The sequence below is a fragment of the Nocardia sp. 852002-20019_SCH5090214 genome (assembly GCF_001665865.1).
GTDB lineage: Bacteria > Actinomycetota > Actinomycetes > Mycobacteriales > Mycobacteriaceae > Nocardia > Nocardia nova.
This window is the reverse complement of sequence record NZ_LZMK01000028.1, coordinates 1-57,671: the sequence shown is the minus strand read 5'-3', so window position 1 is coordinate 57,671 and position 57,671 is coordinate 1. Positions and strand designations below refer to the sequence as shown.

47 protein-coding genes and 1 pseudogene (1 of these 48 running past the window's edge) are annotated in these 57,671 nt (G+C 66.8%); 26 read left to right on the top strand and 22 right to left on the bottom strand.

All coding sequences use genetic code 11. The features are described 5' to 3' along the window. Both A5780_RS03605 and gatB read left to right on the top strand, forming a co-directional pair. Positions 1-1,815, top strand: the 3' portion of a protein-coding gene (locus A5780_RS03605) for an ABC transporter permease (RefSeq protein ID WP_064907702.1). 678 nt of this gene lie to the left of the window's left edge; only the last 1,815 of its 2,493 coding nucleotides appear in the window; the start codon falls outside the window, past its left edge; its stop codon occupies positions 1,813-1,815. Positions 1,816-1,908: 93 nt separating this feature from the next. Continuing rightward, positions 1,909-3,426, top strand: a complete 1,518-nt coding sequence (gene gatB, locus A5780_RS03600) for an Asp-tRNA(Asn)/Glu-tRNA(Gln) amidotransferase subunit GatB (protein WP_369817611.1) — start codon at positions 1,909-1,911, stop codon at positions 3,424-3,426. Between the two features lie 55 nt (positions 3,427-3,481). Here the strand turns inward: gatB and A5780_RS03595 are convergent, their stop codons facing one another. Further along, positions 3,482-4,612 (bottom strand): sorbosone dehydrogenase family protein, encoded by a 1,131-nt coding sequence (locus tag A5780_RS03595; protein WP_064907701.1) that lies wholly within the window; start codon positions 4,610-4,612, stop codon positions 3,482-3,484. A 178-nt stretch (positions 4,613-4,790) separates the two neighbouring features. Here A5780_RS03595 and A5780_RS03590 point away from each other — a divergent pair, with 178 nt between their 5' ends. Continuing rightward, a complete protein-coding gene (locus A5780_RS03590) occupies positions 4,791-5,762 on the top strand; it encodes a DoxX family protein (RefSeq protein ID WP_064907177.1) in 972 nt (323 codons plus the stop codon). 3 nt (positions 5,763-5,765) lie between these two features. Next, positions 5,766-6,206: a nuclear transport factor 2 family protein gene (locus tag A5780_RS03585; protein WP_082976265.1), complete on the top strand. Its 441-nt coding sequence runs from the start codon at positions 5,766-5,768 to the stop codon at positions 6,204-6,206. Between the two features lie 287 nt (positions 6,207-6,493). On the opposite strand, the gene ilvD is transcribed toward A5780_RS03585, so the two are convergent. Beyond that, a complete protein-coding gene (ilvD, locus tag A5780_RS03580; RefSeq protein ID WP_064907700.1) occupies positions 6,494-8,335 on the bottom strand; it encodes a dihydroxy-acid dehydratase in 1,842 nt (613 codons plus the stop codon). 470 nt (positions 8,336-8,805) lie between these two features. Then, positions 8,806-9,369, bottom strand: coding sequence for a PH domain-containing protein (locus A5780_RS03575; RefSeq protein WP_231982835.1), 564 nt, complete (start codon positions 9,367-9,369; stop codon positions 8,806-8,808). 350 nt (positions 9,370-9,719) lie between these two features. Here A5780_RS03575 and A5780_RS03570 point away from each other — a divergent pair, with 350 nt between their 5' ends. From A5780_RS03570 to ilvC, 3 genes are read left to right on the top strand one after another with little or no spacing between them, the layout of a single operon-like run. After that, entirely contained in the window at positions 9,720-11,684 is a 1,965-nt protein-coding gene (locus A5780_RS03570; RefSeq protein WP_063015152.1) for an acetolactate synthase large subunit, read from the top strand. Then, a complete protein-coding gene (gene ilvN / locus A5780_RS03565) occupies positions 11,681-12,184 on the top strand; it encodes an acetolactate synthase small subunit (protein ID WP_040720620.1) in 504 nt (167 codons plus the stop codon). Before A5780_RS03570 ends, ilvN begins: the two co-directional genes overlap by 4 nt. A 50-nt stretch (positions 12,185-12,234) precedes the next feature. After that, the gene (gene ilvC / locus A5780_RS03560) at positions 12,235-13,236 is read left to right on the top strand and encodes a ketol-acid reductoisomerase (protein ID WP_181064025.1); all 1,002 of its coding nucleotides are present in this window, start codon (positions 12,235-12,237) and stop codon (positions 13,234-13,236) included. 104 nt (positions 13,237-13,340) lie between these two features. Here the strand turns inward: ilvC and A5780_RS03555 are convergent, their stop codons facing one another. From A5780_RS03555 to A5780_RS03540, 4 genes are read right to left on the bottom strand one after another with little or no spacing between them, the layout of a single operon-like run. Beyond that, a complete protein-coding gene (locus A5780_RS03555; protein ID WP_064907699.1) occupies positions 13,341-14,612 on the bottom strand; it encodes a CHAT domain-containing protein in 1,272 nt (423 codons plus the stop codon). Continuing rightward, positions 14,609-16,129 (bottom strand): tetratricopeptide repeat protein, encoded by a 1,521-nt coding sequence (locus tag A5780_RS03550; protein WP_064907698.1) that lies wholly within the window; start codon positions 16,127-16,129, stop codon positions 14,609-14,611. Before A5780_RS03550 ends, A5780_RS03555 begins: the two co-directional genes overlap by 4 nt. Next, complete coding sequence (locus tag A5780_RS03545) at positions 16,129-17,139, bottom strand: hypothetical protein (protein WP_064907697.1); 1,011 nt, start codon at positions 17,137-17,139, stop codon at positions 16,129-16,131. Before A5780_RS03545 ends, A5780_RS03550 begins: the two co-directional genes overlap by 1 nt. Then, positions 17,136-18,533, bottom strand: a complete 1,398-nt coding sequence (locus tag A5780_RS03540) for a hypothetical protein (protein ID WP_064907696.1) — start codon at positions 18,531-18,533, stop codon at positions 17,136-17,138. Before A5780_RS03540 ends, A5780_RS03545 begins: the two co-directional genes overlap by 4 nt. Before the next feature lie 155 nt (positions 18,534-18,688). Between A5780_RS03540 and A5780_RS03535 the strand changes: the two genes are divergently transcribed. From A5780_RS03535 to A5780_RS03520, 4 genes are all read left to right on the top strand, one after another. Continuing rightward, entirely contained in the window at positions 18,689-19,225 is a 537-nt protein-coding gene (locus A5780_RS03535; protein WP_030512959.1) for a lipoprotein LpqH, read from the top strand. A 17-nt stretch (positions 19,226-19,242) separates the two neighbouring features. After that, on the top strand, positions 19,243-20,046 hold the full coding sequence (locus A5780_RS03530) for a hypothetical protein (protein WP_064907695.1): 804 nt from the start codon (positions 19,243-19,245) through the stop codon (positions 20,044-20,046). Positions 20,047-20,173: 127 nt separating this feature from the next. Next, positions 20,174-21,535 (top strand): DUF2252 domain-containing protein, encoded by a 1,362-nt coding sequence (locus A5780_RS03525; protein ID WP_064907694.1) that lies wholly within the window; start codon positions 20,174-20,176, stop codon positions 21,533-21,535. Positions 21,536-21,782: 247 nt separating this feature from the next. Continuing rightward, positions 21,783-22,772, top strand: a complete 990-nt coding sequence (locus A5780_RS03520) for an acyl-CoA thioesterase (RefSeq protein WP_231982838.1) — start codon at positions 21,783-21,785, stop codon at positions 22,770-22,772. 10 nt (positions 22,773-22,782) lie between these two features. Here the strand turns inward: A5780_RS03520 and A5780_RS03515 are convergent, their stop codons facing one another. Next, complete coding sequence (locus A5780_RS03515; protein ID WP_064907692.1) at positions 22,783-23,619, bottom strand: enoyl-CoA hydratase/isomerase family protein; 837 nt, start codon at positions 23,617-23,619, stop codon at positions 22,783-22,785. Positions 23,620-23,636: 17 nt separating this feature from the next. Beyond that, positions 23,637-24,407 (bottom strand): SDR family NAD(P)-dependent oxidoreductase, encoded by a 771-nt coding sequence (locus A5780_RS03510; RefSeq protein ID WP_063015166.1) that lies wholly within the window; start codon positions 24,405-24,407, stop codon positions 23,637-23,639. A 240-nt stretch (positions 24,408-24,647) separates the two neighbouring features. Here A5780_RS03510 and A5780_RS03505 point away from each other — a divergent pair, with 240 nt between their 5' ends. Both A5780_RS03505 and A5780_RS03500 read left to right on the top strand, forming a co-directional pair. Continuing rightward, positions 24,648-26,252 carry a tetratricopeptide repeat protein gene (locus A5780_RS03505; protein ID WP_082976263.1) on the top strand — a complete coding sequence of 535 codons (1,605 nt, stop codon included), beginning with the start codon at positions 24,648-24,650 and terminating at the stop codon, positions 26,250-26,252. Positions 26,253-26,358: 106 nt separating this feature from the next. Beyond that, entirely contained in the window at positions 26,359-27,156 is a 798-nt protein-coding gene (locus A5780_RS03500; protein ID WP_231982834.1) for a DUF1460 domain-containing protein, read from the top strand. 1,007 nt (positions 27,157-28,163) lie between these two features. On the opposite strand, the gene A5780_RS03490 is transcribed toward A5780_RS03500, so the two are convergent. Together A5780_RS03490 and A5780_RS38835 are read right to left on the bottom strand one after the other, a co-directional pair. Further along, the gene (locus A5780_RS03490) at positions 28,164-29,333 is read right to left on the bottom strand and encodes a DNA cytosine methyltransferase (protein WP_231982833.1); all 1,170 of its coding nucleotides are present in this window, start codon (positions 29,331-29,333) and stop codon (positions 28,164-28,166) included. A gap of 31 nt (positions 29,334-29,364) precedes the next feature. Then, complete coding sequence (locus A5780_RS38835; protein ID WP_082976260.1) at positions 29,365-30,357, bottom strand: DNA cytosine methyltransferase; 993 nt, start codon at positions 30,355-30,357, stop codon at positions 29,365-29,367. A 596-nt stretch (positions 30,358-30,953) separates the two neighbouring features. Between A5780_RS38835 and A5780_RS03480 the strand changes: the two genes are divergently transcribed. The 5 genes from A5780_RS03480 to drmB all read left to right on the top strand — a co-directional run bounded on the left by A5780_RS03480 (position 30,954) and on the right by drmB (position 43,721). Continuing rightward, the gene (locus A5780_RS03480) at positions 30,954-31,772 is read left to right on the top strand and encodes a hypothetical protein (RefSeq protein ID WP_064907688.1); all 819 of its coding nucleotides are present in this window, start codon (positions 30,954-30,956) and stop codon (positions 31,770-31,772) included. A gap of 59 nt (positions 31,773-31,831) precedes the next feature. Continuing rightward, positions 31,832-36,496 (top strand): DEAD/DEAH box helicase, encoded by a 4,665-nt coding sequence (locus tag A5780_RS03475; RefSeq protein ID WP_231982832.1) that lies wholly within the window; start codon positions 31,832-31,834, stop codon positions 36,494-36,496. A 450-nt stretch (positions 36,497-36,946) separates the two neighbouring features. Continuing rightward, positions 36,947-38,761 (top strand): UvrD-helicase domain-containing protein, encoded by a 1,815-nt coding sequence (locus tag A5780_RS03470; protein ID WP_231982831.1) that lies wholly within the window; start codon positions 36,947-36,949, stop codon positions 38,759-38,761. 20 nt (positions 38,762-38,781) lie between these two features. Then, positions 38,782-41,994: a helicase-related protein gene (locus A5780_RS03465; RefSeq protein ID WP_231982830.1), complete on the top strand. Its 3,213-nt coding sequence runs from the start codon at positions 38,782-38,784 to the stop codon at positions 41,992-41,994. Beyond that, positions 41,991-43,721: a DUF1998 domain-containing protein gene (gene drmB / locus A5780_RS03460; RefSeq protein WP_064907684.1), complete on the top strand. Its 1,731-nt coding sequence runs from the start codon at positions 41,991-41,993 to the stop codon at positions 43,719-43,721. Before A5780_RS03465 ends, drmB begins: the two co-directional genes overlap by 4 nt. Before the next feature lie 236 nt (positions 43,722-43,957). Here the strand turns inward: drmB and A5780_RS42940 are convergent. Beyond that, positions 43,958-44,080 (bottom strand): annotated as a pseudogene (locus A5780_RS42940) (helix-turn-helix domain-containing protein); the annotation flags it as partial. A gap of 236 nt (positions 44,081-44,316) precedes the next feature. Between A5780_RS42940 and A5780_RS39740 the strand changes: the two are divergent. Further along, positions 44,317-44,712, top strand: coding sequence for a hypothetical protein (locus A5780_RS39740; RefSeq protein ID WP_104362994.1), 396 nt, complete (start codon positions 44,317-44,319; stop codon positions 44,710-44,712). On the opposite strand, the gene A5780_RS03455 is transcribed toward A5780_RS39740, so the two are convergent. The 3 genes from A5780_RS03455 to A5780_RS03445 form a co-directional block, all read right to left on the bottom strand. After that, complete coding sequence (locus tag A5780_RS03455; protein ID WP_064907683.1) at positions 44,660-46,216, bottom strand: HNH endonuclease signature motif containing protein; 1,557 nt, start codon at positions 46,214-46,216, stop codon at positions 44,660-44,662. The two genes, A5780_RS39740 and A5780_RS03455, sit on opposite strands and share 53 nt — an antisense overlap. Positions 46,217-46,386: 170 nt before the next feature. Continuing rightward, positions 46,387-46,761: a hypothetical protein gene (locus A5780_RS03450; protein ID WP_064907682.1), complete on the bottom strand. Its 375-nt coding sequence runs from the start codon at positions 46,759-46,761 to the stop codon at positions 46,387-46,389. Between the two features lie 68 nt (positions 46,762-46,829). Continuing rightward, positions 46,830-47,453, bottom strand: coding sequence for a LysE/ArgO family amino acid transporter (locus A5780_RS03445; protein WP_064907681.1), 624 nt, complete (start codon positions 47,451-47,453; stop codon positions 46,830-46,832). A gap of 69 nt (positions 47,454-47,522) precedes the next feature. Here A5780_RS03445 and A5780_RS03440 point away from each other — a divergent pair, with 69 nt between their 5' ends. After that, the gene (locus A5780_RS03440) at positions 47,523-48,422 is read left to right on the top strand and encodes a LysR family transcriptional regulator ArgP (RefSeq protein WP_064903877.1); all 900 of its coding nucleotides are present in this window, start codon (positions 47,523-47,525) and stop codon (positions 48,420-48,422) included. Positions 48,423-48,470: 48 nt separating this feature from the next. On the opposite strand, the gene A5780_RS03435 is transcribed toward A5780_RS03440, so the two are convergent. After that, positions 48,471-49,157 (bottom strand): hypothetical protein, encoded by a 687-nt coding sequence (locus A5780_RS03435; protein ID WP_197521652.1) that lies wholly within the window; start codon positions 49,155-49,157, stop codon positions 48,471-48,473. 103 nt (positions 49,158-49,260) lie between these two features. Here A5780_RS03435 and A5780_RS03430 point away from each other — a divergent pair, with 103 nt between their 5' ends. Next, positions 49,261-50,010 (top strand): TetR/AcrR family transcriptional regulator, encoded by a 750-nt coding sequence (locus tag A5780_RS03430; protein WP_082976258.1) that lies wholly within the window; start codon positions 49,261-49,263, stop codon positions 50,008-50,010. Positions 50,011-50,061: 51 nt separating this feature from the next. Here the strand turns inward: A5780_RS03430 and A5780_RS03425 are convergent, their stop codons facing one another. The 6 genes from A5780_RS03425 to A5780_RS03400 form a co-directional block, all read right to left on the bottom strand. After that, a complete protein-coding gene (locus tag A5780_RS03425; RefSeq protein ID WP_146102132.1) occupies positions 50,062-50,379 on the bottom strand; it encodes a hypothetical protein in 318 nt (105 codons plus the stop codon). Between the two features lie 138 nt (positions 50,380-50,517). After that, a complete protein-coding gene (locus tag A5780_RS03420; protein ID WP_146098619.1) occupies positions 50,518-50,793 on the bottom strand; it encodes a hypothetical protein in 276 nt (91 codons plus the stop codon). A 91-nt stretch (positions 50,794-50,884) separates the two neighbouring features. Continuing rightward, positions 50,885-51,301, bottom strand: a complete 417-nt coding sequence (locus A5780_RS03415) for a PPOX class F420-dependent oxidoreductase (RefSeq protein ID WP_064907679.1) — start codon at positions 51,299-51,301, stop codon at positions 50,885-50,887. 33 nt (positions 51,302-51,334) lie between these two features. Beyond that, positions 51,335-52,003: a dihydrofolate reductase family protein gene (locus A5780_RS03410; RefSeq protein WP_064907678.1), complete on the bottom strand. Its 669-nt coding sequence runs from the start codon at positions 52,001-52,003 to the stop codon at positions 51,335-51,337. Positions 52,004-52,083: 80 nt separating this feature from the next. After that, entirely contained in the window at positions 52,084-52,644 is a 561-nt protein-coding gene (locus A5780_RS03405) for a carboxymuconolactone decarboxylase family protein (RefSeq protein ID WP_064907677.1), read from the bottom strand. Positions 52,645-52,739: 95 nt separating this feature from the next. Next, positions 52,740-53,231: a MarR family winged helix-turn-helix transcriptional regulator gene (locus A5780_RS03400; protein ID WP_063015183.1), complete on the bottom strand. Its 492-nt coding sequence runs from the start codon at positions 53,229-53,231 to the stop codon at positions 52,740-52,742. A gap of 190 nt (positions 53,232-53,421) precedes the next feature. On the opposite strand from A5780_RS03400, the gene A5780_RS03395 reads away from it, so the two are divergent. The 5 genes from A5780_RS03395 to A5780_RS03375 all read left to right on the top strand — a co-directional run bounded on the left by A5780_RS03395 (position 53,422) and on the right by A5780_RS03375 (position 57,374). Next, positions 53,422-54,414 (top strand): substrate-binding domain-containing protein, encoded by a 993-nt coding sequence (locus tag A5780_RS03395; RefSeq protein WP_063015201.1) that lies wholly within the window; start codon positions 53,422-53,424, stop codon positions 54,412-54,414. A 13-nt stretch (positions 54,415-54,427) separates the two neighbouring features. After that, entirely contained in the window at positions 54,428-55,477 is a 1,050-nt protein-coding gene (locus A5780_RS03390; RefSeq protein ID WP_063015184.1) for an ABC transporter permease, read from the top strand. After that, the gene (locus A5780_RS03385; protein ID WP_064907676.1) at positions 55,474-56,289 is read left to right on the top strand and encodes an ATP-binding cassette domain-containing protein; all 816 of its coding nucleotides are present in this window, start codon (positions 55,474-55,476) and stop codon (positions 56,287-56,289) included. The genes A5780_RS03390 and A5780_RS03385 overlap by 4 nt, the downstream gene beginning before the upstream one ends. 97 nt (positions 56,290-56,386) lie before the next feature. After that, positions 56,387-56,623 (top strand): cold shock domain-containing protein, encoded by a 237-nt coding sequence (locus A5780_RS03380; protein WP_036522709.1) that lies wholly within the window; start codon positions 56,387-56,389, stop codon positions 56,621-56,623. Between the two features lie 547 nt (positions 56,624-57,170). After that, complete coding sequence (locus tag A5780_RS03375) at positions 57,171-57,374, top strand: cold-shock protein (protein WP_030512990.1); 204 nt, start codon at positions 57,171-57,173, stop codon at positions 57,372-57,374. Positions 57,375-57,671: the final 297 nt, after the last annotated feature.

The following is a 57,671-nucleotide window of genomic DNA, read 5'->3' as shown; positions in this document are numbered from 1 at the left end:
GCCGTCGTGGCCGATCCGAGCCTGCGCACCGCGCAGGCGAGCGGCGCGATCCAGCTCGTGCGCTTCTCCACCACGATGGCCTCGGCCGCGGCGCTGATCGTTTCGGGCTTCCTGATCTACAACGCGATGAGTATGGCGGTGGCCCAACGCCGCCCGACGCTGTCGCTGCTGCGCGCGATCGGCGGGCGGCGGCGTCCGATGGTGCGTGATCTGGTCGTGGAGGCGGCCGTCATCGGATTGATCGGCGGCGCGATCGGTTCGGTGGTCGGGATCTTCGCCGGGCGCATGTCGATCGACACGATTCCCTCGGCCATGGTGGCGGCGGTGGATACCCGCACCGAATACATGGTGCCCGGCTACGCGATTCCGTTCGCGATCGCGGCCTGCGTGCTGGCCAGCGTCGCCGCCGCGTCGATCGCCGCCCGCCAGGTCTACAAGGTTCAGCCCATCGAGGCGCTGGCGCCGGTGGGGGTGTCGAAGGCCGATTCGGTCGGGCCGTGGTTGCGCTGGGGTGCGCTGGTGGGTGGCCTGGCCATGGTCGGCGGCGCCATCGTCATCGCGCGCGCCGATCTGGGCCGGGCCTCGCTCGCCGCGATCTCGCTGTCCATCGCGGGCGCGGTCGGCCTGTGTTTCGCCGCGATGGGGCCGATCGTGCGCCTGGCGGCCGGGGTCGCCCGGATCTTCGGCGCGCCCGGAGCCCTGGGAGCCACCACCATCGAACGAGCTCCGCGACGCGTGTGGGCCACGGCGATGACGGTGATGATCGGCGTCACCGCGACCGTCGCGATGGGCGGGGCGTCGAGCAATCTGGTCGATTCGGCCACGGACTCGTTCTCCGATCTGGGTCGCCGCGACGCCTACATCAGCCCCACCTCGCTGGCCGAATTCCCCACGGGGCCGATCCTTCCGCCGGATCTGAAGGAAACCGTGCGCCGGGTTCCCGGCGTCGCCGACGTGGGGTCGGCGCAGATGGCCTTCGCCACCGTCGGCAGCGATCGGGTGATGCTGCAGGCCTATCAGCCCAATATCCGGTCGTCGGTCCTCGCCGATCTGGGACCCGATGTGTCGCAACGGATGTCGACCGGCGAGGGCGTCGTGCTCTCGCGCGACGTGGCGCGCTCGCTGGATGTCGGCGAGGGCGCGCAGCTCGAGCTGCCCACGCCGACGGGCGTCCATTCCGTGCGGGTCCTGCGGGTGATCCCGTACTTCTCGGCGCTGTCGGGCATCGTGCTCATGGATCTGGACGTCCTGCGGCAGTGGTACGACCGCCCGGGAGAGACGATCCTCGGCGTCAACTTCGCGCCCGGCGTCGACAAAGCCCAGGTGATCGACGCGATCCGCGCGGTGGTGCCGCCCGCCCTGCACGTGGACACCGGCGCTCAGGCGCTCGCGGCGGTATCTCGAGGGGTGCAGCAGGGTACGTCGCTGTCCGGTTCGATTCTGTGGATCGTGGTGCTGGTTTCGACCGCGGCGCTGCTGAATACGCTGATGCTGTCGGTCCTGGAACGCCGCCGCGAACTCGGCGTGCTGCGCGCCATGGGCACCAGCCGCCGATTCCTGTTGCGCACGGTGCTGACCGAGGCCGCGGGTATCGGATTGGCCGGTGCCGCATTGGGTTTGGTGACCGGCGCGGCCGTGCAGTATCTGGCCACCGTGGCGATGGGTCACGCGATGACCATCGACGTGGTGTACCGCCCGAGCCCGATGCTGCTGGTCTACGCCGTCGCCGCGCTGGTCCTGGCCCTGCTCGGCTCGATTCCGCCGTCGCTGCGCGCGGCCCGCATGCCGATCGTCGAGGCCATCGCCGTCGACTGATCGTGTCAGGAGGGGAAGTCCCACGCGGCCGGGCGCGTGGGACTGCTCCGATTCCGGGTCGGCGCAGCGTCGTCGGCACCCTTACATAAACTGATGGACATGACTGCACCCACGGTGGACTTGATGGACTATGCCGACGTCATCGACCGGTACGAGCCGGTGCTGGGCATGGAGGTGCACGTCGAACTGGGCACCGAAACCAAGATGTTCTGCGGGTGCCCGACGGCCTTCGGTGCCGAGCCGAACACCCAGGTCTGCCCGGTCTGTCTCGGTCTGCCGGGTTCGCTGCCGGTGGTCAACCAGCAGGCCGTCGAGTCGGCGATCCGCATCGGCCTGGCGCTGAACTGCTCGATCACGCCGTGGGGCCGGTTCGCGCGCAAGAACTACTTCTACCCGGATCAGCCGAAGAACTACCAGATCAGTCAGTACGACGAGCCGATCGCCACCGACGGCTACCTGGATGTGGTGCTCGACGACGGCTCGGTCTTCCGGGTCGACATCGAACGTGCCCACATGGAGGAGGACACCGGTAAGTCCCTGCACGTGGGCGGCGCCACCGGCCGTATCCACGGCGCGAGTCATTCGCTGCTCGACTACAACCGGGCCGGCGTGCCGCTGATCGAGATCGTCACCAAGCCGATCACCGGCGCCGGTGAACGCGCCCCCGAGGTGGCCCGCGCCTACGTCACCGCACTGCGCGATCTGCTGAAGGCGCTCGACGTCTCCGACGTCAAGATGGAGCAGGGTTCGCTGCGCTGCGACGCCAACGTGTCGCTGATGGCCAAGGGCGCCGAGGTATTCGGCACGCGCACCGAGACCAAGAACGTGAACTCGCTGCGTAGCGTCGAGGTCGCGGTGCGCTACGAGATGCGCCGCCAGGGCGCGGTGCTCAGCTCCGGCGGCACCGTGATCCAGGAGACCCGCCACTTCCACGAGGGCGACGGCTCCACCTCCCCGGGCCGCGTCAAGGAAACCGCCGAGGATTACCGCTACTTCCCGGAGCCGGACCTCGAGCCGATCGCGCCGGACGCCGACTGGGTCGAGAAGTTGCGCGGCACCATCCCCGAATACCCGTGGCTGCGCCGCGCCCGCATCCAGGCCGAATGGGGTCTGTCCGACGAGGTGTTCCGCGATCTGATCAACGCCGGTGCGCTGGATCTGATCATCGCCACCGTCGACGCGGGCACCACGGTCGACGCCGCCCGCGCCTGGTGGGTCAACTACCTCACCGAGCAGGCCAAGGAGCGCGAGGTGGCGCTCGAGGATCTGCCGATCACGCCGAAGCAGGTCGCCGAGGTGGTCGCGCTGGTCGACGCCAAGACCATCAACTCCAAGGTGGCCCGCCAGGTCGTCGACTTCGTGCTGGCCGGTGAGGGCGATCCGGGACAGATCGTCGAGGCCAAAGGGCTGGGCATGGTGTCCGACGACTCCGCCCTCCAGACCGAGGTCGACAAGGCCCTGGCCGCCAACCCGGACATCGCCGACAAGATCCGCTCCGGCAAGGTCCAGGCCGCCGGCAAGATCGTCGGCGACGTCATGAAGGCCACCCGGGGCCAGGCCGACGCCGCCCGCGTCCGCGAACTGGTGCTCGCCGCCTGCGGCGCTGCCTGAGTGTGACGGTGTCGAATGCCCGGTCCGGTGGGGCCGGGCATTCGTCTGTGTGCGCCTAGTCCGGTCCGCTGCCCGCGCCGCCCTTGGGCGGTGGGATGCGCACGATGCGGTCGTCCAGCGGTCCCGCGGCGGCGGGTTTGTTGACCGTACCCACCCAGACGTTGCCGTCGCCGCCCAGCGCGGCGCCCCCGAGCGAGCCGTATTTGTCCTGCGCCACCATCGTCGGGGCGGTGGTCACCGCGTGCGTGGTCGGATCGGCGTCGGCGAAGGCCAGCGCCTTGGCGCCCGACATCGAGATCGCCACGCCGTCCACGGCGGCCGCGCAGCCGCCCGCACCCGGCTTGTCCGGCCAGGTCCACGCCGTGGCGACGGCGCCGTCGGGTCCCAGTCGCTGCAGCCGGTCCTCGGTGGCGGTGCGGTCGGTGAACCAGATGGTGTCCTTGTGGTCGGGGCACACCCCGCCCGCGGTGCCGATGCCGGACGCGACCACCTTCGGATTCGCGTTACCCGGCGCCGGATCGTCGATCTCGAGCAATTTGCCCGCCAGCGATCCGGGGTCGTTCGCCGCACCCGGATTGCCGGCGTCGCCGGTCAGCACCGCCAGTTTGGTCGGTGAGACGAAAGCGAGCGAGCCGTGGTTTCCGTTGGCGCCCTTGGGAATTCCGGTGAGAATCGGCTTCGGATCGCCGCCCGCGCCGATACGGACGACGCGATTGTCCGAGGCGGTGGTGATGTAGGCGTAGACCAGGCCGTCCTCGCCGTAGCTAGGTGAGAGCGCGACATCGCTGAGCCCGCCGTCGCCGGCCGCGTCGACATCGACGCGGGTGACCTCGAGCGGCTGCGGTGGCGCCTGGCTCGGATCGACGGCGGTGACCTTCAGGATGCGGCCGGTGGTGCGTTCGGTGACCAGCGCCTGCTGCCCGTCCGGCAGGACCGTCAGCCCGCCGGTGGTGTCCAGGCACGACACCACGACCGCGGGATCGGGATCGATACACGGCCCGGTGGGACGCTGCCCGGTCGGCGGCGGAGTCTTCGGTTCGCTGGTCGGGCCCTGCCCCTCGGGTTCGATGGTGGGCGCGGGAGTGAACGGTTTGGACGCGGAATCGTCGAAGCGAGCACAGCCGACCACCAGGCCGGCGGTGACGGCGAGGATCGACGCGACACGGCCGACGACAACCACACTCATTGCCCAAACGTTACGGAAATACCGCCGCGCGCGCTCGCAGGGGTCCGGACCACACCGCGCGGGCTGTCCCGGCGGCTACGGTTCGTGCTGGCGAGGCGCGCCGCGGAACCGGCCGGGCGGGGCTGACACGCCGGGAACAGACCACGCGCCCACGCGTTTGGCGTCATACTCTGTGCCCGTGACGGACAAGCCGAATCAAACACCGGAATCGAATCAGCCGTCGGGGCGGCCGTCGGGCTCCGGACCGACGGCGGGCAGCCCCTACGACAATCCGACCGGCGAATTCCCCTCGGTGAAACCCGCGGTGGGCAAGGATGTTCCGCGGACCGAGGACGATCTCGGCCTGGACCCGGACGTACCGTCCGCGGGTGCCGAGCACACGGGCGCCACGAAGAGGACGCAGCCCACGGGCGCCGCAGCCGCCGGAGCTACCGCCGCGAGCGCAGCGCATCCCGGCACCGAGCACCCCGGTACCGAACATGCCGGCACTGAGCACCCCGGCACCGAGCATCCTGACACCGTGCCGCCCGGCGCCGAGCCGGCCGCCTCGGAAGCGCCCACCTACGCCTTCGCCACGATCCCGCCCGCGCGGGCCAACGGCGAAACCGAGCGGCTGCGCCGCCCGCGCGAATACCGCCGCGGCACACTGGATCTGGGTCTGCTGGGCCTGCGCCTGACCGTCGGCCTCACCTTCCTCTACCACGGCCTGCAGAAGCTGGCGGGCTGGTTCCACGGCCCCGGTCTGGACGGCACCCGGCACATGCTCGAGCAGGGCGGCTGGAAGCACATCGAGCTGTCCACCGCGATGCTCACCGTGTCCGAGGTCGGTGGCGGCGCGCTGATCATCCTCGGTTTGGCCACTCCGCTCGCGGCCGGTGCCGTCCTGGCGTCGATCTCGACCGCGTGGCTGTGGAAGCAGGGCATGGCTCCCGACTTCCAGTACCGCCCGGTCGAATTGGAGTCGATCCTCGCCGGCGCGGCGGCATCGCTGATCCTCACCGGCCCCGGCCGCCTGTCGTTCGACCGCAACCGCGGCTGGGCCGTCCGCCCGTCGTGGGGTTCGTTCGTCTGCCTGGTCCTGGCGCTCGGCGCAGCGGCCGCTGGGTGGATTTTCCTGCACGGCGGCAACCCGTTCGTGGGAATCTTCTGAACCGTGCCTGATTCCGCAATACCGAGTTACCGAGCGATCGAACGCCTGATCGCCGACTACGCCCTCCTGGTCGACCAGGGCGATTTCGCAGGTGTCGGCGCCCTGTTCGCCACGGGCTCCTTCGGGTCCAGCGCCGGAATGATCGAGGGCAGTGCCGCCGTGGAAAAGATGTTGTCCGGCACCGTGATCCGCTACGACGACGGCACTCCTCGCACGAAACACCTGGTCACCAACCTGGTGATCGAGGTCGACGAGGCCGAGGACACCGCGACCGGCAGGTCCTACTTCACCGTCCTGCAGGCCACCCCCGACCTACCGCTGCAACCCATCGTCAGCGGCCGCTACGACGACCGCTTCCACCGCCCCGCCGGACAGTGGGCATTCGCGCAACGCGCGGTCACCATGGATCTCATCGGCGACGTGAGCCACCACCTGCGCAGATAACTCCGCGCCCCGTTGACGTTCGAACGGAAACGGCCGCTCCGTTGGGGAGCGGCCGTTTCGCGCACTCGACAGCTACCCACACCCCCACATCAGACAGAAAGGCCGCCCCCGCGACAGAGGAGCGGCCTTTCGTATAGGTGTCCTGATCTTTCATCTGAGGCGACAACTGATCTCGTACGCACATGGGTAACTCACCGGGTACGCCCAGAACTCAGCCGATCACCTGACGTAAGACCGACGCCCAACCCTCCGCGCGCCCAACGGCACGCAGAGGCCCGGAGAGGCGGTCACGGCACGCGGCGCACGGCGCCCTTGTCGGCGGAGGTTGCCAGTGCGGCGTACGCACGCAGCGCGGTGGTGATCGGCCGATCACGCTGGACCGGCTGCCACGGCCGCTCCTGCGCCTCCATCTTGGCGCGCCGCTCTGCGAGGACCTCGTCGTCGACCAGCAGTTCGAGCGCGCGGGTGTGCACGTCGATGCGGATGCGGTCGCCGTTCTCGATCAGGCCGATGGCGCCGCCGCTGGCCGCCTCGGGGGAGATGTGCCCGATGGACAGGCCGGAGGTGCCGCCGGAGAAGCGGCCGTCGGTGATCAGCGCGCACACCTTGCCCAGGCCGAGGCCCTTGAGGAACGAGGTGGGATGCAGCATCTCCTGCATACCGGGGCCGCCGGCGGGGCCGCCGTATCGGATCACGACGACGTCGCCGGGGGTGATCTGTTTGCCCAGGATCGCCGAGACCGCGTCTTCCTGGGATTCCAGCACCACGGCCGGTCCTTCGAAGGTGAACAGGTCCTCGTCGATACCGGCGGTTTTCAGGATGGCGCCGTCGAGGGCGATATTGCCCCGCAGGACGCACAGCCCGCCCTCGACGGTGTAGGCGTGCGCGATATCGCGAATGCACCCGTCCTCGGCATCGGTGTCCAGCGAGGACCAGCGGTTCTCGGTGGAGAACGGCACAGTGGTCCGCACTCCGCCGGGCGCGGCGTGGAACAGTTCGATCGCTTCGTCGGAAGCCTTGCCGGAGCGGATGTCCCAGGTGTCGAGCCACTCGTCGAAGGAGGCGGTGTGCACGGTGGTCACATCGGTTTCCAGCAGTCCGCCGCGGCGCAGTTCGCCCAGGATGGCGGGAATGCCGCCGGCGCGGTGCACATCTTCCATGTGGTAGTCGGAGTTGGGGGAGACCTTCGACAGGCAGGGCACCCGGCGCGAGATCTCGTCGATGGTGGCGAGGTCGAAATCGATCTCGCCCTCCTGGGCGGCGGCCAGGGTGTGCAGCACCGTGTTGGTGGAACCGCCCATCGCGACGTCGAGGGCCATCGCGTTGCGGAAGGCCTTGGCATTGGCCACGTTTCGCGGCAGGACGGATTCGTCGTCGTCGCGGTACCAGCGGTTGGCGATCTCGACGACGGTGCGGCCTGCCCGCTCGAACAGCGCGCGCCGCGCCGCGTGGGTGGCGAGGGTGGAGCCGTTGCCGGGCAGTGCCAGGCCCAATGCCTCGGTGAGGCAGTTCATCGAGTTCGCGGTGAACATGCCGGAACAGGAACCGCAGGTCGGGCAGGCGCTGCGCTCGACCTCGCTCAGCCCCTCGTCGCTGACCTCGGTGGAGGCGCTGGCGGCGATCGCGGTGATCAGATCGGTGGGCGCCTGCGCCACACCGCCGACGACCACGGCCTTGCCTGCCTCCATCGGACCGCCGGAGACGAACACGGTCGGGATGTCGAGCCGCATGGCGGCGTTCAGCATGCCGGGAGTGATCTTGTCGCAGTTGGAGATACACACCAGCGCGTCGGCGGTGTGCGCGTTGACCATGTATTCGACCGAGTCCGCGATGATTTCGCGGCTGGGCAGCGAGTAGAGCATGCCGCCGTGACCCATCGCGATCCCGTCGTCGACGGCGATGGTGTGGAATTCGCGCGGCACACCACCGGCGGCGCGCACCGCGTCGGCGACGATCTCGCCGACATCCTTCAGATGCACGTGGCCGGGCACGAATTGGGTGTAGGAGTTCGCGATCGCGACGATCGGCTTACCGAAATCGGAGTCGGTCAGGCCGGTGGCCCGCCAGAGTGCGCGTGCGCCTGCGGCATTGCGTCCGGCGGTGGTGGTGCGTGAGCGAAGCGGTGGCATGAATTCGGTCCTCGGTGGTCGGCGCGGTGGCCGGAGCGGCTCTACTCGGGCAGGGCTCTGCTCGTCGGTGCTCATCGTCCGGTGGGTCGCCGGGGCCGGGGCCGAGGGCTGGTCGGCCGCCGTGCGGAGCGTCTCTTCGGCGAGTGGTGTCGTCGGCAGAGGTGCCTGTTCGCAAGAGCAGAGTGTCTGTTCGGCGCTTCAACGTTACTCCCGCCACCGGAGCGTGCTCACCGGAGGCGGGTGGTCGTGCGGCCGCGGGGTGGCGCGGCAGCACGACGCACGTCGAGCCGGTCCGAGCGGCCGTCACCGGGTGGGGTCTCGACCACGGACCCGCACCGCGACGCGATGATCGCGGCGACTGCGCCCCGAGTGGGGACGTAGTCAGGGCAGCATCGCGAAAGCGCGGATTTGTTCCCGGAGTTCGACGTTGGCGGGAGAGTGTGAAACATCCCACTCGAGGGAGAGGCCGCTCAGTCCTCCGTGGAGGTGTCCGGCTTGTCAGCGGCTTCGGTCGACGAGCTGTCCGCGGCACCGGATTCGGTGGCCTCGCCGGTGCTCTGGCCGCTCGTCTCCTCCGTGTCCGCCGCGCTCTTCTCCGGCCGGGCGAACGGATCCGGAATCCGCCCGTCCGATGCCGCGACCAGATCCTTCAGCCGGTCGTAGCTCACCGCCGGCAGGGCCACCTCGGAGTCGTCGCTCAGATGCGCTCGCACCCAGCCGCGCTTGGGGATCCGCAGTCCCTGGATCTGCGACCAGTCGAGGTGCCGGGAGCCGAAGGTCGTGCGCAGGTCGAGTCCGCTCGCCGATACCGTGGTGCGGGACCGCTCCACCCACCACGCGACCGCGGCCGGGATGAGAAACAGGATCCACAGCACCGCGGGCCAGCCGAAGAACGGGAACGCCGCGCAGAACAGCAGAATGAACACCCCGAGGTGCGCGAGCCGGGGGATACGGATCACACGCCCCGTATCGGTTCCGCCCTCGGCGGTGTGGGACGATTGAGCTGGTGGCACGGACTGCTGCGGCGATGACACACCCCCATCCTCGCATCATGGTGAAGCGACACTCGAACCGCCCCGTCTCACATAATGAGACACCGCACGTCAAGTAATTTGACTCATCGACTCTCGCGCGCATACCGTCGAGCGCGTGAATCGAAACGAGCTTCTCGTAATCGGCCGGCGCGTCCAGCGCTGAGCCTGACGACTCGAGGTCGACTACGTCAGCTCGCAACTGCGACGCGCCACCCTCGCTCAGCCATCGGCTGACGGGGGCTTTTTTGTGTTCGGACAAGTTGTGTTCATGGCTTCGAAGATCGCTCGAGCGCCGCGCAGGCGCCGCGTGACAGCGAAGCGGTGAACGACAAGCAGTAAGGAAAAAGACGGTGAGCGCACCAACTGCACGGCCCGGGCCCTCGGCCCGCAGGCCAGCGCCTTCGGCCTCCCAGCCGACCCCCGCGGCTGCCGCCGCGATCGGAAACCGCCGCCAGGTCCCGCCCGAGAAGGTGACCGGCGCCCAGTCCGTCGTCCGCTCCCTCGAGGAGCTCGGCGTCGACACGGTATTCGGCATTCCGGGTGGTGCGATTCTCCCCGTCTACGATCCGCTCTTCGACTCCACCCGCGTGCGTCACGTCCTGGTCCGCCACGAGCAGGGCGCCGGTCACGCGGCGACCGGTTATGCCCAGGCCACCGGCAAGGTCGGTGTGTGTATGGCCACATCCGGTCCGGGTGCGACCAACCTCGTCACCCCGATCGCGGACGCGCAGATGGATTCCGTGCCGCTGGTGGCGATCACCGGACAGGTCGGCCGCGGCCTGATCGGTACCGACGCCTTCCAGGAAGCCGACATCTCCGGCATCACCATGGCGTGCACCAAGCACAACTTCCTGGTCAACGACGCCATCGACATCCCGCGCATCATCGCCGAGGCGTTCCACCTGGCCTCGTCGGGCCGTCCGGGCGCGGTGCTGGTCGACATCCCGAAGGATGTCCTGCAGGCGCAGACCACCTTCAGTTGGCCGCCGGAGATGCGGCTGCCCGGCTACCGTCCGGTGACCAAGCCGCACGGCAAGCAGGTGCGTGAGGCCGCGCGGATGATCGCCGAGGCCAAGGCGCCCGTGCTCTACGTCGGCGGCGGCGTGATCAAGGCCGATGCCTCGCCCGAGCTGCTGGAACTGGCCGAGCTCACCGGCATCCCGGTGGTCACCACCCTGATGGCGCGCGGCGCGTTCCCCGACAGCCACACCCTCAACATGGGTATGCCCGGTATGCACGGCACCGTGGGAGCCGTTGCGGCCCTGCAGAAGTCGGACCTGCTGATCACGCTGGGCGCCCGCTTCGACGACCGCGTCACCGGCCAGCTGGACTCCTTCGCCCCACACGCGAAGGTGATCCACGCCGATATCGACCCGGCCGAGATCGGCAAGAACCGCCACGCGGATGTGCCGATCGTGGGTGACTGCCGCGAGGTCATCACCGAACTGATCGAGACCCTGAAGTCCGATCCGGCCTTCACCAACGCCGAGGCGCCGCTGCTGGACCTGGAGTCCTGGTGGACCTACCTCGACGGTGTGCGCAAGCAGTACCCGCTCGGCTACGGCCCCACCTCCGACGGCTCGCTGTCGCCGGAGTACGTCATCGAGACCCTGGGCCGCCTGGCCGGACCCGATGCCATCTATGTGGCCGGTGTCGGCCAGCACCAGATGTGGGCCGCGCAGTTCGTCAAGTACGAGAAGCCGCGCACCTGGCTGAACTCCGGTGGTCTGGGCACCATGGGCTACGCCGTGCCCGCGGCGATGGGCGCCAAGATGGGCGCGCCGGACAAAGAGGTGTGGGCGGTCGACGGTGACGGCTGCTTCCAGATGACCAACCAGGAGCTCGCGACCTGTGCCGTCGAGGGCGTGCCGATCAAGGTCGCGCTGATCAACAACGGCAACCTGGGCATGGTCCGGCAGTGGCAGACCCTGTTCTACGAGAAGCGCTACTCCAACACCGACCTGGGCACCCACACCCTGCGCATCCCCGATTTCGTGAAGCTCGCCGAAGCGCTGGGCTGCCACGGCATCCGGGTGGAGAAGGAAGAGGACGTCGAGGCCGCGATCCGCGAGGCGCAGTCGATCAACGACCGTCCCGTGGTGATCGACTTCATCGTCGGCAAGGACGCGCAGGTGTGGCCGATGGTCGCCGCCGGAACCTCCAACGACGAGATCATGGCAGCGCGCGGCATTCGCCCGCTGTTCGACGAGGACGAGCAGGCCTCCGAGCCGGCCGTCATCCATGAGGCCATGTCCCACGACAAGGCGACCCTGGCGGCGCACGAACGGGCCTCGCAGAAGGAGACCAACCTGTGAGCACGACCCATACCCTCAGCGTGCTGGTGGAGGACAAACCCGGCGTGCTGGCCCGGGTGGCGAGTCTGTTCTCCCGGCGTGGATTCAATATCGAATCCCTGGCCGTGGGTGGCACCGAAGTTCCGGACATCTCGCGGATGACCATCGTCGTCACCGTGGAGGATCTGCCGCTGGAACAGGTGACCAAGCAGCTCAACAAGTTGGTGAACGTCATCAAGATCGTGGAGCAGGACGCCGACGCCTCGGTCGCCCGCGAGCTGATCCTGGTGAAGGTGCGTGCCGATGCCAGCGTGCGCACCCAGGTGATCGAATCGGCCAACCTGTTCCGGGCTAAGGTCATCGACGTGTCGCCCGACGCGCTGACCATCGAGGCGACCGGCACCCGGTCCAAGCTCGAGGCGCTGCTGCGGATGCTGGAGCCGTACGGCATCCGTGAGATCGTGCAGTCCGGCGTGGTGGCCGTCGGCCGCGGGCCGAAGTCCATCACCGCGACCCGCTAACACTTATTCAGAAGAATCAACGAAGGGACACAACCACAGTGGCAGTCGAGATGTTCTACGACGACGACGCCGACCTGTCGATCATCCAGGGCCGCAAGGTCGCCGTGATCGGCTACGGCTCCCAGGGCCACGCACACTCGCTGAGCCTGCGTGACTCCGGCGTCGAGGTGCGCATCGGCCTCAAGGAAGGCTCCAAGTCGCGGGCCAAGGCCGAAGAGGCCGGCCTGACCGTCGGCACCCCCGCCGAGGTCTCGGAGTGGGCGGACGTCATCATGCTGCTCGCCCCCGACACCGCGCAGGCCAAGATCTTCACCGAGGACATCGAGCCGAACCTGAAGGACGGCGACGCCCTGTTCTTCGGCCACGGCCTCAACATCCACTTCGGCCTGATCAAGCCTCCGGCCAACGTCACCATCGGCATGGTCGCCCCCAAGGGCCCCGGCCACCTGGTGCGCCGCCAGTTCGTCGACGGCAAGGGCGTTCCGGCCCTGATCGCCATCGACCAGGACCCGAAGGGTGAGGGCCAGGCCCTGGCGCTGTCCTACGCCAAGGGCATCGGCGGCACCCGCGCCGGCGTCATCAAGACCACCTTCAAGGAGGAGACCGAGACCGACCTGTTCGGTGAGCAGGCTGTCCTCTGCGGTGGTACCGAAGAGCTGGTCAAGACCGGTTTCGAGGTTATGGTCGAGGCCGGCTACGCGCCGGAGATGGCCTACTTCGAGGTGCTGCACGAGCTGAAGCTGATCGTCGACCTGATGTACGAGGGCGGCATCGCCCGCATGAACTACTCGGTCTCCGACACCGCCGAGTTCGGTGGCTACCTGTCGGGCCCGCGGGTCATCGACGCCGACACCAAGGAGCGCATGAAGGCGATCCTGAAGGACATCCAGGACGGCACCTTCGTCAAGCGCCTGGTCGCCAACGTCGAGGGCGGCAACAAGGAGCTCGAGAGCCTGCGCAAGCAGAACGCCGAGCACCCGATCGAGGTCACCGGCAAGAAGCTGCGCGACCTGATGAGCTGGGTCGACCGGCCGATCACCGAAACCGCGTAAGGTTTCACACCCGAACGACCCGCTGGGCAGTGTGTCCGGCGGGTCGTCGTGTATGCAGGGCCGCTCGCCCGCGCCGGTTCCCGGTGCTGTCTCGGCGGTCGCTGCTAGCGCTCGGCGTCCACGGTGGCCACTGCCGCCCACAACACCGGTGACTCCTCGACGGCGCCGGTCTCGCGCCAGGCGGTGAGCCGCTCCCGCTGCCAATTCGCCAGGGCGGCAACCGGTTCGGCCTGTTCGTGCGCCTCGTCGACCGCGCAGATGACATCCTGCAGCGGCGTCGCGGTGGCGCCCGCGAACCGCTGGAACGCCAGGTCGGTCGGCAGCGGCCAGCGGGTGGCGGTGACCAGTTCGGCGCCGCCGTGGATCATCGCGGCGACCAAGCCCAGTGCCTCGGTGAAGCGCAGGTCGCCGCCGCTTTCGCACGCGATCAGCGCGACTCGGCTCGGGATAGGCCAGAGTTGCGGTCCCGCAACGGGTTCGGGCTCGAGCGTATGAGTACCCAGCAGCAGATCCTTGGCCGACAGCGGGCGATGCGTGCGCAGCGGCCGGGCGAAACCGGTGGTGTCGGCGGTGCAGGCGAGGTGCAGTCCGGCGTTCTCGCTCAGACCGGATTCCGGACGTTCGGCGGTGACATGGCCGACGTAGACCAGCCGGGCGGCCCCGTCCCGCAGTAGCGCGCTCAGGCGGGCCCGGTCGAGATCGGTGCGCCGGAAGGCGTGCAGCGGGTCGTCGGTCAGCGGTCGAAATCGCTGTCGCGCAACATATTCGGATACCCGCTCGGTGAGTGGCGAGCTGGAATTCATCCGCCCGAGCACCGAACCGAGCTCGGAATCGGCCCGGAATCCGGGCACGCGCGGATCGAGCACCGCGACCACCGGCATATCGCGGTCGTCGGCCCATCGGCGCGCGGTGCGGCCGGGCGCGTGGACGATGCTCGCCGGTGCGAGCAGGCCGAGATCCGCGATATCGATCAGCCGCAGGGCCGGATCGGGCGCGATGATCTCCCACGGCACCTGCGCGACCCGCGGTGACGGCTGCAGCCGGATATGCGGGCGAATTCCGCGCACGAGCAGGTCGTGCAGTTGGATCGCGAGCGCCTGTGGAAGCAACGCACGGCTGAGTGCCTGCGCCAGTGCGTATTCCGATTCACGATCAGCGAAAGCGCCAGTGGTGAGGGCTTGTTCGAGTCCGCCGGGACGGGCCGGATCGGGCAGCGCCGCCGCGAGCCGGCGCACCGCGACGTCGATGTCCGCGCCGGGCAGCATGGCCACACCCGCGCTCGCGGTATCCCCGAGCCAGCGCCAGGACATGTACAGATCGCCCGCATCGGCCATCCGCACGATCACCGTCGGTCGCGCACCGGGTGCCTCGTTCATATCGCCAGGACCCGATCTTCCCGGACGGTCCGGCCGTACCGGTGTTCGGCGGCGGTGAGGTAGGTGTCCAAGGCGATGTGACCATCCGGGGACACCGACAGCCGTGGCGGTGGCGCAACGGGCAACCCGGCCGCGGCGGCAACCTGGGCCAGCGCCGAGCCTAGCTGCAGGGAACCGGCGCCGGGACTGTCGAGTGCGTCGCCGGGTGCCGGTATCGGGTCGAACGGAAGCCGCGGCGGTCCGCTGTCGGCGGCGGTATGGCTGTCGAAAGAAGTTCCAGCGCATACGGTTTCGACCAGATCGGCGATCAGCTCGCCATTACCGCACAGGTAGGCGAAGCGGAACGCCAGCCGCACGGCGGGCGCGGCCATCTCACGATTCCACCGCTCCCGCTGGGTTCCGTTGGTGAAGCTGTAGCGCACCGCGTCGATGGCGATGGCGGAGGTGACGGCCAGATCCCGAGCGAGGGCGAGTACCTCCGCGGGCGGCGGCGTGACCATGTCGCCGATGAGCGATTCCCACAGCGCGGCATGCCAGTAGTCGACCCGCGCGCACTGCAGGCCGAGCCCGCGCACGGCGTAGATCTCGTACGCGGCCGCGAGCTGTGCTTGTCCCTCATCGACTCGGCCGTGCGCGAAATCCAATGTCGCCAAACGGATTCGAACGCCGGCGGTTTCGAGCGCGGCCCCGAATCGCTCGAACGATGTCAGCGCCCGGCGATACAGCTGTTCGACGTGATCGAGGTCGCCGTGCCGTTCGGCGAGATAGCCCATCAGCTGCAGCCCCAGTCCGGCGCGGTAGCCGAGGCCGGCCCGTTCGACATACTGCTGGGCGGCACGAAGATGCGGCTCGGCGTCGTCGGGGCGGCCCAGCCGGGCGTACATCATCGCGAGCGTCTGCCGGGATTCGGCCGCCGCGTTCCCGTCGCCGGCTGCCTCGAATGCGGCGAGGGCCTGGTGGGCGAAGTCGAGGCCGAGCTCGCCGCGACCGGATTCGAAGTGGGCGGCCGCGAGATTGCCGAGCGGGTAGCCGCGCAGCTGCGGCGCGAAGCGCGTGGCGAACTCGAGTGATTCGGTGGCCAGCTCGATCGCCCGCGCCCACTGACTGCGATGCATCGCGACGGCGGTGAGCGAGACCATGCACGACACCTGCAACGTCGACAGTTCGCTGTGGCCGGTGAGGAGGTCGCGCGCCTGTTCCAACGCCGTGTGCGCGGCGTCGAGATCACCCACGTGCTGCAGTGCCTGCGAATAGTTGACGAGCGTGGATGCGCGCTTTTCCGTCGCGTCGCCGGGGATTTCGGTGAGCGCGGCGCGGAATCCGGTGATGGCGCCGGCGTGGTCGCCGAGTTCGTCGCGCATACTCGCCGCATTGACCAGAGCGCTGACCCGGACGCCGCCGGTGGTGGTGTGTGCGGCGTGCTCGAATATCCGCAGGGCCTCGGTGACCTCGCCGCGGGCGTAGGCCGCGGCGCCCTCGTGGAGCAGTTCGAGGCCGGGCGGGGGAGTGTCGGCCATCAGAAGTCCGTATCCGATGCCGCGGCCACGCGCTCGGCCTCGAGCAGCAGCTCGGACCGATCGGGCGAGCGCAATCGCGCCACGACGAATTCCCTGATCCGCTGCCGCTGTGCCGGGCCGTACCCACTGTCCGTCGCGCCGATGGCAGGCCCGACGCCGGGCACGTAGATATCCACGCGCACAACATTGTCCGCGTCGATGGGCGCCCCACCGATCCAGGTATCACCGTTCGGCTGCAGCCCGAAATCTGTCGGCGCGGCGGTGGTCACCACGCGAGCCCGGGGCCATAGATGCCCGGGCAGAGCGGCATCGAGGTCCGGCGCCGCCGCCGCGCGCACCTCGACCGTCGTACTGCCGGACTCTCTGGTCAGACGCCACGAGACGGCGAATTCCGAGGCATCCAGCACGCCCGGGGGACACCGGCGCCAATCCCAGCCCGAGGTGCCGGTCGCCAGCACCAATCCGGTGCGCCCGGGGCCGGCGGGACCGGCCGCCAAGGCATAGTCCTGCCGGCGCGCCGCAGTCGCATCGAACGAGGGAGCCACCGGCGACGGTTGTGCATCGGCCCCGTCGACGATCGATTCGCAGACTTCGGTGAGAGACGCGAGGTCCCCGCCGAGCACCTCGGAATCGAGCGCGGGAATGCCGTCGATGGTGGAGGCGGGCCACCAGTGCGCGGCCCAATGCGCATAGCCGAGTTGCCTTGCGGCCTCGGCCAATTCGGGACGGGCGGGCGTCGCGAGCAGCTCTCCCGACCGGCCGTCGGCGACAGCGAGCGCCACCGGTTCGCCGTACACGGCCCACAGCCACTCCTGTGCGGCATCCGGATCGTGCAGCACCGCCGCCGGAACTGTCTGCTCGGACAGCAAAACCCACGACAGATGACCGCCGATCACCTCGAGCACCAGCGTATCGAGTCCGGGCATCGCGTCGTGGACAGTGGGAGCACCGGCCGGTGAGATGACGACGACCTCGTTGTCACTGTGCAGGAATACGGTCTCGGGCATCATCCGGCCCTCGATTCCAGCGAATCGTCCATGCCTGCAAAGGAATTGGCGGTCAGTGCCTTCCGTACCCGGGCGCGGTGATCGAGGATGACCGAGCGTGCGACCCCGTCGAGCAGATCCCACAGCTCGGCTGTCTCCGGCGCGGTCGGTGACATGGATGCGCCGCGAACATCGCGCCCGTGCAGGCGAACCCACAGCCGCCGCAGATACGAACGCCAGGGACGGCGAAGCTCGGCCGCGATCACGGCGAGCGGATCGGACGGCTCCCCGGTGTCGTGCACGGCGAGGCGGCGTGCCTGCAGTACATACGCCTCGCGGCGCCACCTCCCGTTGATCGCCCGATGCGCGGCGGTGCTGCCGCGCAGAACAGAAACACCTTGGCGTGCAGAATTTTTCGACTCCATGTCGCCGCCGCTCGAGGCCACCGGCTCGCTCTCGGGCGACCCACGGGTTCCGGTGACAGGTGCCAGGCCCCGTGCCAGTGCCACTCCCGCTGCCGCTGTCACCCGAAGTGATTCGTCGAGCAACGCCCACGGCGCGCAACTCCGGGCGATCTCCTCGGTCACCAGTTCCGGGATCGTGGGGAGGTCCGAGCGCTCGGTGGAGGCTTGCAACACCGTGAAGACACGTTCGTAGATGGTGCGGTCGAACGGCAGCGCCAGTGTCGCGGTCGATGCCCCGGTGCCGAGCGCGGGGGCGACCGGCAGGCGGTGCACGGTCAGGCCCAGCTCCTGGGCAGAGTCACCGGAAGCGTTGTGCCACAGCTCAATTCCTGTGTGCGTCCCTGCTCGCTCCGTGATCAGGGTGCGCAGTTCCCGGGCGGCGTCGTCGGCTCGGGCGGTGGCGCACGAATCGAGTAGTGCGGCGAGGGCGGTGGTGTGGTCGCCGATCGCGGGCGCGGAATGCGGTCGCCGGCGCCACGCGGTATCGATCAGCGCCGCGAGTTCGCCGGCCGTGGACCGATCGGTGAGATGGTCCTTCAAAGCCTGCGTGGTGCGCCCGGCCGTGAGGTGATGGATGTCGTGCAATGTGGCTGTGGCGGTGGGCCGGTCGCGTACCGGATCCGGTGCCCCGGACACCGTCGCCAGTTCGAAACAGCGCTGGAAGTACAGGTCCTGCGGATTGCCGTCGGTGATGCGCAATGCCCGTCGGACCTGCTTGAGGAGGGTGAACCAGGCCGCGGTCGCGCGCAGGACATCGGCGGCGGCATGGACGCGGGCCGCGAGCAGCGTGGCGCCGTCCGCGGTGAGTATCGGCCCGGCGCAGGCGGGGTGCTGGACAGGCCGGATCACCAGCGGGTCGAGGATCAGTTTCACGGTGCGGCGCAACGGTCCACCCTGGGCGCCGCTGAGCGCCTCGACGCCCTCGATACCGCGCCACACCTCGTCGAGCACCATGGTGCGCGGTCGTCGCATTCGGTCAGATTAACCGACCGTCGCTGCCGCTGCCCGGGCCCCGAAACCTGGGATCGGTAGGCGGCGAACCGTTCCTACTTTGTGAACAACGGCCCGATCACAGGGCCGGACTCACCGAGAACGAAGGAACGAACACCATGCGTACCAAGCAGATCCGGATCGCCGCCGCCACCCTCGCCGCCGCCGGTCTCACTCTGGCCCTCGGCGCCTGCGGCGACGACTCCGGCACCGCCGCCCCGGCATCGACCACCGCGGCGCCCGCGACCCAGGCCCCCTCGGGCGGTAAGTCGGCGGCCCTCGTCGACGGCAAGGCGCTGAGCGCGAACTTCGACACCACCTGCGCCCAGCACGCCGGAACCCTCGCACTGGCACTGAACGATGCCGCCAACTCCACCTACGGCCGGCTGACCGTCAGCGCCACGCTGACCGCGGGCGGCGACACCGTGCAGGCCGTCGCCATCGGCGGCAGCAAGGGCGGCGCCTCCGGTATGCCGTATGCCGTGGGCTTCGGCAACGGCCAGCCCGGCGGCTCGGCCACCGTCAGCAAGGACGGCAAGACGTACAAGATCACCGGTGAGGGCGTCGCCGCCCCGGATATGACCAACCCGATGGCCGGCCCCGCCACCGCGAAGTTCGAGCTCACCTTCGCCTGCCCCACCATCGTCAACGGCTGAGCAGGGGAGGAACCGCCATGCGCACCACAGCACGAGCCGGGGCCGTCGCATTCGAGGTCTTCGCGGTCGGCGTCTACCTCTGGCACGGGCTCACCTATCGAGCCGGCAGTCCGTGGGAACCGGGTTTCGCCGCTTGGCTCAACGGTTTTCTGGCACTGCCGATCATCGCGTTCACCACGGTGGTGATGGTCTTCGTGTTCACCGGCGAGGGCGTGCTGTCGGCGCTCACCGGCCGCAACAGCGCGGAGTTCCGCGATGGCCTGCTCGGACTGGGAACCGTCAAGTCGGTTCGCGAGACGGGGGTCAGCGTGAACGATCAGCCGCAGCTGCGCATCGAGTTCAGCGTCGAGGGCGCCCGGGGGGAGATCTTCGACTCGGCCGCCAAGATGATCGTGCCCCTCGCCGAACTGGCGCTGCTGCGCCCCGGCGTCGTGCTTCCGGTGCGCTATCTGCCCGGACGGACCGACAAGGTGGAAGTCGACCGATCCGGCGACAGCGCCTCGGCGCAGCAGGCGATGAACGAATCGATGATCCGCAAGGGAGTGACCACGCGGGCCAAGCTCGATATCGCCGGCCGCGGCGTCGCCGCGCAGGCGGTCGTGCAGTCGCTGTCGGTGCCCGGCGAAATCCGCAACGGCTACGCGAAAATCGACCTCGGTCTCGCGGTCACCCGGCCCGACGGCAGCACCTTCAGCACCCACGCGGAGAAGTTCCTCCCGCCGACGAGCGTCTCGAATGTGCAGGTAGGGCGGATCGTGCAGGTGCACTACCTGCCGGAGAACGAGCAGGAGGTCGTCATCGCGATTCCGCTCAACGCATGAGCTGCGGGGTGTGCCGCCCTTCGCAGAACCAGTGCTGCGGAGGGCGGCACAGTCGTGTCGGCGGCAAGCGGATCACGGTGGTCGCCGAATGGTTGCCGCGAACGCGTTCCGGGGCAAAACTTGGTGGATGACGAATACCGTGGCCGAACCCGTTTCCGGCGAACCCCGCTCCACGGGACGTGCGGTGCGCGCCACCGTCCCCCGCTCGTCGCTCGGCGAATTCCGTCCCGCCCCCGATCGCGATCCGATCGCGATCCTGGAGCGGCAGGCGACGACCCGGCTGCCCGAGCTGGTACCGATTCGCTACGCCCGGATGGCGGCCGGGCAGTTCTCGTTCTTGCGCGGCGCCCCCGCGATCATGGCCGCCGACCTCGCCACGATCCCGCACACCGGGTTGAGCGTCCAGCTGTGCGGGGACGCGCATCTGTCGAATTTCGGCATCTTCGCCTCCCCGGAACGGTCACTGGTGTTCGACCTCAACGATTTCGACGAAACCCTGTCCGGCCCGTTCGAATGGGATGTCAAGCGGCTGGTGGCGAGTGTGGCCGTGGCGGCGAGGGAGAAGGGCTTCACCGACGAGGAAGCCACCGCGGCCGCCCGCACCGCCGCCACGGCCTACCGGGAATGTATGCGGCGTCTGGCCGGCATGGACTCCCTCGACGTCTGGTACGAGCAGGTGGACGAGGAGACGGTGGCGAATATGGTGAGCCGCCCCAAGTTCCGCGAGGGCGTCGACCGCACCTTCGAGGCGGCCCGCAAGCGCACCAACCTCGGCGCGCTGCGCAAACTCACCTACATCGACGCCGATGGCGCGCTGCGCATCCAGCATCGGCCGCCGCTGCTGACACCGGTCGATTACGTCGACGCGCAGACCGTCGAAGAGGTGTTCATCGCCTACCGGCGGTCGCTGCCCGAGGAACGGCGGGTGCTGGCCGATCGCTACCGCATCGTCGACTACGCGCACAAGGTGGTCGGCGTGGGCAGCGTCGGCACCCGCTGCTACGTGATCCTGACCGTCGACAGCGACACCGGCGGCCCGCTGTTCCTGCAGATGAAGGAAGCCGAAAAGTCGGTGCTCGAGCCCTATCTCGCGCCGAGCCGCTTCCAGCACCAGGGCCACCGCGTCGTCCACGGCCAGCGTCTGCTGCAGACCTCCAGCGACATCTTCCTCGGCTGGGTCTCCGGCCCCTACGACCGGAACTACTACTTCCGGCAGCTGCGCGATATGAAGGGCGGCGCGGACATCACACAGCTGTCGAAGGCCGCCCTGCGCGACTACGCCGGAATCTGCGGCCACACCCTGGCCCGCGCCCATGCTCGCTCGGGCGACCGCATCGCGATCGCCGACTACCTCGGCGGGGGAGAGGCCTTCGACAAGGCGATGACGCAATTCGCCCTGACCTATGCCGACCAGACCGCCGCCGACCATCGAGAACTGTTGCGCGCCATCGACTCCGGACGGGTGCAAGCGGCGGCGAACCCGTATTGAGACTGCGCGCGCCGGGCTCCGTCGATCGAGGGTGGTTCGGGTCTCGGCGCGGCCGACGTGTGCAGTCGGGGCGTGTTTCGCCTGGGAAGTCGGTTACTCGCCCGTATGGCATGCGGCCTCTACTGTGCTCCACGACAACGGTGTCAGCGAATCGACCGCACGTCCCCCGAACGGAATTGTCGCTGTGTCCGACACACTCACCGCTACCGCGCCCGCCGCCCACTCGACCGGATCTCGCGCCGAGGTAATCCACCGCTTCCTGGTCAAGCCGGCCGACGCCGGCATCGTCGGCACGGTGGACGGCGGCAAGCTTCTCGAATGGATCGACAAGGTCGCCTACGCGGGCGCTGCCCGGTGGAGCGGTCACTACTGCGTCACCGCCTACGTCGGCAATATCCACCTCGACCGTCCCATCGAGGTCGGCGAGTTGGTCGAACTGCACGCCAACCTGGTCCATACCGGCCGCACCAGCATGCACATCCTGGTCACCGTCTATTCGGCCGACCCGACCCGCGTGAAGCCGGTCCAGAGCGCCCAGTGCCTGACCATCTTCGTCGCCGTCGACGACGAGCGCCGCACCGTCGAAGTGCCGCAATGGAATCCGACCACGGCTCTGGAATTGCGGCGGCACCGGCAGGCGAAGGTCAGGATCGCCGTCCGTAAGGAAATCGAAGCCGCGATGGCCGCCCAGCGCTACACCGCCGAAGGGACGGCGCCCAGCGCGACCCTGCGCTTCCTCGCCGCCCCCTCCGACATCAACTGGGGCGGCAAGGTCCACGGCGGCCGCACCATGCAGTGGATCGACGAAGCGGCCTACGTCTGCGGCGCGAAGTGGGCCGGCCAGCACGTCCTCACCTCGTACTTCGGCGGCATCCGCTTCTACCGCCCGATCGTCATCGGCCACGCCGTCGAGGCGACGGCCCGGCTGATCCACACCGGACCTCGCAGTATGCACATCAGCGTGCACGTCACCTCCACCGATCCGCATTCCGGCGAACCGGAACTGGCGGCCCACGGACTGGCCGTGGTCGTGGCCCTGGACCCGGATGCCAAAGCGCGCTCGATCCGGCAGTGGATTCCGGCCTCCGACGAGGACGTCGCCCTGGACGCCCACGCCCGTCACCTGATCGGATTACGTTCGCTGGTCGAGGATTTCACCCCGGCCGATGCGGTGCCGGAAGACGCCGAGCCGAACCATTTCCGGATCACGCCGAGTCCCGGCGCGTCGATGCGGTAGTTCGGCTGTTTCACAATGGCCGCCAACGAAATTCGGCTCCGTCGCGGAAGGCGCCGAACGATTCCGCGAGTTCCCCGGTGGCGCTGCACATCACCTGCGTCCGGTTCTCGATGTCGAGGGCGTGACGCAGACTCGGCGCGTCCACGGTCTGCCACATCGTCTCCTTCGTCATCCACACCGCGAGCGGGGAATGGGCGGCGATCTCCTCGGCCTTGGCGATCGCCCGGTCCAGCAGTTCGTCCTCGTCGACGACTTCGAGGACCAGCCCGATCCGCTCGGCCTCGTCGGCATCGAAAACCCTTCCGGTGAGCAGCAATTCGGCCGACCGGGACGCGCCCACCAACCGCGGCAGGTGATAGCTGGTGCCCATATCGCAGGCCGAGATCCCGTGCCGGATGAACACCGCGCCGAACCGGGCACTGCGACTCGCGTATCGGATATCGCAGGCCAGCGCGAGCGCGAACCCACCACCGACCGCGGCCCCGTTCACCGCCGCGATCACCGGCTGCCGCAGCCGATGGATCTTCTCGAACGCCGAGGCCATCAACTCCTGGCTCGCGTAGATCTGCGCGACCGTCGACTGCGCCGCACCCAGCAGCGCCGCGGTCGGACTGGCATCGGTGGCCGTGAAATCCTCCGGCTTCGACTTCAGATCCGCTCCGGAGGAGAACCCGGCTCCCGCGCCGGTGATCACCAGCGCCCGCACCTCCGGCTTCCCATTCACCTCGTCGAGCACCCGATGCAGTTCGGCGACGGTCTGGTTGTCCAGCGCATTGCGCCGGTGCGGCCGGTCGATGGTCAACACCACGACACCCGAGGACCGATATTCGATATTCAGCGCGGACATGCCTGCCTCCTTCGCGTTCAGCGCGGAACGGTGCCACCGTCGATGACGAACGTCTGTCCCGTAATGAAACTGCCTGCGTCCGAACACAACAGCAGCGCGGGCCCGACCAGTTCGTCCGGCTCACCGAGCCGCCGCAGCAACGGTGCCGCGGCCATCGCGTCCACCACTTCCTGCGGATTGTTGCGGACCATATCGGTATCCACCGCACCCGGCGCGATGGCGTTCACCCGAATCCCGTCGGCGGCGAATTCGGCGGCCATCGAGCGAGTGAACGACAGCAACGCCGCCTTCCCCGCCGAGTACATCGCCAGCCCGCCGGAGAACCCGAACGCCCCGATCGACGCGAAGTTCAACACCGCCGCATGCTCGCTCTCCCGCAGATACGGCAGCGCGGCCTGCACCAGGAACAACGGCCCCTGCACATTCACCGCGAACGACTTGTCCACCGCCGCCTTCTGCATCACCGCCAAGGGCTGAGCCAGCGCATTCGCGGCATTGTTGATCACGATGTCGACCCCGCCGAACCTTTCCACCGTCTGCGCGACCAACGCCTGCACCCCCTCGACCTCTCCCAGATGAGTCGGCACCCCGATAGCCTCGGCCCCCAACTCCCGCAGCCGCTCCACGGCCTTCTCACAAGCCTCCGGCTTCCGACTGGCGACAACGACATTCGCCCCCGCACAAGCCAACCCCTCGGCCAGCGCGAGCCCGATACCCCGAGTACCGCCGGTGACGATCGCGGTCCGCCCGCTGAGGTCGAAGAGTTTCTGGAATGAGCTGCGGTCCACGGGATGAGCCTCTCTGCTGGTGTCGCTCTGCCGAGCAGAACTGACGACGGTCGCAGTCAGTTCTATCAGGCGAGTCGCGCGGCGTGTTCCGAACGGCGGGGCTCGCCGCGCGGGTCCTCGCCCTGTCGCCCGTCCGAGGTTCGGTGCACCGTCGGCAGACCAACGTCGGGCGACTCGCTCCCGCGGAGTTGTCGGTGGGCTCCGCAATACTGATCGTGGGGAGAGGCGGGAGGACTCGACATGAACTTCGTGATTACGCTCGTGGCCTCGGCGATAGCGTCGGGAAGCTCCGAAGATGGTGTGGCACAACATGTCACCGACGCTTACGGCGATTTGAAGCGGCTGATCATCGATAGATATCCGGACGTCGACGTTTCGGCGCTGGAGCGGAAGCCGCGTTCCGACGCCAAGAAGGCGTCGCTGGCCGAGGATCTCGACGACGCCGGTGCGGCGGATGACCGTGCCTTGGAAGCAGCGGCCTTGCGCGTGCTGCGCGCGGTGCACGGGTCGGACGCGGCGCCCCTGGAACTTCCGGGCACAGCGCTTGCCGGAGCAGAGGAGTCGACAGGATCCGATGCCGCCGCCCTGTTCGACGGGGCCGTCGCGGCTGAAGACGCGGGGCGTTTACCGGAGGCCGAAGCCCTGTACCGCCGCGCCGCCGACGCCGGGCACACCGGCGCGATGAACAACCTCGGGCTGCTTCTGGAAGATACGGGTCGGTCGCCCGAAGCCGAGGGGTGGTTTCGCCAGGCCGCCGACCTCGGGAACGTGACGGCGATGAACAACCTTGCCGTACCCCTCGCGACGAAACGTCCGGAATGTGCCGACGAGTGGTTCCGCAAGGCAGCCGACGCCGGGCACACCGGCGCGATGACCACGCTGGGCGTTCTGCTGGAGAAGCAGGGACAGGTCGAGGAAGGCGAGGCCTGGTACCGCCGAGCCGCCGACACCGGCGAGCCCAACGCGATGTTCAACCTGGGATTGCTTCTGGAGGACGCCGGCAAGGCCGAGCCGGCCGAGCTGTGGATCCGCCGCGCTGCCGACGCCGGCCATGCCACTGCCATGTTCAACCTGGGCGTGGTCGCGTACGACTCGGGCCGGACGCAGGAGGCAGAAGCCTGGTGGTGCAAGGCCGCCGACGCCGGGCACCCCAAGGCGATGTTCAACCTGGCGATCAGGTTGGAGGAGGCGGGCAGGTCGGAGGACGCCGAAACCTGGTATCGGCGGGCCGGCGAAGCTGGGCATCCGGCCTCGATGCTCAACCTGGCCTGCACATTGCGGCAGGCCGGTAAGCAACGGGAGGCCGAGACCTGGTATCGAAAGGCCGCCGATGCCGGGAACGTGGCCGCGATGTTCAACCTGGGCTTGTTACTCGAAGCCATCGGCGAAGTGGGGGAGGCCGAGTCGTGGTACCGCAAAGCCGCCGAGACGGGCGAAGCCGTTGCGATGACCAACCTGGGCGCACTGCTGATGGAATCGGGCCGGTCCGAGGAGGGCGAGTGGTGGTGCCGTAAAGCCGCCGAGGCAGGACGTCCCGTCGCCATGTGCGACTTGGCGGTAGCGATGGAGAGGACCGGCCGTATGACGGAAGCCGAAACGTGGTACCGCCGCGCCGCCGAGTCCGGTCATCCCAGAGCGATGTTTCTCCTCGGCGGCATCCTCGAACAGCGAGGACGAACCGACGAGGCCGAAACATGGTGGCGCAGAGCGGCCGACGCCGGCCACCCCGGTGCGATGTCCGGCCTGGCCTACCTACTCGCGATGGCAGGCCGTGTCGACGCCGCCGAAACCTGGAGGCGCAGAGCCGCCGCCGCGGGCGAGCCCGGCGCTACCCCCATGCGGTGACGAGTCCCGTTCCGCTCGGCATCCCTGATCCGAACTGCAGTCCGGAGCGGCCGCCGCCTGGTCTACGGTGGATACCGGCCGTTCCACTCGTCACCCGGGAGGTGTCTTGCGCTCCACCCGCATACTGCCGGTCCTGCTCGTCCTGGTAGCCGCGGCACTCCTGCTGCCCACGCGCGCAAGCGCCGACGCCGCCATCGACGACACCACCTCCCACCGCATCGACGAACTCGTCGCATTGCGCGCCGGCGCGACCGGAGCGAGCAAAGGCGAACTACTCGACCTGCTGTCCCGACAATTCCTGGGCACCCCCTACGCCGCGAACACCCTCATCGGCTCCGCAACCCAGCCCGAACAACTCGTAGCCGACTTCCGCCGAGTGGACTGCTTCACCTTCCTCGACTACATAGAAGCCCTGAGCCGAACCACCGACCGAAACCGCTTCGAAGCCAACCTGATCGACACCCGCTACGCCGCCGCTCAAGTCGACTACACCCACCGCAAACACTTCTTCATCGACTGGGCGCAAGTCGCCGACATCGCCGCCACCGACATCACCGGGAATCTGTCACCCGCCGCAATCAAGGTCCCCAAACACCTCAACGCAAAGGGCGACGGTGCCCTCTACCTGCCAGGCATCCCAGTAGTCGACCGCGCCATCACCTACATCCCCAGCGCAGCGGTCGACGAGGGCGTCCTCAGCGAGCTCCGAACCGGCGACTACATCGGCGCCTACGCCGACCAGCCCGGCCTCGACGTCACCCACGTCGGAATCCTCATCAAGACGCCGACCGGCCCGGTCTTCCGAAACGCGTCGTCACTTGCGGCGAACAACAAGGTGGTGGACACACCGCTGGGGGAGTATTTGCAGAGTGTTCCCGGCATAGTGGTGCTGCGCCCGCGTTAACTACTACTTCATCGTTCGGCGCTGGGCGCGCCAGAGTTCAACGCGATCTCTAACACGTGACCGTCGGGATCGGCTGAATACCAGGCAAATCCGACTTCCTGACCCCGGATTTCCTGGTCTACCACTGCCTTCCATCGCCGTACCAGGATATCCGCGCCACCGACACTGTTCTCGTCGGTGAGGTCCTGTCGCCGTCGAATACACAATCCGACGTGGAGACCAAGAAAGACCGCTACGCGACCGCAGACATCCCCTGGTACTGGGAAGTCATGCTAACCCGAGAGAGCAGCGCGATCGCCGCGGTTCGTGCTTGTGCCCTGGGAACCGGACACGGAAAGCTCCCAGTAGGCGTGCGTCCCCTCCGCTCGACCAATTACCTCCTCCCGGGAGAATGGACACCAGCAGACGAGGACGGAATCCTATTCGAATTCCCCTTCCCGATCATCATCCCGTGGTCAGAACTCGACTTCTGACCGGTTCGCGCTCGCCGACAAGTGTCCACGACCGGCAGACGTGGAGGTCGGTCTGTGGTGGCGAATCTGCACGGATTGGGGTGCACCGTCTTGTCGTCTTCGAAGGCGGTATTGCCGACGGCCTGATCGCGTGCTGCCAGCAAGGTGAGAGCGCGAAAGCGAATGGCACCCTGTGTATTTGGTATCTTCGTGGTCCTCTCGATCGGCTGTTCCGCTCGGAATCGTCAACTGCACAGCGGGTTCTCGGTCTAAACATTGACAAGTGGTGAGCCCCCGTCCAAGAATCAACCGTGGAGTAGGCCTGCCTTGGACGGGCGTAAGTTTGCTTAATGGGGGCGTTTTGCAGGATGGAGTCCGTTCCGACATCGGTCGCTAGTTCCGGTGGCAACGGGTGCGCGCTGTCTGCCGACGAAACGAGTTGTTGATGGCGGCGCAGAATGACTGAGGCGTATTCAGCGGCTTGAGCGTGGCCTTCGACCGTACTCGGGGATTGGACTGTTATTCTACCGACTCCGCTGAATAAGCCTCATTGGTTCATGATGTCCTCATCGACGCCTCGTCCCCAAGTGCTGCGGCGTCACCGGCTCCGAACCGGAACCGGTCGTGAAGTTCCGCTACGACGGCGGGAAGTTCTTCTGACTTCTCACATTGCACGTCGGCCCACTCCAGCTTGAATATCTCGTCTGCCTGCTCTCTGGTGACTTGGCACCCGAGTGCGGCCGAGAGGACATGAAGCCCGAAAATCGGCGGAACGGCGTTGCCGATTTGCTGTGCAACCGCTCCTTCTTGCCAGGGGTAGTCCAATGGAAAGCTTTGCAGGCGGCCTGCTTCCGCATCTTTGAACCTATCCGTCTGCCCGTTTGTGACGACCTTGTTCCGGGAGATTTTGCCGGTGACCGTCGCGGACGGTTGATCTGATTCGCGAACGCCGCGCAGCTTGGGGTCCCCGCCTGTGCCATAGTTCGAGATCACCCGAAATGTTTCGCGTCTATCCGGAAGGGCGTCGGCCATGGTTTTCCACTTCGGCAACCGATGGTTGTCCGTGGGCCGCAGCCCAGATTTACGGTAAATTTGATGGGTCGGCTGTGGCATCGGCCGTGCCCCGTCGAGCGAAGCGATGAGAACCGCGCGACGGCGGGTCTGTGGTACCCCGTACATCTCGGTGTGCAGCACTTTGGTCTGGACTCGGTACTGCAGTTTGTCTCGCAGCACTTCAGCCATCGCCTCCCACACCGGGAGGACTGCGGGGACTTGCTCCAGCACGATCGTCCGGTACGGACGACCGAGTTCAGCTGCTCGCAGCGCCCAGCGCAACGGTTCCAGAACCAGGCCAGTGCGTTCGTCTTTCAACTGCGCCAGTTCTTCCTGCACCGATTCTCCGGCCGCCATCGCAATGATGAACTTCAGCACCGTGTCCAGGGCTCGCCGGCCTGTTCCGTTACCCGCGACAGTGAAGGTTTGGCAGGGCGGACCGCCCATCAACATCGTTGCCGCAGGGAAGTTTTCCGGACCTAGATCGCGCACATCGTGACGTTCGAAATTGAGGCCCGCGGCCTTTCGGGTGCGGCAGGCGTCGATATCCCATTCGAGACCGTACACCTCGCGGCCGAGCCATCGCGCGGCGACATCGAGACCTCCGGGGCCGGCGAACAGGTCGACAGTGTCGGCACGTTCTTTGGCGTCGGTCAGGTCTTCGCTCGGCACCCATGGAGCATAGCCAGCCAGGCCGAGGTCTTCAGCAACCCAATCCGGTACGCACTGCTCGTCCCAAGGCCTGGGCCGCGGGCGGAGGCGTAGCATTCCCGATCTGACGATAGCGAGCTGTCTTCTGTCCGCAGATCTGCCAGTAGCCAGGGAACGCTTGCAGCTCAGCGATCTGCCCGACCGTAAGTCGCACCTTTCTTTCGGCGAACTCGGGACTCCATTGGAAGTCGGGCGCAGGAGGGGCATCAGCCAGCGATTTTCCCTCGACACCCAACCGCGCCCAAGCTCGCTGCGACCCCGCGGGGCCCAGATCTGCGCCGCCGCGGTCCCAGGAACCACCGACGATGGTCGGGGCGAGCCTATTGGCAAACGTCGCCCATTCATTGGCCTGCAACCAACCTCGAGCGGCCATCGATGTCCGGAGAACGGCGCCGACTGTCAAGTGTGGTGTCGGTAGCACTGCATCCAGTGCTGCGTCGAACCCGCTGAGGCCGCCGTCCCGGAAAGCGACGAGTATCCCGAGTTCCCGGTGCTGTGGCACACCGAAATTGCAGGCGTTCACCACACGCCAACCGAACTCGTAGCCGGCCGCGTCGAGATATTTCTCTACATACGAACGGCTTTCGGCATACCCGGAGCGAGACACCAGGTCGGGGACGTTCTCCAATAGCACTGCCCGCGGACGAAGCTTCCCCACCCACCGCCCGACGGTTTCGAGTAGTTCGAGTTCCAGGTTGTCGCCCCTGGCACGTGACGCTGTTGCCGAAGATCGCACCCTCGGCAAACCGGCCGACAGCAGGTCGAGATCACCGTCCAGCGGCAGATCGGTCTGCGGATCGATTGTCAGCAGGTCCCTCTCGACAACAACCCACCTCGGTCGGTTCGCCCGCAGTGTGGCGCACGCGATACTTCGATTGTCCACCAGAGCAACCGGATCGAAACCCGCCTGCTCAAGACCGAGCGCCATCCCGCCTGCCCCGGCGCATACTTCCACTGAGCGCAGGCGCTGACCGACGTCTTTCATCGATGCCCCTTCTGCCCGCCGTGCGCGTCGAGATTCAGGATAGCGCCGGTCCGGGCTCAGATTGGGTCCAACGCATCGTGGAAGTCGTGAACCGTTTGGCGCACAGCTGATTCCGGCGTCTGATCGGCTCTGCATCAACCCGTCGGCCTGTTGCTACCAGGACGCCTTCCCATCCCACGGCCCGCCGCCCGGAGCGGCTGCTTGCCTCCCACCTTGTCGGCTCCGCTTGTAGTACTTCGAGGGGCGCCACCACTGACGGGCACTACAGGCACGAGAGTCGCCGGCGCCTCACCACCGGCACTACCGGGCACAGATCCGACGTCTAACGTGTTCCCAGTTTGTGTGTTGCGGAATCGACCTGCTCAACCGAGCCGCTGGCGACCGGCACTGGGATGCGTTGACCTAGTGGAATATGCCGCCGTCGGCCGTTGAGGGCGCCGGGTCCCATACAGCGAGAGAGGCTGTAACGCAATGCTTCGTTTGTGCTATTCCCTTTGGAGAGAGCACCGGAGTACGCGCCGCGCGGGACAGTTCCCTAAATCGCCAGCGGGCCGCGTCGGTGGAGGCGGCATGGCGTGAGTGGCAGGGGGTGTCGGGTGGACGATCTGATCGATGATCAATACGACGTGTTCAGGTCGATCTTGGACAAGTACGCACCTGTGGAAGCGGTCACGAAACTGTCGTTGCTGGGGCCCGAGGACGTCATCAAGCGGATTCTCAAGCGGTACGAAGCCGACACGGTTCGCATCCATGAGCTGCAGGAGCCTCGAGCGGTTGTTATCGACAACTACGAGACCCGGTTTGCCGGCCTGCATCCCGACGACAAATTGTGGCCGGCGCTGACCGAAATCCTTCGCGGCCAAGGATGGTCTCAGAATTTGGCGATCGGCAGCCTCGGCACCTCGTCCACTCGGATCGTCTCACTGCTCAGCCGTCCTCGGGAGCGCAGCTTCTCCACGCGGGGCCTGGTCGTGGGCTATATGCAGTCCTGCAAGACCATCAACTTCACCGCCGTCATAGCGAAGGCCGCCGATCGCGGTTACAAGTTGTTCATTGTCTTGGCCGGAATACACAGCGGCCTGCGGAGGAAGATCCAAGCCCGATTGATTCAACAGCTCATCGAGCCAAACCCGAGTATGGGGTCACAGATCACCGATCTGGATGTGGACTTTCGGTCGACGGCGAATCCGGCGTCGTTCTTCGGGAAATCAAACAAAACGCACGTTCTGTGCTTCGTCAAGAAGAATGCTCCGGTGCTCCGTAAGATTTTCGCGCGGCTCGGTGATGCGCAGGATTACCTCGCCGACTGTCACGCTCTGATCATTGATGACGAGGTCGATCAGGCGACTGTTACAGCGTCTCGGGACAACCTCCACAAGTTGGATCGACGTCGGCCTCTGGCCGGTGGGCTGTGAAGCGGAGGAATACGGTGGCAGGCGAGTCTTGGGGAAGCCCTGACCAGGCGTTGGTCGGAATGGTGGACGATTTCCACGCGCGCTGTATTGCGGTCTACAAACAGGACTCGAATCGCGTGGAAGAAGACGCTGGCAAAGAACGCGGGATCGCCGAAGGCGGATACGGCCGCAAGCAGATCCAAGAGCTCATCCAGAACGCGGCAGACGCCCTGCAGAGTTCCCCTGGACGCATTCAGGTCGTGCTCACCGGCGATGCGCTCTATGTGGCGAACGAAGGCCGACCGTTCGAGGACACGGGTGTTCGGGCCCTGCTGTACACCCACCTGTCGAACAAGACGGGTGCGGAGATCGGACGATTCGGCTTGGGCTTCAAGTCGATCAGCGGAATCTCCGATGGCCCGCAGATCTTCAGTCGATCCGTTTCTTTCGAGTTCAGCAGGGCGCAGACCGCGACTGAACTCTCCGATGAGCTGGGCCGGCATTTCACGCCCGGAGAGGTGCCCTCACTTCGCCTGGCATGGGCGATCGTCGACTCGACGAGGGAGTTGCACTCGGACGCTGTTTTGGCCGATCTGTCGAGCTGGGCCACGACAATTGTAAAGATTCCACTCAAGCCGGGCACGTCGGGCCAGCTGGCAGAGGAAATCGCCGAATTCGACGAGTCCTTCAACTTGTTCGCGCCCCACGTACGCCAGCTCGATCTGCGCAATGACATCACGGGGGAAGAGCGCCATTTCAAAGCCCGAAAACTGGGTAATCGGGTCACGCTCACGACGGAAGAGGGAGACCGCGAATGGCTGGTGATCTCGTGTGACCACGTGCCGTCCGAGGCCGCGTTGGAGTCCGCCGGTCACGCCGCACGGCGCAACTCGGTACAGGTGAGCTGGGCTGTACCGGTCACCGGTCGCGTGGGAATCGGCCAGCTGAGTGCGTTCTTCCCCGTCAAGTCGGACGTCACCCTGAGCGGTCGGGTTAATGCGCCCTGGAAGCTCTCCGACGACAGAATCAATGTGATCGAGTGCTCCTTCAACTACGAGATCCTTGCCACGGTATTGCCGAAACTGGTTGTCGACGCCCGACGAGAACTGGTAGCGGGAGCGAATTACGGCCGCTACATCGACGTGCTTCCGGCCCGCGGACGAGAGATTCGGAGCTGGGCGGATTCGGTGCTCCACGAGCCGATCTACAGCGCGCTACGAGACGCGCGTTGTCTCCCCGACCTCGATGGCGTGATGCGTTCGCCGAACTCGCTCAAGCGCGTGCCGGACAGCGTCGGTGGATTGACCGACAAGTGGATCCACGTGGTGGGCAACAGGGCGTCATGGGTCCATCCGGACTGCACGACGAGTCCTGAGCGGCGGTCGAAGGTCGATCGCCTGATGCAGGAGAACCCGGCGAAGGTTGGCCGGGTGCTCAATTGGCTCGAAGACGTCGTCGCCGACCCGAGTCCCGATGGGTCCGCTGCGGCGATCGAGCTTGCAGCGAGCCTCGTGGCGAAGGGCTCCAACACGGAGCTCGATGCGCGTGAGGCCAAGATCGTCCTGCTCGAGAACGGGACGCTGCAACAGCCGGCGCCCGGGCGGTGTTTTATCCGGACGAGCGCCGAACAAGACGGTGCGGTTTTCGTCCACCAGGACGTCGTGGCGCACATCGGTGCGCTCGATGCGCTGAAGCACCTCGGCATCACACCGTTCGAGGACGGTGGCGAAATGCTCCAGCTGCTCGCGGACCTGCGTAAGACCTTGGACGTCGATTGGGACCGCATCTGGATCGCCATGCGAGGGTCCGGTGAACGCCGCGTGGGTGAAGCGTTCGAACAGGTGCTGGACGGGCACGCTGCGCAACTCGTCCACGTGAAGGACGGCCGCGGGAAATGGGTTCTCCCGGCAGATCTCATGATGGCCGGGGACTGTCTCAAAATGCTGAAGGAGGATGGCGAGTTCCTGGTAGACAGTGGGTACCACGCGGCCGATGGAGAAATCCTGGCACTGCTCGGGGTGCGGAGTAGGCCGTTCCGGAGTCCGGGGCACGCTCACGAACACTGGGTCGCGAAGTACCGCGTCGCGGTGAAGTCCTCGGTCGGCGAGTACATGAAACTCGGTGTACAAGCACGCGAGAACCTTCGGATCGAGTCGATCGATTCTTTGTTGGGCCCGCTCGAGAACCTTCCGCGCCTCAGCCCGACGAACTGTACGGCCTTGACGGTGGCCGTACTCGGCGAGATGCACTCCCCTCGTGTGCGTGTCACGCACTCGTCCGTGGCCACCGGCGCGGCCCAATTCGTTGCGCCGGAACTCTGGTGGCTGAGACAACATGGCCGGCTCCCCACCACGCTCGGACCGATGCCGATCGGCCGTGTGTTTGCATCTGACGTCGACAGCGACGAACTCGAGGGGCTTCTGCCGTGTCTGAACCAGCTCGTGGTGAGCGGCGAGATGGAGTCAGCGCTGCAGCTGAGACGGGAGATCGCGTCGCTGTCGCCGGCTGAGTTCGAAGAGCTGGCAAAGGTACATGCCGGTCGCGGCGACGTCGAGCGAGTCGGTCGCATCTATGCATGGTGGTGTCACACCCATCAGGATTCGGGGCCGGAGGAACTCTGGGTGCTCCAAAACGGAACCTGGTGCACGGCACCGCGTTCGACCGTGGCGATCGTCATGTCGTGTGAGTCCGCCGACGAGTTGGACTTGTTCGGCATCCCGTGCGTGACGGTCGACAGCGCAGACGACGTCTTCAACCTCACCGAGCTGTGGGGATGCGTCGCGGGCAATGAACTGCCCGTGGACTATTCGTACGAGACGAGCGCTGAACCGGTGTGCCTGACGGACGTATTCGACGTGTTCGACGAATTGGAACTCGACGAGGACCCGGAAGAACTGACCCTGCAGAAGTGCCTGTCCATCAGCAAGGTCGCTGCCGTGCCGGGACAACCCGAGGTGCGTGTGGGCTGCACATGCGCGCGCAACGGCAATGTGCTGCTGGTCACCGGGAACCGTGAAAGAGATGTGCTGAAGCAGGTCTTGAGCACGTTGATGTTGGATTCCACGGACAAACGTGTGGATGCGCTTCTCGACCGGATGGAGCGGAAGCGGAACACCAAGCTGATCCGCAGCATCAGAAAGGCCCCGGACGACGCGTCGCGGCTGCTTGCGTTCGCCGGCGACGACCGTTTGAAGACCCTGATACCGAAGGACGCGTTCGATTACCTGGCGCACTCGGGGTCGGGAGAGCCGACGGGTGTAGACCTGGCGCGCCTGTGCATCACCATGCTCGGGGTCCGGGCATTGGAGCGTGCCTGCAAGGTGGATCCGCACGGCCTTCCGAGAACGCCGCCCAAGTCGTGGCACGGTTCGTACGACACGCGCAAATGGGTGCAGGACCTGGGTTTCGGCGAAGAGTGGGCTGGGCAGAAGACGCGGAAGCGGAACAAGCCCACGGAGTACGTGGACGGTCCGACACAGTTGAAGCCGCTACACGATTATCAGGAGACCGTCTCGAAGCGCCTCCGTGCGATGCTGGCCGGCGACGGGCCTTCGAGGGGGATCATCTCGCTTCCCACCGGTGCGGGGAAGACGCGCGTCGCGGTCCAGACGATCATCGAATCGATCGAAAGCGGGTCGCTGGATGGAGCGGACGGCCACTTCTCGGGACCCGTGTTGTGGCTTGCCGACGGAGAGGAGCTGTGCGAACAGGCGATCGACGCGTGGTCGTACCTGTGGCGTGCGAAGGGGCGGCAGGACACCCAGTTGGTCCTGAGCCGGTTCTGGGCGAACTATGAGACCGAAGAGGAGGGCGGCGGGGTCCAGGTCGTGGTGGCCAGTTGGCAGAAGGTGATGAGCCGCGCGGTCGAGAAGGCGGACTATGCTTGGTTGGCCGCCTGCCCCCTGGTCGTCATCGACGAGGCGCACGGCGCGCTCCACGCGTCGTACACGAAGATTTTGGAATGGACGGGACGCGGTCACGCGCAGCGCGACAGGCTCCTGCTCGGGCTGACGGCGACACCGTTCCGCGGGAGGCGTCACAGTGACGAGACACACCGCCTGCTGCGTAGGTTCGACGAGAATCTGCTCGATGAGGGGGTTTTCGGCGACCAACATCCGCAGGTGCGCCTGCAGCGGGATCGGATCCTCGCCCGCGCGAGCATCGAAATCCTCAAGGGCGTGTCGGTCGACTTGGCGGAGCACGAAATCCAGCACTTCCGCGAAAAGTACTGGCTCCCGGGCGATGCGGCGAGACGACTCGGGCGGGACGAGGATCGTACGCGAACGATCATCGAGTCGCTTCTCAGCAAGCCTGACGACTGGCCGATCGTCGTCTTCGCGGCTTCTGTCGAGAGCGCGCAGACGATCGCCACATTGCTCACCCTGTCCGGCAGGGCTGCGGCCTCGATCGACCAGGACACCAGTCCGGAAGACAGACGGTCGGCGATCGAGCGGTTCAAGTCCGGTGGTCTCCGGGTGCTCACGAACTATGCGGTGCTGTCGCAGGGCTTCGATGCGCCTGCTACCCGTGCCGTCTACATCACGCGACCAACCAGTAGCGAGGTCCGGTATATGCAGATGGTCGGTCGCGGCCTCCGAGGTCCGAAGAACGGTGGTAGTGACGAAGTGCTGATCGTCAACGTTCTCGACAACCTCGTCGAGTTCGAGGACAGCATCGTCTTCGACAGTCTCAAGGAGATCATCGAGAGCGAGATCGATACGGAGGGCGCGACTGCCACCGCCTGACAGTTCAGCGCCCCGGAGTGGACTCGTCGACCGACGAATGGTGACGTTGTCGTCGATGTGGTGACATCGAGCGACGTGTAGATCGGTTGAACGACTGCGTCGGCGACGCTGATGTGGCAATGTTCGTGGGCTCGGTGCGCGACGTCAGAGGTGTTCTGCCGCCTCGTTTTACGTGGACACGGAGTCACAGTTGTGCGGCCGACGAGGAGAGTGAGTGATGCGATCATCTGCCGTGACCGCGGCGCGACGGGGTTGCTTGGCGGCTGAGCGGGCCGCTGTCGCGTCGTGCGTCGGGGGTGAGACCGCCCCTCGGATGGGACTTCTGTCGGTGCGTAGGAGAACATATGTGGAATCCGGCGACGAAGGATCGACGGTCGACCTCGGCGGCGTGAGACGCGGCCACAGGACCGAGTCCATCTCCCAATCCACCGAGGTGATGGAGACGTTGTGGTGAATGAGCCGTTGGAGCTCGACGATGCTCAGCGGGAGGTGGTCGAGTCCCCTGGTGACCGGCGACTCCTCGTGATCGCGGGAGCCGGACAGGGCAAGACAGAGGTGGTGGCCGCGCGGATCGGTCACCTTGTCGAGGAGGAGTACCTCTCCGCGTCGACGGAGATCCTGGTGCTGAGCTTCTCGCGGGCCGCGGTGACCGCCGTCCGGACGCGTCTCGACCTACGGGAAGTGGCCGCGGCGAACGTACGCACCTTCGACTCGTTCGCGGGTCAGATCCTGATCGGCGCGGACGTGGAACCTGCGGGGACTTTCGAGGCGCGCATACGACAGGCCACCAAGATCCTGGAGGAAGCGGAGGAGACGCCGTTCGAGGTCGAGGACCTCCGTCATGTCGTGATCGACGAGGTGCAGGACCTCGTTGGCGACCGTGCGGACTTCGTGTTCGCGATCTTGCGCAGGCTGGATTCCGATGCGGGGCTAACAGTGCTCGGGGACCCGCTCCAGGGAATCTACGACTTTCAGTTGGCGGAGTCGCGGAGCAAGACCTCCTCGAGCGACGTCTTCGCCGCATTGGAGGACGAGTTCGGTACCGAGACGTTGAGCTTGGGTCGGAACTACCGCGCACGGGGGAAGTATCCGAAAAAAGTCGTCGAGCTGGGGGACCGGCTACGTGCCCTGACTGATGCGCAAGAAGCGCAGCGCGTGCTCGACGAGTTCGTCGAAGACCTGCCACTGTTCGAGGACATCGAAGAATGGGCGGACATGCTCCCGTTCAAGGGCGTGCGCACGGCGGTGCTGTGTGCGACGAACGGCGAGGTCCTCCGAGTGTCGAAGTACCTGAACAACAATGGAATCGCGCATGCCGTCCGGCGCCGCGCGCAGGACTTCGGTGCCGCGCGGTGGATCGCTCAGGCGCTCGGGTCTCTCGAGGGTCCGGATGTCCGACGGTCGGAGGCCGAGGAGGCGTTGGAGCGGGTGCTCGGCAAGGAGATCGGCGAGGACGCCTGGTACCTGCTGAAGTCCGCCGAGAACTCCCGACGCTCCGCCGGCGACGTGCTCGACATCGCGCGCATCAGGAACCTGGTCACGTCGGGCACGGTTCCCCTGACCTTGACCGAACCCGATACGAGCAACGTCATCGTCTCGACTGTCCACCGCGCGAAGGGGCTCGAGTTCGACCGGGCGTTCATCGTCGATCGGTCATATGAACGGGACAACGAGGACGCTTGGGCGTCGGTGCGTGCACAGTACGTGGCGTTGAGCAGGGCGCGGGAGACGATCTTCCTCTGCGAACTCCCGCGCACGTACGCGGTTTACAAGGATATGCACTGGCTCCCTGGCCGACTCCTTGAACGGGTCAATCGGACGTCGAAGAAGAAACGGACTCGGGCGGTCGAGTTCCAGTACACGGATGTCGCGGTTGACGTCCCGGCCTCCGTACAGGGATTCGATGCGGCGGCCGTCCAGGAGACGCTCGGCGCGGACGACCTTGTCGGTGCCCGGGTGCTGGCGAGTCTGGACATTGAACAGTCGACCTCCGAGTTGCCCTCGTATCTCCTCACGACTGAGGACGGACGATCCATCGGGCGCACCAGTGAGTCGTTCAACGAAGCTTTCGTGAAAGCGTTCGGTCTGCGCGGCGGATCGTGGCCTGCGATCCTGTCGGGAATGTCGTTGGTATCGGTGGAGACAGTGGGCGGAGACCCCCGTAAGTCGCGGGACGCCGACGTGGGTTCGTGTGGACTCTGGCTCGCACCCCGAATTGTCGGTCTGGCACAGCCGGATTGGTCGACCATGGAGGAGATCTCGTGAGCTCTGCTCGGGGGGCGTCGTTGGACGAGAAGTACCGCTTCAGGAACGAGATGGTCGAAGAGCTGGCCCGAGACGTGGTGGGCCCGGGCGACGGAGAACACGAGATCATCTCCGAAGCGCCACTCGATCGCTACATCATCGGCACGCTGTGGCCGGGTGATGGCCTGCAGCAGGAGACCCCGGAACCCGACGGTGCCGACGCCGAAGACTCGTCTGCGTCGGATGACAGCCCGGTCGCACAGGCGTTTATGCGGTACCCGTCCTCGGTGGGCCTGACGTTCTCCGTCCGGCTCGCGGACGCGAGCGAGGTCTCGGTCCTGGTCGCAGGCGCCAGCTACGTGGTCGTCGACGCCGACGGTGAGCCGATGGAGAACACCAAGAAGAGAGGTCGTTCCAGCGACTGGCGGCGCGTTCCGTTGAACCTGGAGCCGGTGAAGGTGTCCGTCGTGCAGCCGGGAGTGCGCAGTCCGAGTGAGATCGCCGACGGTCTCGAGTTGTACGTGTATGTGCGGCCGCCGCGTGATGGCGTCACCACCGTGTCGATGGCGCTGAGGAATACGCGTGTGCCGATGAAGGGCGAGCTCCGGGACGACAAGGCGTGGTTCCAGGTGAGGCTCACCGTCTCCACCGCGGTGCCAGCGATCGTCGACCGCTCCGGGCACGTGAACGTCGGACGCGACGAAGACCTCGACACATCGGCGTTGCTGTATCGGAACAAGCGGACGTTCGCGATCGGGCACGGGTGCGCCGTGGACTGGGACACGAGCACCTACTCGGAGGCCGTGGATCGCGTCGCGACGACATTCCTCCCGACATTCGAGGTCGCCCGCGCCCGCCCGGGTCTCCTGGACGAGTCGGTCGACCTGCGGATGTCTTTCCTGGCGACCGCGACGGACACGGAGGTCGTCGCGAGCCTGCGGGGGTTGACGACGCGCTACCGCGAGTGGATCGAACAGCTTGCGAGCGGCCTGGATTCAGGTGAAGCCGAGGTGCGCGACGCCCTGCTCGGCACCGCTCGCCGCCATATCGAGTACGCCCGGACGGCCGCGGGCCGGATCGAGTCCGGGATCGACCTGCTGGAGTCGGACCCGATCAGCATGCGCGCTTTCCGGCTGGCGAACCAGGCGATGCAGCTGCAACGCGCACGGCAGGACTGGGTCCGCAGCGGCGCGAAGGGTGAGGTGGGCGATGGGGCGGGCGACCGTTGGTACCCCTTCCAGATCGCCTACATCCTGCTGAACCTGCCGGGGCTCGTCGACCGGCATCATCCGGACCGCGAAATCGCGGACCTGCTGTGGTTCCCGACAGGTGGTGGCAAGACGGAGGCGTACCTCGGCCTTGTCGCGTTCTCCATCCTGCACCGACGACTGCTCGATCCCGAGGCGCAGGGCGTCGGCGTGATCATGCGGTACACCCTGCGGCTGTTGACGATTCAGCAGTTCGAGCGGGCGACGATGTTGATGTGCTCCCTCGAGACGGTGCGCACGGGCGACTCCGACATCGGGAGTCGGCCGTTTTCGATCGGGCTGTGGGTGGGACAGGGCGGCACCCCGAACACGCTTGCCGAGGCTCGCAAGTCGCTCCGTGATCTGGCGTCGGGCCGTGAGCTCCAGTCGAAGAACCCGGTCCAGTTGACACAGTGTCCGTGGTGCGGTGCGATGATGGACCACACCAACTATCGGGTTGTGAAGTCTCCGGAGGAGCACCTCCAGATCCGTTGCGGCACGGCCGACTGCGACTTCAAGGATGGTCTGCCGGTCCATGTCGTCGACGACGACGTCTACCGGGCGCGACCGGAACTCATTCTCGGTACCGTCGACAAGTTCGCGGCGATGGCGTGGCGGGAGGACGTCCGGAAGCTTTTCGCTCGTGACGGGATCGGATACCCGCCGAACCTGATCATCCAGGACGAGCTGCACCTGATCTCGGGCCCGCTCGGTTCGATGGTTGGGCTGTACGAGACCGCGGTCGACGCCGCATGCTCGTCCGACCCGCTCGAAGAAGTAAGCCATCGCGGCCGGCCCAAGGTGATCGCGTCGACGGCGACGATCCGGCGGGCAGAGAAGCAGATCCGGTCGGTGTTCGCACGCAGCGCGGCACAGTTCCCACCGCCTGGGATCAACCCCGACGAGTCGTTCTTCGCCGAGCCTGCACCGCCCGAGACGCAGGGCACCCGTCAATACGTGGGCGTCATGTCGCCGGGGTCGAGCCACGCGACCCTGCTGGTGCGTGTCTACGCGGCTCTTCTACAGGCGGCGAAGGACATCGACGGCGATGACGACACGCGGGACCCCTACTGGACACTGCTCGGCTACTTCAACAGCCTACGGGTCCTCGGCAGTGCGAATCTGCAGGTCGAGGGCGACGTACGTGAACGGCTGCAGGTAGTGGCCAACCGGAAGGGCACGGAGACGAGGAAGCTCGAACCGGTCAACGAGCTGACCAGCCGCGTCCCGTCATCGGAGATTCCCGAACGCCTCAAGAAGCTCGAAGTGGCGCTGTCGAAGGGGAAGCCGAACGACGTGGTACTGGCCACGAACATGATCTCGGTAGGTGTCGACATCGACCGGCTCGGTCTCATGGCCGTGATGGGACAGCCGCAGTCGAGCTCCGAATACATTCAGGCGACCAGCCGCGTGGGGCGTAAGTTCCCCGGTCTCGTGGTCACGATCTTCAATGCCGCCCGTTCCCGAGACCGCTCGCACTACGAGAGCTTCGTCCCGTATCACCAGGCGCTGTACCGGGCGGTCGAGGCTACTAGCGCGACGCCGTTCGCGGCCAGGGCGCGCGACCGCGGGTTGCACGGGGTGCTGGTCTCGCTCGCACGGTTGCTCGTACCGGGGCTCGCTCCGGACACCGCCGCGTATCTCGCCGCCGACAACTGGGACGACCTGTGCAAGGTCGCCGTCATCATCGGCGAGCGGGCGAAGGCGGTGCTCACGAACCCGGCGGTCCCTTTGGACGAGGATGCCGAGCAGGAGCGCGAGGCCACGGTCGAGCAGGTGCACGAGTTGTTGGACGTGTGGGCCGAGGCGGGGGAGGCGCGGCCGAACATGCGGTACAGCAACGCGAAGAACCTCGAAGCCTCGTTGCTCGTCGACCCCTCGGTCGCGTTGACCGACGAGGACATTGAGTACTCACAGCAGGACGTTCCTTGGCCAACGATGATGAGCATGCGTGAAGTCGACGCCGAGAGTGGGCTCTACGCGATTCCAATGAAGAGGAAGCGATGACGACCGGAGCGAAGGCCCGCAGGGGTCAACTTCTCAGCACCTACGGGATCGGCGGGCTCTTTCCGTCGGAGACGACGAGCTACATGATCGTGGGCCTCGACTACTGGAACGAGCAGCGCGCGAACACCGTCAGCGAGCCGCGCCTAGCCCGTTCGCTGCACGTTGCCGAGTTGAAGGCGCCGCCAGCCGGCACGCCGCGGGACGTCCCGGTCATCCGATTCCCGGTGACCCAGGTGTGTCCCTCGTGCCGCCGGATCGGCTCGCTGTATGAGCTAGCGAAGGACTGGAACGTCGCGAAGTGTGCGCAGTGCAAGGAGAAGTCGCTGCTCTCGCCGTTCAGGCTCATCACCGCCTGCACGAAGGGGCATATCGACGAATTCCCCTACTACCGTTGGCTCCACAAGGGCACTGTGGCACCGGCCGCGACCAAGCACGAGATGAAGCTGCAGTCGCACGGCCGCACATCCTCGCTCGCAGACCTGGTGCTCGAGTGCAGCTGCGGGGTGAGTCCGAAGTCGCTGGACGGTGCGGTGGCGCCGAAGGCGTTGGCCGAGTTCGGGACCTGTCAGGGCGCACGCCCGTGGTTGGGGCCCGACGCGACGGAGGACTGTTCGCTGGTCCCGCGAGTGTTGCAGCGCGGTGCGTCGAACGTCTGGTTCCCCGCAGTGCGCTCGGCGATCTCGATCCCGCCGTACTCGGAGGCGCTGGCGAAGTTCGTCGATCGACACTGGGAGCTCCTGGGAGACCCGGAGGCCTACACGGCCAAGATGCTCGAGAACCTCGCGAAGAAATCGAACGGACGGTTCTCCGTCGAGAACATCACCCGCGAGATCGAGCGGCGTCGTGAGACCGAGGAGGCGTCCGACCTCGGCGAGGAGGCCCTACGTCGTGACGAGTTCGCCGCTTTGATCTCCGGTCAGGAGGAGACCGGGATCGACTCAGACTTCGTCTGTCTGCCGATGGCGAAGGACGCATCGTTACCTGGACTGATCACCGAGATCCGCAAGGTCACCCGGCTGCGCGAGGTCCGGGCGCTCTTCGGGTTCTCTCGACTGGATGGGGCGCGCGAACCGGGATCCGAGGGACTCTGCACTTTGTCCGCCGGCAGCCGGAACTGGCTTCCTGCAATCGAAGTGATCGGTGAGGGAGTCTTCCTCGCACTCGATCGGGACAAGCTGGCGGACTGGGCGAATCAGCCCTTCGCCGCAGGCCGACGATGCACGCTGCAGGCCGCGGCGGATCATCGTGCCGAGGTCTTCGGCCGCAGCGAGGCGCCGGCCGTCGACATCGTCCAGGTGGCGGTCCACACCCTCGCACACGTCCTGATCGACCAGCTCTCGTTGGATGCGGGGTACCCCGCATCGGCGCTGCGCGAGCGGCTCTACGTCGACGACGACATGGCGGGCATCCTCGTCTACACAGCAAGTTCGGACTCGGCTGGCAGCCTCGGGGGCGTGGCCTCGCAGGCCTCGCCCGAGACGTTCGCGAGCATGCTGCGCGAGGGGCTGATCCGCATGTCGTGGTGCTCCTCCGACCCGGTGTGCATCGAGTCGAAGGCCTCGGGGTCCGACGCCTTGAACCTCGCCGCGTGTCACGCATGTGTGCTGGTGCCGGAGACCTCGTGCGAGCTGAACAACACGTACCTCGACCGCGCATTGCTGTTCGGGACGCACCAACAGGACGAGGAGTGCGCAGGACTCTTCAGCGCGTTCGTCGCACAGTCCTGAACAATGCGACGGGTCAAATGCCGGGCCCGATCGGCGAGGGGCGTCGTGAGTGTCGAGGGCTTTCCGCAGATCAGGAAGGCGTATTTGTACGGCAGTTGCCGCAGTGTCTGTCGCAGCGGGCGGACATGTCGGCAGCGCTTCGTGGAAGCGAGCGGCTTGGTTGTCGTCGAGACGCCGATAGACGGTGTCCATGGCGTCTGCAAACTGCCGAACGAGAGTGATTGTCTCTCCGCGGCTTCCCATTTCCGGACGACAGCTTCACTGAATCCCAGCCGCTCGGCGAATTCGCGCTGAGTAATACGCAGCGCCTCGGTACGCAAGGCGCGTACCTCCCGTCCGGTCCACTTCGTCACGCTCATTGCGATCCCCTCGCTTTGGCTCGACGGTCCGTATCTGCGGCGTAGCGGCGCCGTAGCGGTTCCATGCCTTCGGTTTGCGTCGTTTCTTCGTGAAGCTCATATCGGCCCCGCCGCCGGGTCGATGTCCGGATATCTGTGACGCCATCCACAACCGGCGGTGATCCTCGGCGGCGGGTGCTTGCCAACGAAAACCGAGGGAGCCGAATGTATCTCATCGTGACCATGGGGAGGTCGGTATGACGCTTCCTACCGCTTATGTCGCGTCGGGTGAACTGCCGGAGGGGCCGCCTCGCGCTCTCGGCTATATCGACCGGACCTTGCCGGGATGGCCGGCGAATGAGCAGCTGGTGCTCGCGCATGCGGTGAAGTTGGGGTACGCGTTGGTGCGGGTGGTGTTTCGGACGGCTGGGGATATCGATGATCCGATCATGCGGCTGCTCGATCGGATCGGTGGGTACAACGTGGCGGCGGTTGTGGTTCCGAGTGTGGAGCACCTCGGGGAGCGGCTCCGAATTGTCTGCGCCGCATGTGATGTGGAGGCGGTTGAGCCTGAGGTTACCTATGCGCGGGCACGCCCCACTATTCCTTCGGAGCCGGCTTCGCGTGAATCGAGGGTCGAGTCGGGTGATTGAGATGTCTGGCTGGGGTTTGGTCGCATCGGTGGTGACGGTTGTCGGTGTGGCGGCGTTGTCGGCGTTGCAGTCGTTCCCGTTCGTCGCGCAGGTGGATGCGCGTGAGTATCGCGGCCAGGAGTTCGTCGGGGTGGTGGCGGTGGTTGATGCGGGGTCTCCGACTGGGGTCGATGTGTTCGGGTGCGATCCAGGCGGTGCGGGCCGGGAACGGGGAAAGCTCGTTCTGTGCAACGGTTTTCCAGCCGCCGGGTCCGTCGTGGATCAGGGCGTGGCAGGCGTCGCAGGCTAGGACGAGGTTGGTGATGTCGGTGGGGCCGCCTTTGGCGTAGTCGCGGATGTGGTGGGCGGCGCAGAGGCTGGCGGGGGCGTCGCAGCCGGGGCGGGAGCAGCCGCGCAGGGCGGCGATCAGCGCCAGGCGTTGGGTCGGGGAGGCGAGTCGTTTCATGCGGCCGAGGTGCAGGGGGAGTCCGGCGTGGTCGAAGATCGCCAGGTAGGGGCGGGATCGTTCGGCCAGTCGCAGCGCCTCGCGGATCGGCACGACGCCGCCGGTGGCTGTGGTCGCGGAGCCCGAATCCTTCTCCAGGTCTTCGAGTTTCATCATCAGCACGGTGGTCACCGGCATGCCGCGGTGGCGGCCGAGGTCTTCGGCGATCAGGCCGGAGCGCAGGATCGCGGTGAGTGCGTCGTGGTTGCGTTGGGCGGCGCTGCGGTGATCGGATCGCGCTGCCTCGGCAAGCATCGCCGGGTCGGCGGTGTCGATATCGACGGCGGGGCTGTTCGGGTCCTCCGGGTTGCAGACGCCGGGGCGTGCGTACTTGGCCAGCAGTGGGTCCAGTAGGGCACGCAGCACCGGGTCGATGTCGCCGCGCACGGGGGACATGCCGTCGGGGCGTTGCCGGCCCACGACGATGCCTCGCATTCGGGCGCGGTCCTGGTCGGTGGTGAGGCGGCCGTCGGGGTCCAGGTGGGCCAGGATTCGGTCGCCGACCTTGCCGATGTCGTCCGGCGAGCCGGATCGCGCGAACTCCGCCAACAGGTGTTCTGCGGCTTCGCGATCCGCGTCGGCTACGCCTCGGGGCACTCGGTTCATGACCTGCGCGATCCCGCGCACGTGATCGGCGGAGACCTCACCGTGTGCCAAAGCTGCTGCGGTGCACGGCAATTGCGGGTCTCGCGCCTGGCCGTCGAGATCGTGGAAGGTTCCTACCCAGCGCACCGCGTTGACGCGGCTGCCGGCGTCGGCGCTGGATATCCGCAGCGTCTCCATCAGGAACCGCTTCACCGTCTTCGCGCCGGTCCGGGACGGCAGGGATCGCTCGTCGGCTTCGATCAGCAGGCGATGGTGCATCGCTGCCAGTCGGCGCGTGCAACTCTCCACATCCCGCATCGCCTGTATCAGTTGTTCATCCGACAGCGGTATCAGTGATTGTTCGTACAGCTGGGAAACCACAGCGAGCAGCGGTCTCGCGACCTGCTCGACGTCCTCCCCGGCGTTCGAATGCATGTTCGAATTCTATCAAGAAGGGGTGGGGTGTGCACCCCTTCGGTCTGTGTGGATTTCGGAACACATTCTGAACAAGTGACCGAAAGGGGTTGTGTCGCAGATGGATTCACACACGAAAAGGCGCTAGAGCTCGAAGTCATCGACAACGCTCAGTGACCCCAACCCACGTCTCAGAGCGGAATAACCCGGCAGTCGTTGCCGCATTCGCCCTCGGCAGCCACCTGCCCGGGTGCGGCGACGCGGTGCAGGATCGCCCGCGTGGGCGCGATGACGAGCTGGTCGTCTTCCAGTGTGCCGAGACCGTCGACGATCAACGAGTATCCCGTCGGTTCTCGCGGCGCCCACACCAGGCTGACCGCCGGGCGGGCCGCGACGTTGTCCCGGGTATGGCTGCCGGGCGCGGGCACGTGCAGTCGGCCGGAGTGTGGAACCGGATGCACCGGCACCACGCGAGGAAGGGAATTGTCGCCGACGGTGATGAGGTGGGCGAGGTCGTAGTCGGCGATCACCCGCGCGAGCTCATCCGTTTTCACCTCGGGATTCATATGTCGAGCGTACTGCGGGGCACCTGCGGGAACGGGCCGCGAACCGCTCGGTGAAGCGGGCCAAGCTCTCACGCGAGCTGCGTCAACAGCACTACCCCGAGCGTGCACATCGTCCCCGCCACGAAGACGTCGAGCACTCGCCACGCCGCGGGTAGCGACAGCACCGGCGCGAGCAGTCGAGCCCCGTATCCCAGCCCGGCGAACCACACTCCGCTCGCGACCATCGCGCCGACGCCGAAGGCCCACCGCAACGATCCGTGCCCGGCGGCGACCGAGCCGAGCAGCAGCACGGTGTCCAGGTAGACGTGCGGGTTGAGCCAGGTCAGGGCCAGGCAGACCGGAATCGCGGTGCGGAGGGACGCGGTGGCATCGCCGGTGGTCGCGAGGGCGGCGGTGGCGGGGCGCAGTGCGCGGCGGGCCGCGAGAGCGCCGCAGGCGATCAGGAAGCATCCGCCGGCGAGTCCGGCGACGGTCAGCGCTGCGGGATACGCGCTGACCAGCGCACCGAGACCGCCGACACCGCACATGATCAGAATGGCGTCGGAGGCAACGCAGATGACGACCACGGCCGCCACGGCTTGCCTGCGTACACCCTGGCGCAGGACGAACGCGTTCTGCGCGCCGATGGCGACGATCAGGGATAAGCCGGCACCGAATCCGGCGAGGGCCGCTGAGAAGATACCGCTGTTCACGCAGCCGACGGTATGGGTGTTGACGTAATCAGTACAGCTAAAGGTTCTCAACTATCATTAGCAACCGTGATGTCCGAACTTCCGGTAGATCAGGTCCGCACACTGCTCGCCGTCGTGGACGAAGGCACATTCGATGCCGCCGCGGCCGCGATGCATCTGACGCCCTCGGCGGTGAGTCAGCGGATCAAGGCGCTCGAACAGCGAACCGGCCGCGTGCTGCTGATGCGCACGAAACCGGTGCGGCCCACCGAATCCGGCCAGGCGGTCGTGCGTTTCGCGCGGCAACTGGCCGCCTTGCAGGACGCGGCGCAGCGAGAGTTGGGGATCGCCGGAGATGCCGAGTCCACCACGCTGTCCATCGCGGTCAACGCCGATTCACTGGCGACCTGGTTTCTGCCAGCCCTGTCGCAGGTGCCGCAGGATCCGCCGGTCTGCTTCGATCTGCATCGCGAGGACGAATCCCACACCGCCGCACTGCTGCGGGAGGGCACGGTGATGGCGGCGGTGACATCGCTGGCCGAACCGGTGACCGGATGTACGGCACGGCTCTTGGGTCTGGCGCGGTACCTGCCGGTCGCGAGCCCGGAATTCGTCGAGCGTCATTTCGCAGCAGGGCCTCTGGAGCAGCGGCTTCCCGAGGCGCCGGTCATCGTTTTCGATCGCCGGGACGAGCTGCAGGATCGCTACGTCCGCACCGTCACCTCCGGCAAGGCGGGTGCGAGCCGGCTCCGGCATTACGTACCCACTTCGGAAGGCTTTCGCGACACCATCGTCGCGGGGCTCGGGTGGGGATTGGTCCCAGAAACGCACGCCGACCCACTGCTGCGTGCGGGCGCCTTACGGAATTTCGCACCGGAGCAGTGGGTCGATGTGCCGCTCTACTGGCAGCAGTGGAAGTTGGACGTGCCGGCCCTCGCGCTGGTCGCGCAGACGATCGGCATGGCGGCGGCCGACTATCTTCGACAGTGAAAAGAATTCACCCGCAGGCGTGTTCGAAGCCGAGCCCGGGCGGCTTCGTCAGTCGATCAACTGCGGTGCCACCGTCCGCGAGCCGTCTGCGGCGAGAACGGCTTTCGGCGATGCCGAGGTGAGCAACGCGATTCCCGCCGCGAGCAGCCAGATGATCGTGAACCCGGAAACCGTTGCGGTAGTGCCCCATCCGTTCGCCGCATAGAAGTTCGCCGGAGTGTTCCCGAAGAACATCGACGGTGCGAACGCCACGTTCACCACTGCCAGGACCGCGGCCGACCGCCCCGCCCACGCGGGCAGAATCCGCGTGCGCAGAATCGTGACAGCGGCCGTGGTCATGAACAGGGCGGTCAGGAGCCGGCTGACCGTTCCGTACAGCACATAGGTGCCGGACACGGTGACGGTGGGATCGATCGGTTCGGTTGCCTGGATCGTGGCGCCGATCTCGAGGCCCATGGAGACGAAAGCGACTGTGGCCCAGATCAAACCGGCGGTCGAGGCCAGTGAGCCGAGCCATTCGTAGCGGCGATCGGCGGCCTTCACCAGGTGCCCGAAGGTGGACATGAACACCACCACGCCGAGGAGTCCGACGAGGCCGATCAGGCCGCGGGTCAGGATGTTCCAGTCCGGGGGCGGGCCCTCGTAGACGAAGTAGAGCGGCAGTTCGACGAGCATGAGCGCGGCGCCGCAGACAGCGGCGATACCCGCCGTGCGGCGGAGGGTTTCGGTGTGCACGGAGCGTCCTTCCGATCGGCGGCAATAGTAAGTATATGGCTTATACTATATCGACCATACTAAACTCCGGAAGGATGATTATTCGACGACGGGATGCGCGCTGATGACCGATCGGGAGGTGCCCGACCATCTGGCCCGGCTGTGGCGGCTGCCGGTGGACACCAAGCTCGGCCGTCCGGCCGCACTCGATGTGGACCGGGTGGTGGCGACGGCGATCCAACTGGCCGACCGAGACGGTCTCGCCGCCGCGACGCTGCCGAAAATCGCTGCGGCTCTCGGTGTTACGCCGATGTCGCTCTACCGCCACATCGGATCGAAGGACGAACTGCTGGGCTTGATGTCCGATGCCGGAATGGGTGCGCCACCCGAATTGCCCAGCGGCTCATGGCGTTCGATGCTGCGCGCCTGGGCGTTCGCTCAACTCGAGCGGCACCGCGCCCGTCCCTGGCTCACCGAACTGCCGATCACCGGACCGCCGAGTGGACCGAACACTGTGGCCTGGATGGACGCCGGGCTGCGCGCACTGCGCGACACCACGCTGGACTGGCCGGCGAAGGTCGGGGCCATCATGGTGGTCAGCGGATACGTCCGCGAGGCGTTCGTCACCGCCCGCCAACTCGAACACGCCATGGCGGCAGCCGATCTCGACCCGGCCGGCGTCCTGCACGACTACAGCCGTAATCTGCGCGCACTGGTGGATCGAGAGCGGCTGCCCGATATGGCCGCACTGCTGGACTCGGGACTGTTCGACGCCATCCAGCCCGCCGAGGCCGACCCCGCCTCCGACTTCACTTTCGGTCTCGACCTGGTCCTCGACGGCGTGGCGGCGACGATCGCCGCGAACAGCCGGTAACGGCGAACGGCCCGGCGCCGTGCAGGCGCCGGGCCGCGAATCAGCTGCCGATCAGCTGCTGCCGAGCCACCCCGGCGGAACGACCTGACGGAAACCGTTCCAGCCGTTGCCGTGCCGGTCCCACGGGTTGCAGTCGTCGCCGCGGTGGTGGCGGTCCCAATCGCCGCGGTGGTCCCAGTCGCCACGGTCCCGGCCGTCCCACGGGCCGTGCCCGCGACCCGGATGTGCGATCTCGGTGGCCGCCGGGGCGCTCACGACCTCGGCCTGGGCCGGAATGGCAAGCGCGGCAAGCGGCGCGGCCACGATGGCGCCGGCAACGGCGATGCGCGCCGCCGTGCGCTTGGTGCGATGTTCGGTTCTGGCAATCACGGTGAATCCTTCCAATCAGTTACACCGCACGCAGTCTCTCGCAAATCGGACACCGCGTCACGGGTGGTGGCACGAGGTTCAGGGCGGAATCGGCCGCGAGGATGACGGGGACTCAGGGTTGACCCTCAGTCCTGCGATTCAGCTGCTGCCGAACCACCCCGGCGGGTAAACGGGCCTATACCAGGAGTAGTACGGCCGATACCACGAATTCCAGCCGTACAGATAGTCCAGCGGTATCGGATCGAACGGTGTCACCTCCGGGTAGTACCAGCCGACCGAACTCGGCTCGCTCACCGGCGCCTGCGCCGAACCCTGCCCAGCGGTCGCGGTGACCATGCCGATCAGAATCAAGCCGGCTATCGCCGTCCTCGCCAGGATTCGGCGCACCCGGACGGACGTGGCAGTCGCGAACACGACCAGCCCCTTTCAACTCGCTTGTCCCGCAACCCTCGCCGATTTCGGCGCGAACGTCACGGCCGCGATACGCCCAGGGCTGAGAAGAGACTCAGCTCACATCACGCGCCCCGCCGTCCGGATTCGCGCGGTCGATGTGCCAGCTGCGGATCCGCCGCGGATGAATGCGAATGATGGTGTGCGCGAACCAGTCCGGCGCCACCGGAGGCGTCTCCACATCGAGGATCTCGCCGACGCCACGGATCTCCACTCCACGCCCCCAGCCGGGCTTCACCTCGGCCGGATCGTCCGGCGTCATATCGTCGACGACCAGGCTCACATTCGGATTACCCCGCACATTGCGGTAGCGCTGCGCGCTCGGACTCGGCCCGCCGATATCGATCGTGCCGTCGTCGTTCACCCGAAATCCCACCGGAACCAGCTGTGGCCGCCCGTCCGCCGTCACAGTGCCCAGCCGGCCCAGCGACTGGGAGGTCAGATAGGTGCGTTCGGCCGCGGTGAAAGTCATGCCGCCACGCTAAGAGCTCGAGTGTGGTTGAGGTCAAGTGGTCCGCGGGCTCGGCTGGTCGGCCGCTTTCGTGAGGTGGAAGTGGGTGACGTTGTCGCCTTGGCGGGCGGGGGACGCGGTGTAGCAGGGGAGGCTGCCGAGGCCGTCGTAGAGGCGTTCGCCGGCGCCGAGGAGAGTGGGGACGAGAGCCAGGTGAAGGTCGTCGACGAGCCCGGCCCGCAGGAAGCGGCGAACGGTCGCGGCTCCGCCGCCGAGGCGGACGTCCTTGCCTCCGGCGGCGGAGAAGGCTCGTGCCAGCACGTTATCGGGGGTGTCGTCGACGAAGTGGAAGGTGGTGCCGCCGTCCATCTCGAGCGCCGGGCGCGGGTGGTGGGTGAGGACGAAGACCGGGTGGTGGTAGGGCGGGTTGGCGCCCCACCAGCCGGTCCAGGAATCATCGGGCCATTCCCCGCGAACGGGCCCGAACATGTTGCGGCCCATGATGGTCGCGCCGACATTCGCTTCACCGGCGGCGAGCTGTTCGTCGTCGATTCCGGTGCTGCCGCCGTCCTGGCCGATCATCCGCCGGCCGGTGCGGGTGACGAAAACCCATTCGTGCAGGCGTTCGCCGCCGACGCCGAGCGGATGATCCGGACCTTGGTCGGGACCCGCGACGTACCCGTCCAGTGAGATCGAGAGATTGTGGACACGAAGACGGGGCATGGCGGGTCCTCTCACGGAGTGCTTGCTGATTGCAATTGCTCTGCACTCTACCGCCGGTGCTTGTCAGCTGCAATCAGTTGTCAGGCCGTGTGCGGGCCCGCCGACCACGCGAATGCGGTCAGCGTGGGGTCGAGTGGCGCTGCGGTGAGCCGATTGCCCAGTGTGGACAGCGTGTAGGTGCCGATTCCCAGCACCACCTCGAGGGCCTGTTCGGTGGTGTAGCCGTGCGAGAGGAAATCGCTCGCTCGTTCGTCGGGGACGTTGCCGGCGGTTTCGACGACGGTGAGGGTGAACTCCTGGAGTGCGGCCAGGCGGGGGTCGGGGAGGGGGCGCTGATCGCGCAGCGCGGTGATCAGTTCCGGGTCGGCGCCGATCTCGGTCAGCTTCGCGGTGTGCATGGCGACGCACAGGTGACATTCGTTGCGCGTGGCCATCGTCATCACCAGCACCTCGCGCGACAGTTGGTCGAGGGTGCTGCCTTCGAAGAGCGCGTTGAGTTTCATGAAGCCGTCGAGCAGTCGTGGCGACGTCGCCATTTTCCCCACCGCGGCGGGGAGGTAGCCGAAGTGCGCGGCGGTCGCGGTCATCGTGCGACGGGCCTCGGCGGGCGCGGAGTCGAGGGTGTGGGTGGGGAAGTGCATGCGTCGATCCGTTCGAGTTAGACAACCAAGTTGTCTAAACAGTAAACCGGGTTGTCGAATTGAGCAAGCCTGGACGGCCGCCGGGGCGGAGCCGGTCAGCTCCCGAACCACCCCGCGACGTCGAGCCGGAACGATTCCGGCGGGACCATGGTGCGCAGCGCGGCCTCCATATCGCGCACGCGCTGGGCGCCCAGTTCGTGCACCCAGCGGCGTCGCAACCGCTCGAAGATCTCGGCCGACTGCCGCAGCGCGTCGATTCCGCGCGGGGTCAGGCAGACGATCTTGCGCCGGGCGTCGTCGGGATCCTCGACACGTTCGGCATAGCCCAGCGCGGTCAGCTTCTCGACCGTCTTGCCCGCCGCCTGCTTGGAGACGCCCAGCTTGCGGCCGATATCGCTGGCCGTCGCCCCCTGCACTCCGATCGCCTGCATCGCGAATCCGTGGGCCGGGCGCATATCGGGATGCCCCCGCTCCGCCAGCTCGGCATGCAATTCGTCGATGAGCGAGCGGAACCCGGCGAACAGCAGTAGCGGCAGCTCGAACCCGGGGCTGTCGACCGGGGCCCTCCCGCGTTTTCCGACAACCATGTTGACGAGGGTAGTCGCCGTGAGGGAGGCCGACGCGAGGCGCCACCCGTGGGCGCGTGTCACCGGTCGCGGCCGGTCCGGTGGTGTTCAATACACCTGGAGTGCTCCGGAACGAGTACCCGCCTTGTTCTGCCGAATGCCCGGAGGCGCGATGACCACACGGCCACAGCGGATTCCCGCCCGTCCTCCCGTGTCGCGACATGCTCGCGGGCTCGCACGCCGGCTCGCGCCAGTGCTGGCTCTCACCGCGATCCTCGCGGCGTGCAGTGGACCTGGCGCCGATGTCTCCGAATCACACGCTCCCGCAACGGTTTCGACGGCTCCACTGAGCTCGGTCGCCGTGGTCACGCACGGCAGCCCCGGCGACGCGTTCTGGAATGTGGTGAAGAACGGCGCCGAGGCGGCCGGTAAGGATCTGGGCATCCGGGTCGAATACAACTCCTCGGGGGATCCGGGGGAGCAGGCCAAGCTGGTGGACAACGCGGTGGCCCAGCATGTGGACGGGTTGGTGGTGTCGATGGCCAATCCGCAGGCGCTGCGCCCGTCCGTCGAGCACGCCGTCGCGGCGGGAATTCCGGTCGTCACGATCAACTCCGGCGAAGCCGAGAGCGCGGCTGCCGGTGCGATCGGGCATGTCGGCCAGAGTGAGCGACAGGCGGGAACGGCCGCCGGCAAACGCCTGCGTGAGGCCGGCCGGGCCAGGATGCTCTGCGTCATCCACGAGGCCGGCAATATCGGCGCCAACGACCGCTGCGCCGGCGCGATCGACGGATTCGGCGGAAATGCCACCACCTTGCAGGTCGACATCAACAACCCGGCCGACGCGCAGTCGCGGATCAAGGGAGCGTTGGAGGCCGACCACGCGATCGACGCGGTGCTGACCCTCAATTCGCAGATAGCCGCCCGCGCGGTCGACGGGGTGCGTGAATCCCATTCCCGCGCCGCCGTCGCCACCTTCGACCTGAATTCCGATGTGGTGAGCGCGATCCGGGCCGGCACCCTGCTGTTCGCGGTCGACCAGCAGCAGTACGAACAGGGATATCTGCCGGTCGTGATGCTGCAGCTGTATCGGCGCAATCTCAACACCGTCGGTGGCGGGATGCCGGTGCAGACCGGACCCGCCTTCGTGGACAAGACCAACGTCGACGCCATCGCCGCCCTCGTGGCACAAGGCACGCGCTGAGCAGGGAGCTGTCATGACCGACACCGCAACGGTTTCCGAAGCCACCGCCCCCGCCGCGATCCGGCCGTCGCTGCTGAACCGGCTGATCGTCCGCCCCGAAATCGGCGCCGGTCTGGGCGCGCTGGTGGTATTCGTTTTCTTCGCCGTGATCACCGACCGGTTCCTCAGCCCTCTCGGGGTGGCCACCTGGCTCGACGACGCCTCGACGCTCGGCATCATGGCCGTCGCGGTGGCACTGCTGATGATCGGCGGCGAATTCGATCTCTCCGCCGGGGTGATGACCGCGTCGACGGCCTTGGTGACCGCCATGCTCGCGGTACACGCCGGATGGAATGTCTGGTTCGCGCTGGGTGTTTCGCTGCTCTTCGCGCTCGCGGTCGGCGCGCTGAACGGGTGGGTGGTGATGCGCACCGGCCTGCCCAGTTTCATCGTCACACTGGGTACTTTCCTGGCTCTGCAGGGCCTCAACCTCGGCGTGACACGGTTGGTCACAGGGACCGTGCAGGTGTCGGGCATCCGTTCGGCGCCCGGATACGCCTCGGCCGGTTGGGTTTTCGCTGCGACGACGAATCTCGGTGACGCCCGCATCCAAGCGTCGGTGCTGTGGTGGATCGCCGTCACCGCGGTGGCGACGCTGGTGCTGGTGCGCACCCGCTTCGGCAACTGGATCTACGCGGTCGGCGGTTCGCTGCCCAGCGCTCGTGCCGTCGGTGTCCCGGCGGCGCGGACCAAGATCCTGCTGTTCATGGGCACCGCCTTCGCGGGCTGGATCGTCGGCTCCTGCAATCTGCTGCGGTTCGCGAGTGTGCAGGCGAACCAGGGCGTGGGACTGGAATTCCAGTACATCATCGCCGCGGTCGTCGGCGGCTGCCTGCTCACCGGCGGATTCGGATCGGTGCTGGGCGCGGCCATCGGCGCGCTGATCTTCGGCATGGCCCGGCAGGGAATCGTGTTCGCGCGCTGGGACAGCGACTGGTTCATGCTCTTCCTCGGGGTGCTGCTGCTCGCCGCGGTTCTGGTCAACAACGCCTTCGCCAAGCGCGCGGAAAGGTTGCGCCGATGACTCCTCAGCACACGGCGGCGCAGACCACAGCCGCGCCGCTGATCGAGACGGTGAACATCGGGAAGAGCTACGGCGGCGTCGTCGCCCTGTCGGATATCTCGATGGTCGTTCGCGCCGGGGAGGTCACCTGCGTCCTCGGCGACAACGGCGCCGGGAAGTCGACCCTGATCAAAATCCTCGCCGGCGTTCATCGCCACGATGCCGGTGAGCTGCGCATCGACGGTGAGCCGACCCGGTTCTCCTCGCCACGCGAGGCGTTGGACCGCGGTATCGCCACCGTCTACCAGGACCTGGCGGTCGTACCGCTGATGAGTGTGTGGCGCAATTTCGTCCTCGGCTCGGAACCGACCCGCGGCGCCGGGCCCCTTCGCCTGCTGGATCGAGCGACCGCGCGCGAGATCACGCGAACCGCGTTGTCGGACATGGGAATCGAGATTCGCGATCTCGAGCAGCCGGTCGGCACGCTGTCGGGCGGGCAGCGGCAGTGTGTGGCGATCGCCCGTGCGGTGCATTACGGCGCGAAGGTCCTCATCCTCGACGAACCGACCGCCGCGCTCGGCGTCAAACAGTCCGGCGTGGTGCTGCGATATGTCGCGCAGGCCCGTGATCGCGGCCTCGGAGTCGTGCTGATCACGCACAATCCGCATCACGCCTATCCGGTAGGCGACCGATTCCTGCTGCTGCGGCGCGGCCGCGCACTCGGCGGCTACGACAAGTCGCAGATCGACCTGTCGGAGCTGACCCGGCAGATGGCCGGCGGCGCGGAACTGGAAGCGCTGCAACATGAATTGCGTCGTCCGCTGCCGGAGTGAGCGGCGGTCGGCGTGGCGGACGCGAGCGCTGGACTGTCGGTGGGGGTCCGGTTACCCTCTGCCTGGCCCGACGTCGAGAAGTAAGTGAGAAGCGTAGTTGCACGGCACGGTGAAGTGGTTCGACAGTGAGAAAGGCTTCGGTTTCATAATCCCGGATGCCGGCGGGGCGGAAGTTTTCGTCGAATACACCGAGGTTCACGGCGACGGTTTCCGGCGATTGGTGCAGGGCCAGCGCGTCGAGTTCGACGTACGCCACACCAAGGCGGGCCCGGAAGCCGAGGGCGTCCGAATCGAGCCGATGCGCCGACTGTGGCCCGACCCACACGAACTGTGACCTGTCGGGCAGATCACTATTCCCGAAAACGAGTTAACGCGCCTTTCTGAGCCCTCGATATGTTGATCGTCAGTTTGTACGACTGAATTGAAACAACGAAGAGGTATTTATGATCCCCGTTATCATCGACACCGGTAGTGCTGCTGTGAACGGCCTGTTCGACACCTTGGGTGCCGCCTTCCACGGCCTGGTCAACACCCTGTGGACCGGCTCTTTCGGTGGCTGATCACTGATTTCGGTTGCATGATGCGACCTCGGGTCGACCCCGGACCGCAGTGTCCGGGGTCGACCCATTTCTGCGGCCGGGCGACCGCACACGCACGATTCCCGCCGCTCGCCGCGACGCGACGACCGCGGCCCGCCGCGCTATCACGGGACAATCACGGCGTGCCCCACGCGAAAAGCCGACTTTTCGCTTCGGGTGCGGTTTCCCTCCCCCGGGGTGACCACTGTGGTGGCGCGACGGCGCAGTCCGTGGCAGGCTTGATCACTGAGACCGGCCCGACCGTGAAGTTGGTCGGTTCGGCTCGTCTACAGAAGGTATGAAATGGCGCAAGGCGTAGTGAAGTGGTTCAACAGCGAGAAGGGCTTCGGGTTCATCGCTCAGGACGACGGTGGTCCCGATGTGTTCGTGCACTACTCGGCTGTGAGCGGTAGTGGATTCCGGTCCCTCGACGAGGGGCAGCGCGTGGAGTTCGAGATCGGCCAGGGCCAGAAGGGCCCGCAGGCTCAGAACGTAAGCGTTCTCTGATCGAGTCCGCTGACTGCGCGCCACTTTACGTAGCGTGAACTGTCCGCGACTTACACTGGGGCCCCGTATCTTTCGAGATGCGGGGCTCTTTCGCGTCCGGGGCCCGATGCGCTGCGGCCCGGGGTCGGCGGCGGTGTGAGGGCGGCTGCCTACCGGGCGGTACACCGGCGCCGAAGCGCGACCATTAAGCTGGTCCGCGGTAAATGCCGACCTCTTTCCCCAGGAGTGCCCCACAGTGAGCCAAAATGGCCGTCCTGTTGTTCTGATCGCCGACAAGCTCGCCCAGTCGACCGTCGA

Coding starts and splice junctions, on each gene's coding strand:
- gatB (WP_369817611.1), top strand. CDS start 1,909: ATGGACATGACTGCACCCACGGTGGACTTGATGGACTATGCCGACGTC.
- A5780_RS03595 (WP_064907701.1), bottom strand. CDS start 4,612: ATGAGTGTGGTTGTCGTCGGCCGTGTCGCGTCGATCCTCGCCGTCACC.
- ilvD (WP_064907700.1), bottom strand. CDS start 8,335: ATGCCACCGCTTCGCTCACGCACCACCACCGCCGGACGCAATGCCGCA.
- ilvC (WP_181064025.1), top strand. CDS start 12,235: ATGTTCTACGACGACGACGCCGACCTGTCGATCATCCAGGGCCGCAAG.
- A5780_RS03555 (WP_064907699.1), bottom strand. CDS start 14,612: ATGAACGAGGCACCCGGTGCGCGACCGACGGTGATCGTGCGGATGGCC.
- A5780_RS03550 (WP_064907698.1), bottom strand. CDS start 16,129: ATGGCCGACACTCCCCCGCCCGGCCTCGAACTGCTCCACGAGGGCGCC.
- A5780_RS03545 (WP_064907697.1), bottom strand. CDS start 17,139: ATGATGCCCGAGACCGTATTCCTGCACAGTGACAACGAGGTCGTCGTC.
- A5780_RS03540 (WP_064907696.1), bottom strand. CDS start 18,533: ATGGTGCTCGACGAGGTGTGGCGCGGTATCGAGGGCGTCGAGGCGCTC.
- A5780_RS03535 (WP_030512959.1), top strand. CDS start 18,689: ATGCGTACCAAGCAGATCCGGATCGCCGCCGCCACCCTCGCCGCCGCC.
- A5780_RS03530 (WP_064907695.1), top strand. CDS start 19,243: ATGCGCACCACAGCACGAGCCGGGGCCGTCGCATTCGAGGTCTTCGCG.
- A5780_RS03525 (WP_064907694.1), top strand. CDS start 20,174: ATGACGAATACCGTGGCCGAACCCGTTTCCGGCGAACCCCGCTCCACG.
- A5780_RS03515 (WP_064907692.1), bottom strand. CDS start 23,619: ATGTCCGCGCTGAATATCGAATATCGGTCCTCGGGTGTCGTGGTGTTG.
- A5780_RS03505 (WP_082976263.1), top strand. CDS start 24,648: ATGAACTTCGTGATTACGCTCGTGGCCTCGGCGATAGCGTCGGGAAGC.
- A5780_RS38835 (WP_082976260.1), bottom strand. CDS start 30,357: ATGAAAGACGTCGGTCAGCGCCTGCGCTCAGTGGAAGTATGCGCCGGG.
- A5780_RS03475 (WP_231982832.1), top strand. CDS start 31,832: ATGGTGGACGATTTCCACGCGCGCTGTATTGCGGTCTACAAACAGGAC.
- drmB (WP_064907684.1), top strand. CDS start 41,991: ATGACGACCGGAGCGAAGGCCCGCAGGGGTCAACTTCTCAGCACCTAC.
- A5780_RS39740 (WP_104362994.1), top strand. CDS start 44,317: ATGACGCTTCCTACCGCTTATGTCGCGTCGGGTGAACTGCCGGAGGGG.
- A5780_RS03455 (WP_064907683.1), bottom strand. CDS start 46,216: ATGCATTCGAACGCCGGGGAGGACGTCGAGCAGGTCGCGAGACCGCTG.
- A5780_RS03450 (WP_064907682.1), bottom strand. CDS start 46,761: ATGAATCCCGAGGTGAAAACGGATGAGCTCGCGCGGGTGATCGCCGAC.
- A5780_RS03440 (WP_064903877.1), top strand. CDS start 47,523: ATGTCCGAACTTCCGGTAGATCAGGTCCGCACACTGCTCGCCGTCGTG.
- A5780_RS03430 (WP_082976258.1), top strand. CDS start 49,261: ATGACCGATCGGGAGGTGCCCGACCATCTGGCCCGGCTGTGGCGGCTG.
- A5780_RS03415 (WP_064907679.1), bottom strand. CDS start 51,301: ATGACTTTCACCGCGGCCGAACGCACCTATCTGACCTCCCAGTCGCTG.
- A5780_RS03410 (WP_064907678.1), bottom strand. CDS start 52,003: ATGCCCCGTCTTCGTGTCCACAATCTCTCGATCTCACTGGACGGGTAC.
- A5780_RS03405 (WP_064907677.1), bottom strand. CDS start 52,644: ATGCACTTCCCCACCCACACCCTCGACTCCGCGCCCGCCGAGGCCCGT.
- A5780_RS03400 (WP_063015183.1), bottom strand. CDS start 53,231: ATGGTTGTCGGAAAACGCGGGAGGGCCCCGGTCGACAGCCCCGGGTTC.
- A5780_RS03390 (WP_063015184.1), top strand. CDS start 54,428: ATGACCGACACCGCAACGGTTTCCGAAGCCACCGCCCCCGCCGCGATC.
- A5780_RS03385 (WP_064907676.1), top strand. CDS start 55,474: ATGACTCCTCAGCACACGGCGGCGCAGACCACAGCCGCGCCGCTGATC.
- A5780_RS03375 (WP_030512990.1), top strand. CDS start 57,171: ATGGCGCAAGGCGTAGTGAAGTGGTTCAACAGCGAGAAGGGCTTCGGG.